We start from the raw sequence: 57,671 nt of genomic DNA, 5'->3' as shown, positions 1-57,671 counted from the left end.
ATGTCCAGGACAACTCAGCATAATATACCTCGAAATCAATATCCATAGCCTTGCAGATCTTACGGTTTACGATACCGAACGTACCCAGTTCGCGGCCCGAAGTTGTTGTAATACTTACGCCTGTTGAATAAATATCATTGCTCAGGTTTCCGAAGACAACCTTCTTCAGATTCACGCCCAGACGGATAAGGATATTTTCCACATAGGCTTTCAGTTCATACACGGTAGCCTTTTCATCTGCATGCGCCCAACTGTTTTCCACACGGTCGCCGCAAACCCATAATCCCAGGCGATAGTCTTCCGAGAATTCGGCCAGTGTAGCGTCTTCACGCTTCTTCTCTACATTATAATCGTAGCAGTTGCCAAATTCAAAGAAACGGATATTGCCGTTTTTACGTTTCACATTATGTTCGATACTTTCCAGACCGCCGAACAACAATGTCTGACGCATACCGTTCAGGTCTGCACTCAGCGGGTTCATCAGCATAACGCAATGAGAAACCGGATAAGTAGTCAGTTCATCGTAATAAGCGGAACGTGTCAGCGAATTGTTCATGATCTCATTGAAACCTGAACCGCAAAGCTGTTCAGAGATTAGGTTCTGCAGATCATAACTACGGTCGGTAGCTGTCTTGTAGCTCAGGTTTGATTTTACGCTGTCGCTGAACTCTATATTATTATATCCGTAGATACGGAGGATATCTTCAATTACATCGACATCACGCTGTACGTCGATACGGTAAACCGGCACATGGATGGTCAGACCTTCGGTTGTTTCCGAAACGATTTCCATCTCCAGGCTAGCCAAAATACTCTTAACCGTCTCTACCGGAATGTCCTTACCGATCAGACTGTTGATCTTGTTGTAAGTCAGTTCCACGGTATAAGGCTGTACCGGATTCGGATAAACATCCTGAATAGATCCGGTAATCTTACCACCGGCTACTTCCTGGATCAACAGAGCGGCACGTTTCAATACATAGATTGTATTGTTCGCATCCAGACCGCGTTCGAAGCGGAAAGAAGCATCGGTATTCAAACCGAAACGACGGGCTGTCTTACGAATCCATGTCGGATGGAAACAAGCCGATTCAAGGAATACATCCGTAGTCTGCTCCGTCACACCTGAATCCAGGCCGCCGAACACACCACCGATACACATGGCTTCTTCCGTATTGCAGATCATCAGGTCACGATCGGTCAACGTACGTTCAACACCATCCAGGGTGACGAACTTGGTACCTTCCGGCATCGTCTTCACGATCACTTTATCGCCAGTAACCTTGCCTGCATCGAATGAATGCAGAGGCTGTCCCATTTCATGCAATACATAGTTGGTTACGTCCACTACGTTATTGATAGGACGCAAACCGATTATATTCAGACGGTTTTTCAACCATTCCGGACTTTCTTTCACTGTTACGCCCTTGATAGTAACACCGGAGTAACGGGGACATGCCTCCGTATTTTCAACGATCACTTCGATAGCCGGAGTTTCATCGTCGATCTTGAAAGCGTCGACAGACGGACGTTTCAGTTCTGTCGGCTTACCGTTCTGTTTCAGGTAAGCAGCCAGGTCGCGGGCAACACCGAAATGGGAAGTTCCGTCCACACGGTTCGGAGTGATATCCACTTCCAGCACATAGTCGCTCTTTACATTATAATATTCCTTGGCAGGAGTTCCTACAACCGCATCAGCCGGAAGCACGATAATGCCGGCATGGTCTGTTCCGATACCGATCTCATCTTCCGCACAGATCATACCGTTCGACTCAACGCCACGGATTTTTGATCTTTTAATGGTAAAGACTTCGTCACCGTCATAGAGTTTCGTACCGTTCACAGCGACAACCACTTTCTGGCCTGCTGCGACATTGGGCGCACCGCAAACGATTTGCAAAGGTTCTTCCCCACCGACATTCACCGTCGTGATATGCAAGTGGTCAGAATTCGGGTGTTCCACACAAGTCAAAACTTCGCCGATAACCAGTCCTTCCAGTCCACCTTTGATCGTTTGAACTTCTTCTACTCCCCCGGTTTCCAAACCGATAGAGGTTAGTGCTGCTGATACTTCTTCGGGCTGCAAGTCGAAATCAAGATACTCTTTCAGCCAGTTGTAAGATATATTCATTGTTCTAAAATTTATTCAATCAAGTTTCTATGCGTCTGCGAGATTCCCCGCTTGCGGCAATTTGACTGGCAAAAGTACAAATAATAGAATAATTATTCAACGAGTGTACGGACTTTATTCTTACCACAAGCCAAAAAATCTTATTAATCAACGGTTATTTCATTTCCAAATCTTTGTCCAATATAAAAATTCAGCCTAATTTAGAGGCGTAATTCTTACTGAATATCAAAAAATACAAACACACTAGGGATAAAATATTTACTTAATCATTCATAATGTAATGTCTAACAGGATTCTATCAGTGCAATATATACTCATACTTGTCCTATTTTTTATTCTAAATAGCTCATGCAACCAGACAACGCCTCATAAACACATATTAATCATCCAGTCTTACGAAGCCGGTCTCCCGGCATATAAGAAAATGAAAAATATCTTTGCCGAACAATTACGGAAAAGAGACATACATGCAGAGGTCCATACCCTTTATCTGGACGGAACCAAGAAAACGGAGAAAAAACAAAAACTGACTATATATGAGGAACTGAACAGGTTATCATCCTGGAATCCGGATATCATCCTAACCTGTGACGATCCGGCCCTGAATGCCTTACTGACCTGCGGCCATCCTTCCGTTAAAACGACTCCGATCGTCTTTACCGGAGCGAACTACCCGAACGTGCCATTCATTCAAAAACAGTCCAACATAACAGGCTTCCGTGACAAACCGGATTACAGAACCAATATAGAACTGATAGAACAACTCATAGGAAAATGTATTGTTGTGCGGGTTACCGACGATATCTATGCAGACAAAATCATCCTGGCAGACATGGATGAACAGATCAAAGATATCTGCAAAACAAACAATATCTTCTCCCCGGACAAAATACGCTTATCCGGAAAACGCGGTACCTCCATCTCCAAAAATAAAAAAATAATACCGGACGCCATGTACATAAGCACGATCAACGGAAAATCGACCCGTTCGTTGATCAAAGGGTTAGGCGAGAACTATTATAACAAGGCCTATCTGGCAATCAAAAGAGATTATCTGACTCTCTCTTTGGGACGTTTCAGTTCTTTCCCCGGTTTTTCGGTCCTCAACGAAATGGTCGGTTATAATTATGGTGTAATCGGAGGATATGTCACCACACAGCAAGAACAAACAACCCTGGCCGCCAACCGTATTGCCGATATACTGAACGGGGCTCCGGTAAGCAACTTTCCACAAATTACGGAGGCAGGCAAAAAGTACATATTCGATTATAAAATACTCGACCAATGGGGAATCAGTCTCAACAAACTCCCGATAGACAGCGAGATCGTAAATATCCCCTTTTATATCCGTTACCAGTTCTATATTATATGTATAGCAGTTTTGCTGGGAATTATACTGATAATTATTATCATTTACCAGCGAATGTTGTATAAGAGAGAGGCTGCCCATAAAAAAGAGGTGCAGGAAAATCTGAAACATGAGAAGGAATTTCTCTCTTTCGCTTTGGAGAGCGGTAACATTTTCACATTCCGGTATAAAAACGGAACCTTCTATTTCGACAAAGAGTTTTATCATTATCTGAATATGCCAGAAGAGCCCATCAGTGCGGAACGTTTCAGCAAGGCTATCCACCAGGACGAACAGGCTGATTTCCAATTAAACAGGTATAAGCTGGATCATGGTTTCCCCTCCCGTCAGATAACCAGAAGAAGATATGATTTTAACGGACAAGGTCATCAGTGGTGGGAATTCCGGTATGCCCAGAACACCAACATAAAGACTGCCGGCAATGATTATTCCGTCGAAGTAAACGGCCTCTGCCTTAATATCCAGCAAATCAAGGAAACAGAGATTAATCTGACCAAGGCCCTGAAAAAGGCGGAAGAATCCGATAAGATGAAATCGGCCTTCCTGGCCAATATGAGCCATGAGATACGTACACCGCTCAACGCCATCGTCGGCTTCTCCCAACTGCTGAGTTCGGATATGGAACTGGAGCAGGATGAAAAAAATGAGTTTATCGGCCTGATAAACATGAATAACGACTTGCTTCTCAAACTGATCAGCGACATTCTGGACCTGTCGCGCATCGAGTCCGGACAAATATCCTTTACCTATGCAGACTGCGATCTGAATCAATTGGTGGAAGATATCTTCAATACACATCGCGTACTGATGCCTCAGGGAGTAGAATTGCTCAAAGAAGTTCCGGAGATTCCGGCCATTATCAACACAGACCGTTTCAGACTGACCCAGGTAGTTACTAATTTCATTAACAATGCGACAAAATTTACTACTCACGGATATATCAAAGTCAAATACGAATACGACACCGAACATATCCTGCTGTCGGTCGAAGATACGGGAAAAGGTATTCCCAAAGATAAGATAAAGCAGGTATTCGAACGTTTCCAGAAACTGGATGAGTTTGCCAAAGGAACCGGTCTCGGACTGGCAATCAGCCTGAGCATTATAAAAACGTTTAAAGGAACCATCCTGTTGGATTCGGAAGAAGGGAAAGGCAGCAAGTTTACTATCTCGCTACCCTATACTCCTCAATAAAACGCTTATTGGCTTTTGCCTCTTTAGTCCATTCCGGTATAACGGTTTTCAGAAATTCATCTTTGGCAGCCAGTTCTGATTTCATATCCAGACCTATATATTTCTGCGCCTTCTTCTTGGTTGAGATATCGGGCATGGGTACTTCTTGATTATAACCGTGTTTGTTCAGTACATCTTTTATGACCAGGCGTGCCTGCATCGTTTTATACAGGCCGTCGCCTAAAATACGTTGTACTTCCTGGGGAGCATGGAAGGCAGCGCCATGGGAAGCGATAGCAAAATCCCAACGCCACTGGGCCTGACGCAGCAGTTTGAGCACAGGCTCCATCTGGTTATCCGCCGCTCCCCTGTCCCAGGCAAACTGCGCTTCGATATGTGCTTTCGCCAATTCCTTTTCCAATTTATTACGTAATTCCATGGCTTTGTTCTGCCGGGTATATACGTCCTGACGAAGCACTTCCGCACTTTCATGATGACAGGTCTGGCATGTTTTTTCGATCATCGCCAACGGGCTTTGGATATGATGATTATTATATGACCGGAGCTCTTCCTCGACATACGGCATATGGCACTCACCGCAGGAAACGCCCCGGCGGGCATGGATCCCCATCTGAGCCAGTTCAAAATCCGGATGCTGGGCTTTCAACATGGGAGTTCTACTCAGTTTATTGACATAATCGGAAAAACCTATTTTATCGTAGTAGTTCTCAATAGCTTCGACAGTATACCCGGAATCCCAGGGAAGAACAACCTCTTTATTCTCCCCTTTTAAATAATACTCCGCATGGCACTGAGCACAAACAAGCGAACGCATCCTCCGGTCAGAAGCATCTTCAATGGGATCGCCTTCCCGTTTCAGAGCGTCGATCAGGAACTGACGCGGAACACGCAAATCCATACTCTCCGGATCATGACAATCGCCGCAACCGACAGGATTGACCACTTCCGATCCCCAGTCGTACCATTTCTTTTTATAGAACCCATCCGAACCCACTTCGTCTATCAGCCGTGGAACATCCAGGCTTTTACAGGCCCAACAGGAAGCGGGCTGAGGACCCTCATTCGCTTTTCGCGGAGCTCCGGTACGCAAACTATGATAAAGATCTTCAATAGCATACATATGTCCTCTCGGAGACAAATAACTTTTTGAAAAACCATAACCCGCCCACAAGATTACCATTTCGGGCCGCATAGCCAGAATGTCTTCGGCCTGATTGCCGTTATACAAACTTTTGAAAGTCGTATCCGCCGTATTTTTCCAGCTCTTATATTCATAGGAATTCGAAAGATTCAGTTCATTGGCTTGAAGGGGGTCTTCGGTTCCCCCGTTTTCCACCTCGTCGATAAATATGATTTCTCCCCTATTTACATAAGAATATCTTGTAGTCACGATTAAAATGGCTATAACAATTGCGAGCAGCAACACTTTTAAATACCCTACACCTAGTGTTTTTTTCATCAGATATAATTTGCTTATATAAAATCCATATGTAAATAACTTTAATAAGCTTTGATTTTTGAGCTGTTTGATTTAGGTTACAAATGTAGTAAAAAGATATTATGGACCAAGAGAATTTTGATAACTATAAAATAAAGCTGTATTTTTGCAGCATAAATAAATGAACCTCTATGCGTATCGACATACTGACCGTACTTCCGGAAATGATCGATGGAATGATTAATTGCTCCATCGTCAAAAGAGCACAGGACAAGGGACTGGCTGAAATCCATCTACATAACCTGCGTGACTACACGACTAACAAATGGCGCCGTGTAGACGATTACCCTTTCGGTGGTGAGGCCGGGATGGTGATGCAGATCGAACCGATCGACCGGGCTATCTCCGCTTTGAAAAGCGAACGGGAGTATGACGAGGTTATTTACACCTCTCCCGACGGGGAAACATTCAACCAACCGATAGCAAACAGCATGTCCCTGCTCAATAACATGATCATTCTGTGCGGTCATTATAAGGGGATCGACTACCGTATCCGTGAACATCTGATCACCCGGGAAATATCCGTAGGCGACTATGTCCTGACAGGTGGTGAACTGGCTGCCGCTATTATTACCGATGCGGTTGTCCGCCTGATACCCGGAGCCATCGGTGACGAACAGAGCGCCCTCTCCGATTCTTTCCAGGATAACCTGCTGGCTCCGCCGGTTTATACACGCCCGGCAGATTATAACGGTTGGAAAGTTCCGGATGTGCTTCTCTCCGGCCACCAGCGCAAGATCGACGAATGGCGGTTGCAGCAGGCACAGGAACGGACGGCACGGCTACGACCGGATTTGCTGAAAGGGGAATAAATCGAAACAACTTTTTTGACAAAATAACACCCTACCAGGTATTTTATAAGCATATTGATATGTTAAAAAATATTACCTGGTAGGGTATTTTCATTTACCCGGTATATTAATCCGATTTAGCCGGTAGAGTAGTTACATTTTGATAGTTGCCTATTTTAGCAAAATACTCAAATCATTATTCTTTTGTCGCGCCATCAATTGCGCTATATATAAGGAACGGGGAAATAGATTGATCTCATTCTGTCCTTCCCAGATGCCATTCGGGCGATCGGTAAAATGGCCGGGATACTTCTCTCCTTTCAATCCTATACAATAATTATGCCCCGAAGTCCACGGGTTCTGTACGGCAGCACGGTTCACCCGGCAATTCCACAATACCTGCGTCACGCCTGCCCAACCATGTCCGCTTCCCATCTGGCCGCGGTCCTGTACGTTTATTTCGCCATCGGTGACGATATTATCATACAACGTGCCGACAGACCAACGGTGGTGCGGACCTATATCGGCAAACGTCTGCGAAGCCGTGCAATTATAAAAGACATTCGGACCGCATACCTGTGCACCGGTTACATAATCATGACGGCCTTCCGTCGCCTGGCAGTTCATAAAGAGATTCTGCTGCCCCCAGTTATTGAAGGAATAACGATAGCCTCCGGTAATAAGTGATTTTGCTTCCAGGCAACGACAATCCACAACAGAAACATTTTTGGCAAAACGTTCGCAACTGACAGCCGAGTAGCCGAAATAACGGGCCGTGATGTTCCGCACCCAACAGTTTTCCGCCTTATCCAGTCCGACGGCAATCCAACCGTGTTCCAGGTCTTCATAATCTTCAAACTCGGATTCAAAGCAGATATCCGATATACCGACCTCACTGATACGTCCGTCGAATGTATATTTATAGACTTCGCCACCTCCAAACTTCTTATCCATCTGCATCACGACAGGGTTGTCGATAAAAAGACGGTTCCCTTCGATCTTCGTGATCTGACGTTCGAAAGCCAGGTTATATTCCTGCGGCGTCCATTGGCGTGTACCTTTCCGTTCCACGATCTGGTCCATTTTAATGGCATGGATCCATTCCCGGGTACCGGGACGATAAACGATCACCCGGTCGCCCACCTTAAAACCTTTTGTCGACGAAACCCGGAATGAATGGGTACCGACCGGCACGAAATCGTCTGTTATCTTCACCCGTGTATTCGGTATTTCCTTCATCGAACCGGCACCTTCCACCCGGATCAAAGTACGACGCTCTTTACCGGTAGCGATCAGACGGGTTTCATTGATATTATCGCCTTCTCCCATCAACACTATACCACCGGTGTTTATCACGACAGAACCTGCAATCCTGTAAACGCCCCGTTTTAAAAGGATCGTCCCCCGATGGCCGTTTTCATCCGGCTGCCTGCGGGATATTTCATCAATAGCCTCTTGTATCAAGGCTCCGCTATCCCCTTCTTTTACCGGAGAAACGACTTTAACGACCGGATATCGAGGAATACTTTTATCGCCATGATGATAGCCTACCCGGCTGAAATCAGGTATGGTATTGCCGTCTTTATCGGGAATATAAGTCAGAATACCTTCCCCACTGATCCTGACCAGCGAAGACTGCCAGGCCGGCGGCAGCTTCGTCTGTGCATGGCTACAAACGAAAGCTGCTCCAGCCACTAGTCCGATTATGATTTGTTTAAATGCGCTCATTCGATACTTAATCTTCAATGATTACACGGAAGCCTACATTATGCACTTTCTGCCAAGGCAGATAAGATTTACGGTAATAGGCTGTCGAAGTTTTCGGATGATCGGTCCAGGAACCGCCGCGTATCACTTTTTCGGTTCCGTTACCTTGTGCCTTCTCGTTATAAGGATAAGGCAGATAGTCGGAACGTGTCCATTCGGCGATATTACCCTGCATATCATACAATCCCCAGGGGTTAGCCTGATAACCACCACCTTTCACCATCAGCATATTGCCGTCGTCGACATTATTGTCTTTCGGCTGGTATGTGTAGTATTTGTACCAGGGATCACCCGGGCTCATCGGTTGCGGGTTCACACCTCTTACCGCCAGCTTGTTCAGTTGTTTGTCACCCATATTTTCATAGGCGGCAAAATCGGTATTCAGCGCCCCGTACCAGAAATCGGATTCACTACCGGCACGACAGGCCCACTCCCACTGCATTTCGGTCGGCAAAGTCACTTTCAAACCGGTTTTCTCACTCAGCTTCTCACAGAAGGCCATCGCCTCTTCCCAACTGACACGGATGGCGGGTTGTTCCGGATTGTTGGCCGGATACCCCTGGTGCACATGATCCTTCCAAAGTTGGTTCACGAAACGGCTGTTATGATCGGGGAAAATCGTACGGAATTGTTCGTTACTCACCTCTATCTCCGCCATCCAGAATGCCTTTTTCACCTCCTGTTTGCTGGCCGGAGAGTAATCGGAATGTCCCTTGTTACTTCCCATCACAAACTTTCCGGCCGGGATGCGTACAAAGTTCATCACGATGCCCGGAGCCAGCTCGATGCTCTTCTTTGTCTCCTGTTCCTTTGCCAGCATGCTCTTAGCGATTGTTGCATCAAACGGCCAGCCTTTCACATTCACTTCTTTATCTTTATATTCCCTGCGTTCCGGTTTTACGGGAGACGGCTTCGGTTGTTTGCCCAGATAATCGGCATAGGCACGGATCTCCGACTGCCAGTCTACACCGGAACCGGCATATTTCTCCGTCAACTCCGTACGACGGCTGATCTGTTCCACTCCCTTAAAGATATTTGCTTTAAATTTACTATGATAAGGAGCATTAAAGTCAATCCAGTTATAAAGCGTTTTCCATTCCTTATCGGTCAGTTCAACACCATGATGTCCGGTTTTCAACATTTTGATCAGCTGGCTGGTCGAGGCATGATATTCGTACGGATTCAAGACTTCGATCTCCGCTTCCGGTCCCTGACGGTGGATATACGGATGAAGATTCAGATAACTTTTGCCAAATCCGGTAAAATCATCGATACGGCCACCGGTAAAATCGGCCAGTTTATTGGAACCGTCATGGCAGGCGATGCAGGCACGGTCCAGCACCGGCTGTACTTCTAGTTCGAACGTGAACGGACGCTGTCCGCCTTCCGGCAATGCGATCGCATGCGGTTTGATAGTCGAAGCGACCACACGTTTCGGGATAGGTATCTGATTCTGGTCTTCGTGGCAACCGATACAGGAGACGGTTTCTCCCGGCATTCCGGTCAGCCAGCTACGCATCCACTGCACGGCACGTCCGCACGAATCCAACGGTTGAAGTGAGATCGGCGTATTGGCGGGGATAGTGAACAATGCAGAACCATCCTCTTCGACCGGCACCGTACCCAACAGGCGTTTGATATCCCATCCGCTCTGAACACCCTGTACCCAATGGTCGGACGGAGTTTTATTATAAGCATATTCGTAAGACAACACACGGAATGCTTTCACCGTACCGCGGGGTACGCCCTTCAAACCTTCACCTTCGTAAATATCCTGGATAAAGACAGTCGCCTCCTTCGTGCCCGGTTTCGTACGGTCGGGAATAATGGGGGGAACCGGAGTTTTCTTTATCGGTATCGGGTGGATCAATCCTTCACCTTCATACTCGGCAATCAGCGTCAGGTTATCATACACGTCTACCAGATAAATGCCCCATAAAGCATTCGGATTCAATTTGGCGGCAACCAGATAATATTTATCGTTCAACGGATAAGGCTTGATAAACTGAGGCCAGACACCATCCACCAGCCGGTCTTTCACGATCGGTTCGATCTTGCGGTCGCGGAATGGCAGTTCCTGCACCATTCCCAGTTCCGACTTGCGGCCTTTGGAGGGATCGAACAGGATCAGACGGCCGGAACGGGCAACGCCATGGTGTCCGGAGATGATTCCGACAAAACCGGATGCCTGGCCGGGTATCGGTTTCGCGTCGAATGTGCTGTTCGGAAAATAAGAGCCGCTGCCGTAAAGTGCTTTCTGCTCGGTTCCGTCGGGATTCATATGCATCACGAAGCGGGAGAAATAATGTGTCAGGTCGGTGTACTCCCAACGGGTGTACATCACCTTGCCATTGTGCATGATAACCGGCGACCAGTTGGCATCCTGGTCGAACGTCAGACGACGCAGGGAACGGTCTTCCGGATTATAAAGCACCATATTACCGACCTCATCATTCCCGTTTACGCAAGGAACACCGTTGTAACCGATATTGGATACGGCAATGATCTTTCCCGAAGGCAACCAGGTCGCATCAAAGAACTCGAGGTCTTTTTCGGGTGATTCAATCAGTTTTTTCAAACCTTTCCCGTCCAGTCCCACTTCGAAAACCTGCCAGCGCTTATCGGTGTCGATCATGGAAAACATCACACGGTCGGCATCCCAATGCAGTTTCAGGTCGGGAACGGACGAACCGTTATCCGGCTTGAAGATGGTACGTGACTGAATGTCGCCGCGAAGATTCGATAGTTCGACGATCTCCGCATCGAATCCGCCACGCGGGGCGGAAGTCTGGTTCGACCAGTTATTATTCTGTGTTCCCAGCGAACGGGGATTGACCTGGCGGGCAGAGGTACCGATATGGTAACGGCCCACGATCAGTTTATCCATATCCAGTTCCGGATTGGCCAGCAGTATTTCCCGTTTTAACTGTAAAGCCTGCCGGGCATCTTTTATTGCATTTTCATCGTTTGAATAGATACCGGCAAAACCTTTACCTACCAGTTCTTTTAAGGCTGACAGTCTGGATTGGTTAGCGGCCTGGTCAAACGACTTACTGCGTTTCATATCATTGAAAGCCTCTTCGATGGCCCGCATATTAAGCCAGCTCAGCGATTCCTGCAATTCGTATACCTTCATGGCATCCTGCGCAATATTCAGGTATGTCACCACTTGTTTATCCAGCTCCTTTTCCTGACCGGCAGCGGCGATACGGGCTGTAAAATATTTTTTATCCGCCAACAGGTCTACGACCGATTCGGCGATATGTTTTTCTATGGTAGCATCATAGGTTGTAACCAGGGCTTTCATGTCGCTTCCGGCAAACGGAAGGAATTGTGCCGATTCAGCCGGATAGCCGGCAATAATATCTTCGGATAACTCTTTGCCCGTTATCCCCTGCAAGCGAAAAATGACGGTCCCTGCGGAGGAACGGTTTTCCAGTCCGATTTCCGCTTCAAAACGGACATATTTTTTATCCAGCGGAACGACGATCTGTGAGTTGGCATTCGCCATAATCGTCCGTTCGTATGTTTTTCCTTTCATAATGACCGGAACACCTTTGGCATTGGCGTTAAAGACCAGGCGGCCTGTACCGGTATCCTTAAAAGTATCTTTCAGATCGTTCAGCCAGACGGAAGAGCCGTCGGTCGCGATCAATCGGGCATTTGCCCATACAGCCTGGTCGTCGGCAGTTCCGTCGACCGTACCCCAGGTATAAAGTACCATTTCATCCAGTCCGGTCACATCGGCGGTAAACTTCTCGGCAGCTTGTTTCGCCTTGATAACCTTTGAAGAAACCGGAAGGCTGTTCTTTTTCATCTGTTCGTAAGCATTCTGTTTGGCAACGGCAATTTTCTCAGACCAGGAAGCAGGCGTGTTGCCCTGCTTTTTCTGCTTTTGAGGAAAAGCGGAAAGCGAAAAGGCCAGGCAGGCTGATAAAACAATTAAACTCTTTTTCATGATATCTGTCTCTTATATTTTACGATGATCTGCACTACCGGTTTATGAAATCCGGTCCCTTTTGTTAGTGGGGGTATCCCACTAACGTTAGCAGAGATGTGCCACTAAAATCGGAAAGAAAGCCCCGCCTTTAACAGCGGAGCTTCTCACCCATACTTAAATTATTATCGAACGATTAATAGTTCGGATTCTGGATCAATACGCCGTTAGAGAAGTCGATCTGATCCTGTGGCAACGGGAAGTATTCATGCGCCTTAGACCAAGCTGTTACGTGTCCCGCCAACAGTGGATCGAGTTCAAGGCCATTCAGTTTATCCATGATTTTCCAACGTTTCATATCATAGTAACGGATCAACTCAAACGGAGTTTCTACGCGGCGTTCATGGCGGATCTTTTCACGCAACTGATCCTGTGTCAGATTGGCGGCCAGATCTTCCAGTCCGGCACGGTTGCGTATCTGGTTCACCATTTCCGTTGCACCGGCTATACCCAGTTCATTGGCAGCTTCAGCTTTCAAGAGTAATAATTCACCCCAACGAAGGAAGACCCAGTCCTGTTCACTACGTGTACTAGCCTGCCACATATCACCATCTTTCATCAACGGAGTCAACCATTTTACCATAGCCTTCTTCAAATCGCTTCTGTTTAAAGATACAATTTCGCCTCCCGGCCACTGATATTTATCATCGAAAGCAACGATCTGTCCCAACCGGTTATCACCTTCCTCATAATCATTGGTCAGGTTTGCAACCGGACGTACTCCGGAGTAATTGCCGTATATATGATCGAAATTATTATAATTGTTCGGAGCCAGAAACTTGATAGAGAAAACAATCTCCGGACTGGCTTCCTGTGCATCATAAGTAAAATTGTCGGCATAACGATCGGCTAATGAGTATCCTTTGATTTCATTCAACAAATTGTATGCTTCCTGCACTTCGTTACGATTAGCGACCTTACCGTCTTCGCCAAAGGCATGGAACATCAGAAGACGTGCCTTTAACCCCTGGGCAGCCCCTTTGGTTGCATGTCCGCCGGCACCCTTGAATGTCTTGTCGTCCATTTTATCGATAGCAGCCTGCAAATCAGTGATCAGATTATTGTAAACTGTTTCCAAAGATTCTTTCGGCATATTCTGAATTGTAAGATCCAGCGGTTCTGTCGGATACGGAACCTCACCATAACACAGATAAAGCAGATAATAGCAGTAAGAACGTAAGAAAAGCGCCTCCCCTTCATACTGGTTACGGACACTATTCATATCTCCGCCCTGATAATTCTTCAACTGATATAAGAAGATATTCAGACGGGTGATAGCTTCGTAGGCTTCCTTATAAAGTTCCGGAACGAAACCCGTCATAGACGGATCTATATTATCCGCCTGGATCAGGTCTGTTTTATACACATAGCTGGAACCGGAACTACCGTACCCATTATCTGTCAGACAGTCATAAACAACCATCCCATACGATAACGTTTTAGCCTGCATACCCTGATAACAACCGGTCAATGCGGAATCAAAATCTGATTTTGATTGCCAGAAAATACTTTCTGACGGAGAAGTTGTCGGTGGCGTATCTAAAATATCAGAACAGGATGATACAGTCATCATGCCGGCAACCAATAGTGAAATATATGATAGTTTATTCATTTTCATAACTATTTTACAATTAAATTAGAATTCAAGATTTACACCGAATGAAATGATACGGTTCTGTGGATAATAAACCAAACGTGTACCCTTTGTGGAATTATAATTACGCTCCGGGTCACCACCCTGCGGGAATTTAGTTATTGTCAACAAATTATCACCAGAGAAGTAAAAACGCAGACGTTCGATCTTCGCTTTGCTTGTCAGTGCTTTCGGCAATGTGTAACCGAATGTCAGATTTTTCAAACGGAAATAAGAAGCATTGTACAACCAGTAGGTACTTTCACGCTGGTTCTTTGCACCACCTAAATCTGCGAAATACAAACGCGGATATTTGGCATCTCTATGATCTTCCGTCCACATATTGTCAATATAGTCTTGTGAGATCGGTGTTCCCTGATAAAACGGACGCAATCCCCAGCCACTGGCATAATGTTTTGCTCCCTGTACACCTTGTCCCATCAAAGAGAGGTCGAAACCTTTCCAGCTAGCACCCAGGTTCACGGAATACTCAAAATCAGGGAAGCGGCCATCAAGTACTTTACGGTCGTTTTCATCGACAATACCGTCAGGTACTCCATTCGGACCACTGATATCGGCATATTTAATATCACCCGGCAATGTCTTATCATTAAATTGTTTGGGAGAATTGGTCACATCTGCTTCATCCCTGAAAATGCCGATTGCTTCATAACCATAGAACGATCCGTAAGGCAGACCTTCTTTATAAATCAATCCCTTAGAAGAATCCACATAATCGGCGCCGTATTTCGTCAATTCATTTCTAGTGCGATCAAAGAATACACCAGCATTATAACTCAATCCTTTGAATATGCCTTCCCGGATATACCCATTATAAGCCAGTGATATTTCAATACCTTTATTTACCATTTCACCAGCATTGACAAACGGAGCTTTCAACCCCAGTAATGAATTGCTCTGTGCCTCACGAAGAATATCGTATGTTCTTTTCTTATACCAGTCAAAAGTAATATTGAAACCGTTGAAAGCTGTGATATCGATACCGAAGTCGCCAATAGCCGTAGATTCCCATTTCAAATCACGGTTGGTAAGAGCTGTCTGTGCAACACCGGCGCCTAAATTTGTGTTGTCGAAACTATAATCCTTACCTGTTGTAACCAATGCATAATAAGAATAAAGATCGACATTCTGGTTACCCAGGATACCCCATGAACCACGCAACTTCAAACTATTCAGCCATTCCCAGTTAAGATCCTTCATCCATTCTTCTTCAGTCATACGCCATCCCAAAGAGAAGGAAGGGAATATACCCCAGCGAGATTCGGATGAAATACGTGAAGAACCGTCGTAACGGGCATTCACTTCCAACAAATAGCGTTGTTTGAAAGCATAGTTGGCACGGAAGAAAGCAGACATAATGCCCCATTCTTCTGATTTACCTTTGTTAGTCTGTACAGAAGAAATACCTGTATTCAGTTCATGCAAGGGGAAGTCATAATTCTGACGGTAACCTTCCAGATTATCCATTTTATAATATTCCAGATTGTAACCTGCCATAAAAGAGAAGTCATGTTCTTTATTCGGAGTAGCCCAGTCATATTTCAAATAAGTATATAAGTTATAATAAGAGCTGTTTTCCATTGTACTGGTCAAACCGGTTCCGTTTGTATTCAATGTACCGTTCTGTGTGCCGTCATGGTAATAATAAACCGGTGTTGGCAATGCTCCCCAATTCTTTATATGTTGTTGTTTGTAACGCATAGCACCTTTGGTATACCAACTCAAACCCTTGATCGGACTCACTTCCAGCCAAGCCTGTGCGTTTACATCAGTATTTACATAATTCTTGAAGTTTTCCGTTTCAGTAATAGCGACCATGTTTTTATTATTACTTTCAAAGGTAAATGCCTTCATCGTGTAACGCTTAATACCTGTACCATCATCCGGCAACCAGGGCATATAAGTCGGAGCCTGCGAAATAGTTGACAAATAAGCATCCGTATCACCCTGGCGTGTTTCCTGACGATTGCTGCGGCTGCCGGTAAAATACATTCCGAAACGTATCCAATCATTTACCTGTGAAGTCAGATCCAACGTTGCATTGTAACGCTTGAATTCCTGCCCTTTCATGGTACCAGGCTGATTGATCATGCTTAAAGAAGCGTTGTAAGAAGTTTTACCGGTAGTACCGGCTACACTCAGGTTGTGCTGCTGAACAAAAGCAGGATCAAACATATAATCCAGCCAGTTGAAGCTAGGATATTTAGTCGGGTCGGACGGATTGGTATAATTCGCAATCATCTCATCCGAATAACGGTCAGTTGCCGGAGCACCGGAGTTATCCTTTGCCATATTGAAATATTTCATATAGGTAGGAGAATCCCAAATCACATCCAACAGATTTGTCGGATTGTGGACTGCAAAGTTTCCATTATAACGAACAGAAATACGGTCTTTTGTTTCCGAACCATTCTTGGTTGTAATCAAAATCACACCGTTTGCAGCACGTGAACCATAAATAGAAGCCGAAGCTGCATCCTTCAACACAGAAACACTTTCAATAATGTTCGGGTCGAGGGAGGCGAGGTCTCCCTCGACACCGTTAATCAGGATTAACGGATCGGAACCGGTACCGGAATAAGTACCCTGACCACGTACACGGATCTGAACTGATTCATTACCCGGTTGTCCCTTGTCGGAAGTGATACGCAAACCCGGCATCTGGCCTTGCAACATAGTAGATGTATTGGCTACCGGACGTTTGGCAATTTCTTCTCCCGTCACGGCAGAAACGGCACCGGTCAGGTTCACCTTTTTCTGCGTACCGTAACCTACTACGACTACTTCATCCAAATTCTGGGTATCTTCATGGAGAGTAATTTTCAGGCGGGCATCACTTGTTACTTTTATTTCCTGGTCTTTGTAACCAAGATACTTTACTAATAAAACATCGCCGGTTTTAGCCGGGACAGTGAAGTTCCCTTCTACATCTGTAATAATACCTGTGGTTGTTCCTTTCACTAGTACAGATACCCCGATCATCGGCTCTCCGAATTCATCCAGAACGATTCCGGAGATAGTCTGTGTTTGCGCGAACAAACTTAGACTTGAGTTAAACGCCACCATTAATAATAATAATCGCCAAAACGATTGAGTGGCCCTTTTGATTTCTTTTTTCATTTAATCATGGATTTAATTAGACTTAAAATTTCAACAAATTCAATAACACAAAGAAACATATTCTCTTTTTTACAAAAGAAAACATGCTTCCAATTTAGTATTAAATTATTCTATATGAATAGATTGATACAAAAGTGACAGAAAAGTGATACGATTTTATCAGCCGCCCTGTTCCTGATTGTTTTTCATCTGCACAAATTCAGTGGGAGTGCATCCATAAAAAGCCTTAAAGGAATTGGAGAAGTAAGAGTGACTGTTAAATCCAAGATGTGACGCAATTTCAGAGACATTCATTTCGGATTCTTTCAACAATTTAGCCGCCATCTCGAGGCGTTTGTTACGGATCAGTTCCATCGGTGAAAGTTCGGTGATGGATTTGAGTTTACGATAGAGATTTGCACGACTGATACCGATTTCCGTGCATAATAATTCGACATCCAGCTTTTCATTGGATATGTTTTTCTCGATCACATCAAACAGTTTCTGGGAGAAACGTTCGTCGGCCGACTTCACCTCGATCCCCATCACATCCGGGGAGAAACGTTTTCCATAGAGTTTTTTCAATTGCTCCCTCGAGGCCAGCAGGCTGCGGATACGTGTCTGCAACACGTCCATATTGAATGGTTTCACAATATAATCGTCCGCTCCCGCCTGGAATCCTTCCTTGATATGGACTACCATCGAACGGGCAGTCATCAGAATAACCGGGATATGTCCGATGCGGATGTCATTCTTGATCATCGTACACAGTTCCAGTCCGTCGCGCTTCGGCATCATGATATCGCTAAGTACCAGGTCTGGAAAATCCTGCACTACTTTTTCGTAAGCCCTCACCCCATCGGCTGCTTCAATGACAATATATTCGGCTTCCAGGCTTTTCTTCAGATAATCACGCACATCCTTATCATCCTCGACCAGCAAAATCTTATATTTAGGTTGATCTTTATTCTCCGTCACCGGCAACGAGACCGATATATCCTCCGTATTCGTTATTTCCGCAATTTTATCTATTTCCCTGCTCTCTATCTGTTCTTCGGAGAATGCCGAACGGGATACCGGAAGGATAACGACAAAGCAAGCACCTTTTGTTTCCGTATGATCCACATAAATTACCCCACGATGGAGTTGTACAATCGTATAAACAAGACTCAGGCCGATACCTGTCCCCGACAAATTAATACCGGACGTTTCAGGAATCTGATAGAAAGGAGTGAATATCTTATCCGCCTCTCCTTCTTCAATCCCTTTACCGGAATCTTTGACTTTCAGGATTACGTACTGACTATTTTCATCTTTATACAATCCGTCGGTCCGTTTCGGGTCCAGTTCTTTCAAGGTTACTTCCGACACCTCCATAAGAACAGATTCACCGGAAGCCGTATATTTGAAGGCATTCGACAAGAGGTTAAAGACAACTTTTTCCAAGAGGGATTTATCAAACCAGCCATTGATCGTTTTAGGAGTACAATTCAGGGTGAATTTGACTTCATTGGTCAAAGCAATCTGATTGAACGCATAATAGATTTCTTTGATATATTCGCAGATATCTCCTTCATTTACCTTCAGGTCCATGCTACCCGCCTGGTTCTTATGCAGGTCCATCAGCTGATTGACAAGAAGCAAAAGTTTTTGAGCGTTCTTATAAATAATGGATAGCTTGTCATGCAACTCTGCCGGAATATCCACCCGTTTGACCAGTTCTTCAAACGGAGTGATAATCAGCATTAAAGGGGTACGCAACTCATGAGAGAAGTTTGTGAACAGGCGTATCTTTGCCTGATGAAATTCTTCCTGTTTTTGTTTCTCCAGTTGTTTCATCTTCAGCCCGGCTTCCAGGTTACGTTTGATATTTACATAATAAAGAATTCCGTAAATAATAGCCGCTAAAGCAATAACATAAAACAGATAAGCATACCAGGTCCTCCACAGAGGCGGCTGCACGATAATAATCAATGAACGTCCTTCCTCATTCCAGACACCGTCATTATTAGAGGCTTTTACATGAAATACATATTTGCCGGGACTCAGGTTGGTATAAAATGCGGAATTACGTTCTCCCACATAGTTCCAATCGGTATCATATCCTTCCAGTTTATAAGCATACTGATTTTGTGTCGCATAAATATAATTCAAGGCCTGGTAAGTGATTGAAAAGTTATTTTCATTATAAGCCAGGCGGATCGTTTCCATGCCGTCCAATACTTTATCCAGGATAGCAGACTCATCGCCGACTTTCACCGGATGGTTGTTAACAGATAATTGCTCCAACACTACAGGCGGAATATTATTATTTTTATCCATCGCCTCCACATGGAATGTCACAAAACCGTTGCTTCCGGCAAAACAAAGACTTCCATCCGGCAAGGCGATGCCGCTATGCAATGTAAATTCACGAATATCTATTCCGTTATGACGATGATAATTCCTGACTTCATCTTTCGCCGGATCAAACATGATCAGGCCGTTTACCGTACTCATCCATAACCGCTGATCGCTGCTTTCCACCAACGTACAGATATTATTGTCCAGCAAACCTTCCCTGACAGTCATTATCCGCCGGATCGCTTTCGATTCATCCAGTTGAAAAATACCACCTCCGTAGGTTGATCCCCATATCTCACCGGATTGAGTCCGGACAATCGCCGATATATAGTTATTGGGAATCCTGTATTTCTCAACAGAAGCCTCATTGGAATATTTTGTCAGCTGTTTTTTATGCGTATCGAAGCGGAGCAATCCTTCGGCCGTACTTCCCAGCAAAAAGACACCGTCTTCTTCTTCCAGAATACAACGTACATTTGAAAAATAGATCGGTTCATCTACATTATTATAAAAGGTAGTAACCAGGGAATCATTCACAAAACAGGTCAGTCCAAATTCGGTCGATGCGCCACCCACCCACAAAACACCATTATGATCGCGAATGATAGAATAGATGGAATATTCAATCGGATACTGATGATACAAGGAAAACTTTTTGGTTTTGATATTAAACTTGTAGATTTCTCCTTTAGTCGTTCCGCACCAGACATAGCCGTCTTCGTAAAAAACGGATTTAATGATATTCGTATTAAATGCGAACCGGACGGAAGGATCGATCAGGTAATAATGTGACTCATTCGTCCGCTTGTTATAATTCAATAACCCGTACCCTTCTGTCGCTATCCATAAATCTTCAGGAGATTCATACGTAATCGCTCCGTAAATACCGGTCCTGATATTCAATTCTTCCTGCGGTTTATGAAGGACAAAGCGGTTTGTGAATTTATTCAGATAATTAACCCCTCCGGCAAATGTCCCGACCCACAGCGTTTTATCCCGGTCTACACAAAAACAATAAACCGAATAATGGCTCAACGACTTGTTTATATCATCGTAACTGGCCACCTTTACAATCCGTTCGGTCGCTTTATCCAAATCAAAAATGCCATCAAACGTACCGATCAGCAACTTCCCCTGCCATTCGATTATACAACGCACCGAGTTATTGCTCAATCCGCTGTTTAAATTAGTATATGAGGTCACCTCGTTATCACGCAGATTGATTTTATTCAATCCGCTATTCTTACAACCAACCCATATCTGCTTCTTATCATCTTCATAAATGGAAGTAATATTATTGTTATTCAATGGCATATTTTTAGATTCACTCGTAAACTGACTGATCAGATTCATCTGATGGTCACATAGGAGCAATCCTTTGTTTCTTGTACCGATCCAAAATCTGCCTGAGCTATCTTCCAGCAAAGTCACTATCATTGCTCTTTCAGTATCATCTTCTATAGGGATATATTCAAAATGGTCTCCCTCCCTGTTATAGCGATTCAACCCCTCCCAGGTTCCAACCCACAGACAACCCGAACGGTCGGTGTATACCGTAGAAATACTATTGGCAACCAATCCGTTAGTCTCCAGGTTATAGCGTTTAATCTCATTTGTGTTCAGATCTATCCGGTTCAGTCCATTGCTGGTTCCCACCCAGAGAAAACCTTCCTGATCTTCGGTAATGGAGGTGACGGAGTTATTCGACAGGCTCTGCTCATTTCCGTCTTCCCGATGATAGATTTTATATTCTTTTCCATTAAAACGGTTCAGTCCGTTCTTGGTGGCAAACCACAAATATCCTCTCGAATCCTGATAAATAGTCATCACAGAGAGTTGGGAAATCCCTTCATTCAGATCTGAATTAAAAGAATACAGATAGTTTGTCTTTTCTGCATACAGTGTTAGTACGGAAAGGATTAGAAATAGTATAGATAAAGATTTCCTGATCATACTTGTTGTATCTGATTTATGTAGAACAAAAATAGTAAAAGTTTTGGTTAATGATCAAGAGAAAAGTAACATTCAAATCAGATTTACTGTATTTCCATAAATACAGTCGGTATCCCCTCTGACTTAACGGCTACTATGCTCTTTCCTTTATTCAGATTTACTTTGATGCGGGCCCTGCCGTTATAGGCCTGAACCTTACGGCTGCCGGTAGATGTTCCCTGATTCTGAATCAATGTTCCATCACCTACCAGTTCAAATTCAATATACTTTTTTGAATCGAGGCAGCGAACGCCTTCCTTATCGTAAAGCTGAGCTTCCAACAACGCCATATCGCCTTCACGTGATACGATATGTACTGTAACAGAGGCTTCTTCTCCCCATTTTGCCGTCTGATATTCCTGGCTGATCTCATCCGTAATCTTTGTCTTTCCTTTTACGGCCACAGCACGGATCTCGTTCTTTCCTTCTTCATATACACAATTCCAACGCAGTCCGGCCGCGGGATAATCCTGACTGTTGCGTTTCTTCACACCCTGGCTGACACCGTTCATGAACAACTCCACCTCGTCGCAGTTTGAATAGACCAATATTTCTTTGCGGTCTCCCTGGTTACCCCAGCGCACCGGCCAGCTATGCCCGTAAATATGTACCATAGGCTCAGTCGTCCAGTATGACTGAAAGACATAATAACTTTCTTTCGGAGTGAAATCACGCTCTATTACCCCTTTCTGATTCACATACGGGACCGGATTTTCGGGACGTACAGGAGTTGAGAAATCCTTGAACGGCCAGTAAGCAGCCCCAGTCAGCCACGGCATTGTTTCCTGCTCTTTCAGATGCCAGTCGATCAGGCGGACAATATAACTTTCCGACCAGTCGCCATCCTTCGATGCACGGGCGGCACCACCGTATAAAGAAGCATCCCCGGCACGTTCGTCGGCACCATTACCAGACTCAATACCTTTCAGATTGGCAAATACATTCTCTGAATGACGGCGGGCATGGCTGTCTCCTCCCCACTCCACATGCAGGAAACGTTTTACCTTCTGCATCTCCTGTTCCGAAACGGATTTATAATCGGTAAATACCCCACGATACCATCCGGCCCAGATAGAAGGAGAATAAACATCCACTATATCACAACAAAACTCACAACGACGGATAGCCGTCATGCGTGTATCATCCAAACTATGAGCCAAGTCATGCAATTCCTTCATAAAAGTACGGATAGCCCCTTTATCGAACTCACTGAAATCGTTGGGCCAATCGTTTTCGTTGCCCAGTCCCCAGATAATAACGGCCGGGTGATTATGATGCTGATCGATCATATTAGTCAGCATACGGCGGGCCTGTTCCTTATATACCGGACCTCCCAGGCCTCCGCGGCACCAGGGGATTTCTTCCCAGACAAGGATACCCAGAGAATCACAAAGTTGGAGGATTATATCCGATTGCTGGTAATGTCCGAGACGGATAAAGTTCACACCCATATCCTTCATCAGCTGCATTTCCGTACGCATCATATCTTCAGTCATTGCCTGAGCTACTCCGGCATGATCTTCATGGCGGTGCGTTCCCTGAAGCAAAATACGCCGGCCATTCAGGAAGAACGGGCCTTTTTCCTGAAATTCGAATTGGCGGAAACCGAAGCTTTCTTCCGCTGTCAATGTCTGTCCGTCAGCATTTATAGTCAATTCGCAAGTATAAAGGTTGGGAGAATCCACGTCCCACAAGACGGGGTTCTTCACTTTTACTTCCGTCAGGAATTGATTGCCAAGAGGCAGAACATTTTCTATCGTTTGAGTAAATATCTGTTTGCGATTTGCATCATACACAGAAACAGTTACATCCGCCTTCCGTATATCCATCGGATTATAGAAAGAGGCTTTGACTTTTACAGAACCTTCTTTCCGGTTTGCCGAAAGTTCCGGTTCCAGGCGAATCTGTTCAAAAGAGGCTTTCGGTAGATAAACCAGGTTCAGGTAACGATACAGACCTCCGTAGAGATTAAAATCAGACAAATCGGACGGGATCATTTCCAGATCGCGCGAGTTATCGCAACGGATAGACAGAGGTATTTTTCCTTTGAAACGCTTCACCAGCTTATCATCCGCCATAAATGACTTCACGGCTTCCGTAATATCGACACTCCAACCGTCGTAACCACCTGTATGTTCTCCGACTAATGTGGTGTAAACATATACTTTTGTCTTCTGTCCGGCTCCTTCAAAATCCAATACGACACGGCCATCCGCATACGGATTATCAATTGTCAGCAGTGTTTTATACCAACCCGGTCCCTGATAATAATTCACATCGGGATCTACGGCATCTTCGGCATTAAAACAGTGGGGAAGAGTGACCTTTTGCCAGATAGGAACTGTCTCCGGACTTCCCGGTGAAGCAGGACGCACAACTTCCCAGATTCCGCCCAGATCACCTTTCAGGTATTCCCAGTTATCCGTTAATCGTATTTTTTGTTTAGATGGTACTTTCCCTGCCATCGAAAAGCAACAAAACAGGAAAAGACAGGAAAAAAGAATGTTTCTCATTATTTATTCGTTTTATATTAGTTAATTTACAATATTGCCGTTCCTTCTTTTTCCAGTTTCTGTTTCCGGAGGAGGGCTTCCAGATAATAATAATCAGCATATACAATCGGGACATCCACCTCCACATTGTGCATTTTAGAACCTGTGCTATGCAACAGCAGGAAGCCTCTGTCTTTGCCGGCTGCCGCACGGTAATTTGCTGACAGGTTCTCTAAGATTGTATTTGCTTTTGTAATATAATCCTGACGTTTAGCCGGGTCATACATGCTTAACTCATATAAAGCAGAAGCTGTAACAGTTGCAGCAGAAGCATCGCGAGGCTCATTGGGTATTCCCGGAGCATTGAAATCCCAATAAGGAACAAGGTCTTCGGGCAATGTCGGACTGGAAAAGATATAATTCTCTATATGCTTCGCCTGTTCCAGAAACTCAGGCAAACCCGTTTCACGGTAACACACGGTATATCCGTAAAGTCCCCAGGCCTGTCCGCGCGACCAGGCCGATTCATGTGCATATCCCTGATGCGTATGTTTATGCAGCACTGCTCCGGTAATCGTATCATAGTCAACCACATGGTAAGAACTGTAATCATCGCGGAAATGATTCTTCATTGTCGTACGGGCATGATTTACGGCTACATTATAAAACAGAGAATCACCGCTTGTCCTGAACGCCCAGAAAAGAAGTTCCAGGTTCATCATATTATCGATAATAACCGGACAATCCCATTTATCCCGGCTATGGTCCCATGAGCGGATTATCCCCGCACCCTCTTTATAACGGGTAGTCAAGGTATAAGCAGCCTGCAACAGAACATCCTTATAAGCCACATCCCCCGTCAACCGGTAACCGTTTCCGAAACTACAATAGACCTTAAAGCCCATATCGTGCGTTCCGCCGTTCATCTTTTCACGTTCGATCAAGGCCGTTTGCTGCTGCGCCTTTTCTTTCCAGAAATCATCCCTGGTATATTCATACATGTACCAAAGTTCACCTGGGAAAAATCCACTCGTCCAATCGCGGGAAATAACCATATGCAACGTACCGTCCGGTTCGACATTACGCGGACTGGCCAACGGGCCCAGGTTTTGTTTATCACGTAATTCCTGCTTTTGTCTCGGTTCCGCACAACGGGCAGCATCCATCTCGACAAAAGCCTGTTTGAATTGTGTTCCGGCAAAAGCAAAGTTATCCTGAACCAGATCGGGTTTCTCGATTCCACAGGAAGCCATAGCAGCCAGTAACAGAAAAATAGGAGTTTTGAATTTCATATTTCTTCAACTAAATAAGATAAATCAATAATAACTAAAACAAAATAATCACAACCACAACAGCGGATGACGAAGAGGAAAATTCCGTATCACCTCATCATTCTCCGGAAAATGTTCCAGCTCCGACCAAAGGGAGAAATAATCTTCATCAGGCGTATCGCAGACGCTGAACAGCAAAGCAGTATGCGCCACCGGCCATTCATCCCAATACATCACATCTTTTTCAAACGGCCACGCAGACTTATCCTTTATATAGGGGCACAGCCAGGCCACCCCTTTCTGCATATTCCGTCCGTCTTTCGTTGTATATTGCCAGAGATTATTTGTATCATCGGAAAGGATATGGCACACTGTTGCCATAGCATCCAGATTGAAGAGAGAATATCCGTACGGTTTGGTTCTCGCCAATTCCAACGGAAAACTGCCATCCGTATCCATCTGTCCCGGTAACAGAACTGTTTGATAACGTTCGCGGCAGAAGTCCAGCACCTCTCTATTCCCGGTATACTTTGCAAACTGGGCCGCCTGCATCACCCAGCAGGTACCATGGTTGTTTTTGGCATTCATCTCATCCTTTCCGTAAGGATGGTTCGCCAGCCAGTATAAATAGTTGGAAAACCAATCTTTGGTAGCAACGGCATCTTCACAGGAAAGCAAACCGGCCTGTTCCATTACGATCAGTGACTGCACGACTTCCAACAGATGAATAGTATCGATTATTCCTATTCCACGGCCCGTAACAATTCCTTTTATTGCCTGGGCGTATTGAAGATCGGGATTCATCCGTGTCTCCGGATCAATGAACCAGGCACGGATATGTTTTAATGCCTGTACAATATATTTCTCATCTTTCGTCACGATCCAGGCAGAAGTCAAGTCTCCTACAATCGAACTGAAACGGATCATTGCATGGCGATGAGCAACAAAATTATCCGGATTCGTTTCCCCGTCACGCCGGATATAGGCACTGTCAGGATTAACCGGATCAGGCCACCAATAATCACCTTCCGAATAAAAATCGTGTACCCCTCCGGCACTTCTTTCAGCGACAAAAGAAGTAATGGTGACAGGTTCTTGCGTTAAAGCCAGGTCTCCCCGGGTTATAATTTCCGTATGCAACAAATCTGATACCCGCTTTTGCAATCGCGTTCCGTCAGAACAACGACAGCATACAAGTATTGTTGCAGAAATTAATAATAACAATTTTAGATTCATGGCATAGACAGATTATTTTCTGTCCAAAATTACGCCAAGCATCTCTTTCCGGTTTTTAATATTATCGCAAAAGCTTGCAGATTTGTTACAAAAATGACATTTGATGAGATAATTATACAATACCGACAGATAATACTATCCGATCTTATTTAGTTTGTTTCATAATTATAAACAAAAGAATATTCATACGTATTCTGTCCGGCATCCAGACCTTCTACTGATTTTATATCTTCTGTAATAACCATGCCAGTGATATAGTCACCGACTGTCTGATAACGAAAAGTATATTCAGCACCATTTTTACTCTCGCCCAACGAATAACGGCTGGCCGATTCCGGTAAATTGCGGTTAGAGGTCCCGTATAACGAATTCAAAGGATTTACTAAATCCGGTGTTATCGGTCTCAATGTATTTAGCACACGGAACGGGAAATTGGCTGGGCACAACTGGCTACCATAGGTATAACTCACCTCATCACGCGGAAGATACTGATAAACAGTTACATTCCCGTTAGTCCACGTATATTTATCCAAAGATACCGGATCATTTTTCTTATATCCTCCTTCTTCCAACGGACGTTGAAAAATCCAATCAGCTTCAGTCAGATTGCTACGATCATATTTATATCGATATTCATTCTTCACATATTCCGCATTCGGGACATATTCATTGATAGCCCATTCCTGCTTATTTACGACCACATTTCCACTCATCTGAAAATCTTCCGTATGCACATTTGAAGCATCGATCACAGAGATCTTATTTCCAGTATAAATCAAGTTAAAAGTACCTTTGGAAGTCGTTATCTTACTAACATTACCATCCTGATTGTAAATTATATCCAAAGAATATTCAGGGAAATCGGCCCCATTCTTTTTACAGGTAATCTTTGTTAACTTATTCAACTTCGGAAGAGAAGGTTTATCATCATCTCCGCAAGAGATCAAACCAATCACTAAAATCAACATCAAGCATACACACTTTTTCATAAGTTCTACTTTTATAATTCAACATCACAAAAGTAAAACATTTGGCAAAATAAAGGCGGAAGTAACCAATTTTAAGTAATCTCTACATTTTAATAACATGGATTCACTCCCCTTTTATCAGCTGCTGTATTTTATTTTTATCGCCCACTACCCAGACCAGGTCGTCCGGTTCGAACACCGTATCGTTATCCGGCGTCATCAGCGAATCCCCGTTACGTTCGATCGCAACGATCAGGCAGTTGTACCGCCGTCCTACGTTCGACTGCATGATACTCTGTCCGAGGAACGGGAAACTGTCATCGACTACAAACGAATTGACCGTAATCTCTTTCGGCTGCCCGGCCGAACAATCGGAACCGTTCTCCTGATCTTCCAGCTTAGCCTGGAAGGCTTTCAACTGTTCGTCGGTCCCTACTACGACCACCTTATCCTGCGGATAAATATGATCGGAACCACCGGGGATATAGATTTTATGATCGCCACGGATGATCTCTACGATACTTACTCCAAAATCTTTTCTGAGCGGTATGTCCGACAGCGCTTTCCCTGCATAAGGAGAACAAGGGGAAACCGGTACTACGGCCAGGTGTATATCTTTATCACTTAACTGATTATTAAAACTGGTCTTCAACGGATTACGTTTCCGGTCGACCTCTTCCCTACGGTTCAGGTTAGTAAGAAAATGGGCTTCCAGCCTGGAATACTGGTTCAGGTCACGGCGGAACAGAATGATAAGGATCAAGACTCCTACTGCTATAATCGCCCCCACGCCATATTGCACATGATAATATTTAATCAGTACGATCGAAACAAACAAAATGGCGACAAACACCCTGAACAACACTAACGCCACCAGTTTCCCATGATTATATTTATTATCCTTCCACAGGCTCATAAACAACTCCGGCGAATTATTCTTGTTCGCCACCAGTCCGGACAGGAAAGGAACCATCAGTATCAGCGTCAGCACACTCATAACGATACTCCCCCACATATCCATCGCCGGAAACTTTTCTACCAGCAACGGATGAATAACCTGGGTAGACAGCAACAGAATAGCCGTCAGTAACACCGAATGAATCAATACTTTTCCTACATAAATCTTTAATAGCTTACGCCAGTCGCTTTCATGGTTAATCGTTTTTGTACCCGAAGAATAGCGGTCCAGAAAATCGCGCGTCTTATCCGGCAACACCTTGTACAGCCACTCCGCAAACGGTCCCGACAAACGGATAAAATAAGGAGTCGTAAAAGTCGTTATCACCGACACAGCAACGATAATCGGATAAACATACTCGTCGAGTACCTTCAACGACACCCCTAAAGCCGCAATGATAAAGGCAAATTCACCGATCTGAGCCAGACTGAAACCCGACTGAATAGATGTTTTCAGCGGTTGTCCGGACAGAAGTACTCCGAAAGACGAAAAGAAAGCCTTCCCCACGATCGTCACCAAAGTGATCAGAATGACAGGCCATGCATATTGCACCAGGACAGCCGGATCGACCAGCATACCTACCGACACAAAAAAGATGGCGCCAAACAAATCCTTGACAGGCTTGATAATATGTTCGATGCGCTCTGCCTCTATCGTTTCGGCGAGGATAGACCCCATGATAAAGGCCCCCAAAGCAGCCGAGAAACCCGTTTTCGTCGCTACCACCACCATTCCCAGACACAAGCCCAGTGCAATAACCAGCAACGTTTCATCATTCATCAGCTTCTTCACCTTTTTCAGGAAAGCCGGAATAATAAATATACCTACCAGAAACCAGAGAATCAGGAAAAAGGCGACCTTCAGGATACTGCCGATCATTTCCTCCCCGGCAAACTCCTGGCTCACCGCCATCGTTGAAAGCAAGACCATCATAATAATGGCAACCAGGTCCTCGACGACCAACGTCCCGAACACAATCCCCGTAAACCGCTGGCTCCGCAACCCCAGATCATCAAAAGCCTTTATAATGATCGTTGTCGACGACATCGACAGCATCCCGCCCAGAAATATGGAATTCATCGTAGACCATCCCAGCAGATGCCCGACCAGATAACCGACGATCAGCATCGTTATCACCTCGGTCATCGCCGTAATAAAAGCGGTAGAACCGACATTCATCAACTTTTTGAAACTAAACTCAAGTCCCAGGGCAAACAGCAGGAAGACGACTCCCATTTCCGCCCACAAATTAATATTTTCAACGTCTACTACCGTAGGAAAAATCTGTACATAAGGCCCGGCCAGTAAACCGGCGACGATATACCCCAGCACCAGGGGTTGTTTCAGCCATTTAAATAATAAAGTTATTATCCCTGCGGATATAAGAATCAATGCAAGATCGGAAATCAAATCTGGTAAATGCGACATACAATATATTATTGATTAATCTGTTAGCTAACAAAAATAACATTTTTCCGTATTTTATCAAGTACAGCCGATGCTTTTTTATAACTTTGCTAGAAATAAATAAAAACATCTATCTATTTACTTAAATCTGTTAGTATATGAAAAACAAGATTATTCTCTTTCTTGTTCTGTGTTTCTGTTTTAATTTAGCAGGATTCGCACAAAGTACCGTTCATGAATCGGTCAAGTTCCAAAGTAAAAAGTTAGGAAAAGAAGTCTCCTACTCGATCTATCTCCCGGACGGATACAACAGCTCCGAACGTTATTATCCGGTGCTTTACCTGCTGCACGGTTATACCGATAATGAAACCATGTGGATACAAACCGGGCAGATGCAGGAAATTACCGACCGTGCCATCTGTAGCGACCAGGCCGTGCCTATGATCGTTGTCATGCCGGATGCCTGGGATACCTGGTATATCAACCAATACGACGGAAAGGTACCCTACGAAGACATGTTTTTTGAAGAGTTGATCCCCCATATCGAAAAGACCTACCGCGCCCGCAGTAACAAAGAGTTCCGTGCCATCGCCGGACTGTCGATGGGAGGTTACGGTTCGTTCCTTTACACCCTGCATCATCCGGATATGTTTTCCGCCTGTGCCCCGCTTAGTGCCGCTATTTTCGACGACAGCGTGATGGAACGTCGCCAGGCTGAATCACACAAAGACCTCTTCGGCCGCCTGTTCGGTCCCGGACTGGATTACTGGCACAAAAACAGCGTCTTAAAAATGCTTTCCGAACTGGATAAAGAGAATCTGCCCCGCATCCGTTATTACATCGACTGCGGAGACCAGGACGGTCTGCTGGATGGTAATTTCCAGGCCCATAAGATCATGCGGGAGAAAGGGATGAAACATGAATTTCGTGTCAGAGGCGGCGGACATACCTGGTTATACTGGCGCACGGCATTGCCCAACGTCCTGGAATTTGTCAGCGGAGCATTCCGGAGAAATCAATAGTAATCAGTACCAAGATCCTCCGAAACATACCGGTGCGCCCCACTATGCACAACAATTACACCATTTGAACAGTTGACAAGTGTCACTTGTCAACTGTCAACTCATTAATCCTTATACCAAACCGGACCTGGCTGATTTCCCATTTCAAACTCAAGCGTTGCGCCGCTCATGATCTGGTCGTGGGTGATATAGCTCTTGTCGTAAGGCTGGCCATTCAGTTTGACTGACTGGATATAGATATTCTCCGCATTTACTCCCGGAGCTAAAATCTTGAATACTTTACCATCCGCCAAATGCATTTTTACTTCCGGGAACAAAGGAGTTCCAATCTCATACTGTCCGCCTACCGGATCGACAGGATAAAATCCCATCGCACTGAAAACGAACCAGGCCGACATCTGTCCGCAATCCTCATTGCCACAGATACCATCCGGAGCATTCAGATACAAATCATGCAAAACCTGAGCCACATACTTCTGCGTCTTCCAGGGTTGTCCCACCTTATTATACAGATAAATAACATGATGGCTCGGTTCGTTGCCATGCGCATATTGTCCGATCATACCTGTACTGAAAATTGGCAGGTCTTCTTTCGCATCCGGAGCATACGTAAACATGCTATCCAGCTTTTCCGTGAAACGCTCCTTGCTGCCCAGCAAACCGATCAGGCCGTCCAGATCCTGCGGAACATACCAGAAATACTGCCATGCATTACTTTCGCAGATATCTTCCGTATAATCTTTCGCATTGAACGGAGTTACGAAATTCCCCTTTTCATCACGCGGCTGCATAAAGGTCGTTTCAGGATTATAGACATTGCGATAGTTCTGTGAACGTTTATAGAATTCATCCGCAATCGCTTTCTTTCCCATCTTTTCCGCCATACGGGCAATGCAATAGTCATCGTAAGCATATTCCATTGTTTTGGATAACGACCAGTTCTCCCATTTTTCCGGATCACTGTTAGCCGGTACATATCCCAACTTCTTATACTCCCCGATACCCCGGTAATCATCCCGGTTCGCCGTAGCAACACATGCCTGTAAAGCCAGTTCCGGATTAAAAGTACTGATTCCTTTCAGGTAAGCATCCACAATCACAGGAACAGCGTGATAACCGATCATCATATTCGTTTCATGCCCATACAGATTCCACAAAGGAAGGGCGCCATTCTGTTCGTAGAATTTCAGGAACCCCTGAATCATATCGTTCACACGTTTCGGGTCCGTATACGTATACAACGGATGGGCTGCCCGGTAAGTATCCCACAAAGAGAAGGTCGAATAATTATTCCAACCGTCAGCCTTATGTATCTGATTGTCCGGACCATAGTACGAGCCGTCCACGTCACTGAAAATAGTCGGAGCGATCATCGTATGATACATGGCGGTATAGAACTTAACCAGGTCATCCGTATTATTGCCGTTCACTTCAATCTTCGACAATTCTTTGTTCCAGCGGGCGACAGCCTCCGTATGATAACGGTCGAAATCGTTGACCGGCACTTCTGCCTGAAGGTTCTTTGCCGCACCTTCCATGCTCACACCCGAAATAGCCGTATTCACCAGAATCTCTTCGTCCTTTTCCGTATTGAAATCGAAACGAGCTACATAGGCAGTACCGATACGGCCTTTATCCTTCGTCACAATTGCTGTCGTATCCATATGGTAAGCTACAAACGGTTTGGAGAAACGGGTCTGGAAATAGACATGTTGGTCGGGCGACCATCCCTGTGAAAAACGGTAACCGCGGATAGTAACGGAATCGACCACCTCGATATAAGAATCAAGCGTAAAATCCCAGTTCATCGCCTTCTTCAGATTCAGGAAAACGGAAGCTTCTGCCTTCGGGAACGTATAACGCTGGATACCGCAACGTTCGGTAGCCGTCAACTCGACATTAATATTATAGTCTTTCAGCAACACCCGGTAATAACCGGCCGAAGCAGCCTCGTCATTATGTGAAAAAGTGGAATAAATACCCAGCGGTGCTTCAGCCTCTTTATACGGGCGGGTCACCGGCATAAAGGAGATATCATATAAATCCCCTGCCCCGGTACCGGAAAGATGCGTATGGCTGAAACCAGCAATCGTCGTATCCGGATAAAAATAACCTGAGATACGGTCCCATCCGGGCAACCCGTTATCAGGACTTAACTGCACCATACCGAAAGGAGCCTGTGCTCCCGGGTAAGTATTCCCGGTAAAATCAGTACCGATCATAGGATTAACATACTGCGCATAATCCGCCTCCTGTTGTTTCTCCGGCGTGCAGGCCATCAAAGCCAGCAAGGAGACCGCCAATAAAGTGATGTGCCTCATTTGTTTATAAATTGTTTAAGTCTTGACAAATATACAAAAAGAGACGTAACATTTAAACAATGTACGTCTCTTTCTATAACTAAATTCCAATGTCTATGGTTTATTAACCTTCATTTTCTTCTTCGTCCTCTTCATCCGGTTCTTCTACCGGCGGTTTTCTTACAAAGAATGCACTTAATTCGTACAAACCGTAAAGCGGGAAGAACACGACACTCAGTGTAAACGGATCGCTACTTGGTGTTATAAATGCTGCGGCAACAAGCAATCCCACAATGGCATGGCGCCTGTACTTATGGAAAAATCCTCTGTGCAGCAATCCCAGCTTCGACAACAACCACGATACCAACGGCATTTCGAAAACAATCCCCATCACAAAGATCAGCATCAGGAAGTTATCCATATACGAATCTAAAGAGACCTGTTCGGTAATATTAGCACTCAACTGATACGTTGCCAGGAAACGGAGTGTCATCGGGAATACCATAAAATAACCTACGGCACATCCCAGGAAAAACATTATTGTTCCAAAAAAGAATACCCATCTGATATTTTTCTTTTCGTTCTCATACAAAGCCGGACTGATGAACCTCCATAACTCATACATTAAATAAGGGAAAGTCAATACAAGGGCCAGCCAGAATGAGGTAGTCATATGAGTAAAGAACTGAGATGCCAGCTTAATATTTACTATATCCACATGAAAAGTATCATTGCAGAAATCAGGTAAAACATCAAACCACGGACTAATATCAATAAGCCACTTGTTCAGTTCACACAACCAACGATAAAGAATAAAATCAGCATAACAGGGAGCCATAATAACGTGATCGAAAAGATCACGCATAAAAGCAAAACTACCGATAGCAAAAACAAAGAGCGCCAGAATAGAACGGAATAAAGTCCAACGAAGTTCTTCCAGGTGGTCCCAGAAGGACATTTCATCTTGTTCCAATTCTTCCATTTCGTCTACTTCTTATCGTTGTCGTCCAGCTTAATGTCGTCTTCTAATCCTTTTACACCGTCTTTAAAGTTCTTCACACCTTTACCGATACCTTTCATCAGTTCAGGGATTTTCTTTCCACCGAAAAGTAACAACACAACAATGGCGATGATAACGATTTCGCCTGTACCTAAATTTCCTAAAAATAGTAATTCGTTCATGATATTATAAATATTAGTCGTTAATATTCTCCTTTTAATAGGGGCAAAGATACTATTTGTAACGAATAGTCACTCCATTATTCTAAATTTATTACCTTTGCACCGTCTTAAAAAACTGAAATTAGAAAAAGATTAGAAAGATGAAAGCTTATGTATTTCCCGGTCAGGGTGCACAGTTTGTCGGAATGGGAAAAGACCTTTACGATAACAATCCCCTTGCAAAAGAGATGTTTGAGAAAGCAAACGAAATTCTCGGTTTCCGCATTACAGATCTGATGTTCGCAGGAACAGACGAAGATCTGAGACAAACCAAGGTTACACAGCCTGCCATATTCTTACACTCGGTTATCCTCGCTAAAACTTTAGGCGACCAGTTCCAACCGGATATGACAGCCGGCCACTCCCTAGGTGAGTTCTCTGCACTTGTTGCAGCCGGAGCACTGTCTTTTGAAGATGGTCTGGTATTGGTTTCCAAACGTGCCATGGCTATGCAGAAAGCTTGCGAAGCCACTCCTTCCACGATGGCTGCCGTACTGGCTTTGCCGGATGCAACAGTTGAAGAAATCTGCGCAAGTATTACAGACGAAGTAGTTGTTTGTGCAAACTACAACTGTCCGGGTCAGCTGGTTATCTCCGGTTCAATCCCCGGTATCGACGCTGCCTGCGAAAAGATGCTGGCTGCCGGTGCAAAACGTGCATTGAAGTTGAAAGTTGGGGGTGCATTCCACTCTCCGCTGATGGAGCCGGCCCGTGCCGAACTAGCTGCCGCTATCGAAGCAACTCCGATCCACAAACCTTCTTGCCCTGTTTACCAGAACGTAAGCACAAAAGGCGAAACCGACCCTGAAACAATCAAGGCCAACCTGATCGCCCAGCTGACAGCTCCGGTTCGTTGGACTCAGAGCGTTCAGAACATGATCGCCGACGGTGCCGACCACTTCATCGAATTAGGCCCGGGTGCAGTACTGCAAGGATTAGTCAAGAAAATCAATAAAGAAATGACTACGGAAGGTATGCAATAATGAGCAATATATTATAAAAAAGGAGGTAAACAGTAATAGTTTACCTCCTTTTTTATTTACAAACATGCCAATTATAACTGAGATAAATATTCACCTGGAGTTAAAACTGATATTTTTCCTCCAAATATTTATGATAAGCTTTTCTGCCATTTAAATCATCATCGTCATCAATCTTTCCAGCCCCTAATAAACTCAATACAATATCAGGTATAGGTTCTTCGCTAACTTTTGGTTGCTGCACAAGACGATCCAAATAATTTTCTATGATAGAAGACAAATCCAGTCCTCTTTGCCGTGCATAAGCAACAGCTTTATCAACAACATTTTTATTTAATTTTATCTGTGTTGTTTCCATACATCATCTTTTTTGTCAAAGATAATCATTATTCCGTTTCCTATCCATTCAAATGCCATCTTTTTCTTCTATTACACCACCTAACTCCCAAAAACAACACACCTCCCCCACCCAGCACCCACCAAACCGGCAAGCGCCCCAGCGACCAGCCGCTTTCTTTCTGCTCCGTAGCCACTGTTTCCCGCAACCAGCGGCCTTCCTGCCGCGAAAGTGAGAGCAGGGTATCCTGACTGACAGATACCTGCCGGCAGTCCGCCACAGCACGTCTTATTTGCCCTACATACTGCCTGCCATTGCTGTCAGGAGCCGAAAACGAGACTTCCTCCCACCGGAGTGTCGTTTGTATATCAGACTTCCATACACGTTCCGCCCACAAGCTGTCGTACCGTTCCACAATCAACGAATCCCTCTCCCCGAACGTCCGCTCCGCCACAGTTTTCCTCCCCGCAACACAGCCACTGCCGGCCACCAGCATACACAAACAGCTCCCGATCAATCCTTTACTCTCCATTCTCATCTCTTCTGATCTTATATTTATAACTATAATCCACCCCGAACAACGCCCCTGAAAACGTCGACACCTCACCGAATCCCACCAACACCGAGTTATGTATCTCCCCTGCCGGACTACACCAAAACCCCATAAACAACAATACAACACCTGCCAGCGACAACAAAACCGCCACCCATAACTGGCAACCGAGCGGCCACCCCCTTCTTTTACAATATCCCATACTCCTCCTCCGCATCAAAACAAGGACACTCTTTCAACCATTCATCCCGCGTGATCTTCCCGTCGCCATTCCGGTCGGGCGACAAATCACGGTGCCCGCAGATCCGGCATCCCGGATACTGCACCAGCAGTAACAACAACAATCCCCTGATAGACAATTTCTGCCTCTCCGTACGCGTATCTTTCGGATGCCCGCCGGCATCCAGCCCGCCTTCGTAACAAATCCCCAGACTGAACGCGTTATACCCTTTCACATGTGCCGGAATCAGCTCCGGCGGACGCATCGGTACGACCTCACCCGAACGGCGGATATAATAATTATAACCGGCCGAAAAGAAACCACGCGCCTTATGGTCACGTTCCAGCTGCTCCGGCGTATACTCCATCGTCTCTCGGGTAGCCGAACAATGCAAAACAATCAGATTAATTTTTCTCATGATTCAATTCTGTTTATCGTTAATGTGAAAGCAAATGTACAGGAAGGGAAAAGTATGGAATCGGTTTAAATGGGAATAGCAGGGAATAAGAGGGAATAAAACAGATTTTACCGGGAACCGGAGTATTCAGGCAAAGAGACAAGGATTGAACCCGAACACGTTCACCGTCCCGCTTCGTTTATTTATTATCAAATATTCCAGGTCTCAGGATCGCCCAGATGATCCACCAGGATCTCCACCTGGCGCGGCGTAAACATACGCTGCCCCTTGCGGTAACCTGCTTTCTTCAGATCCTCCAGCAACTCTTCATCCCGTCTGATCCACAACGACAACTGTGCAGAAGCCGATTTCAGTAAAATACCCGGGAAATACAACCGGGCCAGTTCCGTATGTCCCCATACCTTGCTCTTATCCATGATTGTTTTGTTTTTGTTGTTTTTCTTTCAGTTGCAAATATTCCTCGTAAGTGATACCGCCGGACGACACATTCTCCGGTTTCTCCTCCTTCTTTCGTGCCGCCTTATAACGGTTTGTCTCCGTCAGGCGTTCGCCCATAAACTGTATCAGCGCACTGGTGACAGTCAACGCATCCACCATCCCGTAAAAACGGCCGTAACGTCCGCATTTCAGCCGATGGAAAAACAACAGCAATTCCGTCACCTTCAGATAAGGATATTCCGCCAACACCAGACGCGACAACTCGCGCTGGCGGTTGACCGGCATTTTCTCTTTCACCCCGACGAACAAGTTAATATCTTCCAGCAGAGCGCATATAAACACCATGACCACCAACTCGCCATACCCCAGGCAAACCGTTTCCAGCATGGGAGCCGTACCGAAATAAGCACGCTCGGTATAACGGGCGGCCATTACCTGCATATCCGGTTTAAACGTATTCAGGAATTTCTCCGCATTCCCGTAACGTGCCGTCATATCAGCAACTTCTTGTTGCTTCTTCAGCCATGCGGAGGAGTTCTTCCCGTCGGGCAGCTTCTCCGTTATCGTCTGAAAATCGAGTTTCATTTGATTTTCCATATTGTGTAGATTGATTTACATTTACATTTTGATTTCCATTTCCATTTTCCGGGGTTTTCGTTACAGAAACCGGAGCTTCTGTTGCAATAACCGGGGTTTCTGCAACAATAACCCCTTCATTCGCCCAATTATCCGGTATTTCGAGATCCGGATCGATCTTTATTCCGAGTCTTTTACTGATCTCCCGGAAGCGTCTCTGTATCGCCAGCGAAGAAAGTACCTGCCGGTATTCCAACAGTTCCCTGTCGAACAACTGAAGATCTATACAATAAAGGACCGCCTCACTGACCGTAGCCTCGTCCAACCCCAGGATAACAGAGATATCGAAACAGAAATCACTGTCATAAGAAATATAATACCCCTTCTCCCGGTAAATTTCACAAAGGATCGCTAAATAAATACAGATGCCCTTACACCCGTACTTTCGGAGCAGGCGTTGTATTTTCCTGTCCGAATACAGGTCCGTATCCAGCGGAAAATAGCCCAGTCCTTTTTTTAATGGTCTAGCCATAATTTTAATTTTTTAAATGTTGATTACCTGAAGCACCAACGGTTAACAAATCCGGTGCGAAAGAAAGGGCGTGATTTACAATAAAAGTCTTTGGCGTGTACAAAAACAGTAAAAGTTGAACTCCAAACTCCCGTTTAAAATTCAACCCTTAGACTCTTTATGCGGTAAACATAGACAAATATATTTTTAAAACCTATTTTTCCGGTAAAAATCAGGATAATATGCTTTTAGATGAAAAAAAAGCATATCTTTGTATCGTAACAATTTAAATATGAACAACTATGAAAAATGATTCTGCTTTGGTCCGTTTCGATTGGGCCGTAAAGCGCCTTTTACGTAATAAATCAAACTTTGTTGTGTTGGAAGGCTTTTTGTCCACTTTACTTGGGCAAGAAATACGTATTGTCAAAATGCTGGAAAGCGAAAGCAACAAGGATAGTGTCGATGATAAGTTCAACCGGGTAGATATGCTGGCAGAAGACAGTAAAGGGGAACTCATCATCATTGAGGTACAGAACAACCGTGAACTGGATTATTTCCATCGTATGTTATACGGAGCATCCAAAGCCATTACCGATTATATCAATGAAGGCCAGGAATATGGTGTTATTCGTAAAGTATATTCAATCAACATCGTTTATTTTGAATTAGGGCAAGGCAAAGACTATGTCTATCATGGTCGTACCAGCTTTAAAGGAATCCATTACAATGACATTCTTCAGTTGTCCGTACGCCAACGTGAACAGTTTGTACGACACGAAGCCGGAGATATTTTCCCTGAATATTACGTATTACGAGTAGACGGTTTTAACCAACAGGCGAAAACGCCTTTGGACGAATGGATTGCTTTCCTGAAAACCGGCGAGATCGATAAAAACAGTACGGTTCACGGTTTACAAGAAGCACGCGAACGATTGCGGATAGACCAGTTAGACGAGAAAGACAGACGACAATATTATGCAGATATGGAAGCTATACGTTATCAACGCAGTGTGATCAAAACCGGATGGATTGAAGGCCGGGCCGAAGGAGTAGCGGAAGGGAAAGCGGAAGGAATAGTTGAAGGGAGAGCTGAAGGGAAAGCTGAAGGGAAAGCAGAGCAACAACGACTTATAGCTATAAACCTGAAGCAGAACGGAGTCGACCCTCTCATTATTGCACGATCTACCGGCTTGTCGATAGAAGAAATAGAACAGCTCTAAAGACCTGACACGGCATAAAACATATTCCCGGGGAGGCTCTTCTCGCCGGGATTTTTATAGCAATACATACAAAATCCCAAATTGCCATTTTGATAGTGAATAGCGATTTTGAAAATCGCTTTGATACGTTAAAAAATATTACCCGGTAGGGTATTTTATTTTACTCGGTATATTAATCCGATTTACCCGGTAGAGTAGTGTCATTTTGATAGTTGGAGAAAGTCATCTGATAACCGACTTTCCTTATTGACTTAAATTCAATGCAGGAGAACGGTTCTACATCTTCCCTCAAACGCTTGATAGCGGCAGATACACAATCCCTGTCTGAATCTCCTATCTCATCTTTAACAAACCGTTCCAAAACATCTGTACAAATATATTTATATGTCAACATATGATCTTCCGCTTCAACAAAGTGCCGGAACAGACTTAAAGAATTGTTTTTTAACTGAATAGCTATCCCATTCGCATTACGTAAAACTCCATACTTCTTCGAAAAATAGAAACCACAAGGCAATTCGATCCAGATTATTTTTTCATTTGACGATAAAGGGACTATCCACTTTAATAACTTCTCTAATTCAAATTGTTTTTGTCCGATCAATTCCGCTTGTTGTTTATTAATCGCATCTGTTTCCTGTTTTTGATCATTCAATTCGACCAATTCTGCTTGCAACTGTTCAATCGATTCGGACTGCTGTTTATTAACTTTCTCTGTATTTCTCTGCTTGGTTTCCAACTTGATCAATTCTGCTTGTTTTTGTTCAATTGATTCAACTTGTTGCTTATTAATCTTTTCTATTTCTTGTTTTCGAACCTTCAATTCAACCAATTCTGCCTGTAACCGTTCAATTGATTTAGATTGTTGCCGTTTGATCAAATTCTGCCTATTAAAATACCAACCGCCGCCAACCAAACCGACCAGAATCAAAAAAGAAATACACCAAAACCATCCCATCCGTCCTAATATCATACCAACAGGAAAATCAGCATAAGCCTGAAGTGTTATGTTTTTATCTTTCTCCTCGTTCAGCCTGTAAACAATAGATTTTAAAAATATAGCATCTTTATATAAGGCACTATCAGCAGAAGTATCAATTACTTTTCCTTTCCATATACAACGGATCGCGACTTTCGCTGGTATACCCTGTTCTCTCAATAAACTATGAAAAAGACTATCCAGTACATGACGATTCGAATCACGAGTCGTTATATAATCCTGATCACACCAGGCCATTTTCTCATCTCCTGGAATATCGTTCGGAGAATATTGAGGATCGTAGAACTCAGTCTGTCTTCCAGAGATTCGTTTTATATCTTTCTGTATTGCCTCTGTAAATAGAATAGAAGCATCAGCATGCAATTTTCTATTTTGCTTCTCATAAGTATACATAAACCAGAATACAAATAAAGAAATGACTCCTGCTCCAACAAATATAAACACTAGTATATTAATTACTTTTCTTTTCATTTTTTCTTACAAATTACCGACATTATTGACATTTTACCGACATCTTTACTATATATCAAGAAGTTAGCAACCATATCATGACCAAACTCCTAACAGCCTATTTTTCAATCAATATATTATAATTACTTTTGTTGTCAAATGAAAGATATAGATAAAACCTTCGTTAGCAGCAAATATAATAAAAACAGTCTAAAATAAAAAAAACATGAAAAACATTATTAAAACAGGACTCGTCCTTTCGTCACTATTTGGTGCCTGGTATTTTAGCCACACCACTTCACAGAAAAATTTAATAAATGATCTGGCATTTGAGAATATAAATGCATTAGCATGGGATGCAGAAAATCCTCCTACAGAAAATTTCAAATGTTACGGATGGGGGGAAGTTGATTGTTATGGTATTAAAGTTGAAGTAAAATACAGCGGTTTCAGCCTAACTCCTGAATCCGAATGAAATCTCTCCCCTCCATATTATTAATAGGTATTAGTACCCTTGCCGCCTGTTTCGGAAATCAGCAAACCACTTTCCCCCGGTACGCTGACTTTCCTGAAACAAAGGCGATCAAGGCACAGGTCGCAGACCTGGATACTGTCCTGCTCCGTTACCCATTCCGGGTAGCGGTCAGGGATAGTATTGCAGTGGTGATGGACCTGCATAATATGGATCATTTCCTGCATGCTTTTACCTATCCCGGATGGAAGCATCTCGCCTCCTTCGGCAAACGCGGGGAAGGACCGGAAGAAATGCTTTCTGCTGAAAATATCCAATTCAACTCCTTAGACTCTTTATGGGCGATCGACGCCAATAAGATGGAGATTACACGTTGGAAAATATCTCCTTCTACCCGCTCAGCGGAGCGCGTCGAAGAGATCAAGCTGGATAAGAAATTAGTACGTTCACTGGACTTTCATACGATGGAATCAGGGTTTTTCATTCCGGATTACATGGGAGAGTTCAGGTATTGGGAAGTCGACAGCAACGGTAAGCCGGTCAAAAGCATCGGAGAAATCCCAGGCGAAACGATCGACGAAAACACCGTCCGCCCGGCACTTGCTCAGGCATGGAGAAGTTTTATGGATTACAATCCCGACAACGGCACTCTGGCAATAGCTACCCAACTGGGAGAAGTCCTCGAAATCTTTAATCTGAAAGATAACACTCATAAAGTCCTTTATGGTCCCGCAGGTGAACCGCAATACAAAACGGCAAAAGACGGCACAGGCGTTCCCACCGGAATTATGGGGTTTAGCGATATAAAGGTGACAAGCAAATACATCTACGCTGTTTTTCAGGGTATTAAGTTCGACGATAAAATTGCCGCTATCAAACAAGGGAAAGAACCTGAAAACGGAGCAAAGTATATCTATGTATTCGACCTGAAAGGAAATCCGGTACGCAGATATGAACTTGATCACCGCATTAACAGTATGGACATTAACGAAGAAACAAATACGATCGTCGCCACCGAGGCGAAAAGTGACGATCCGATTATAGAATTTAAGATTTAGCAAACGATATGAAAGCCTTTTATCTTTACATATTATTAATAGCAACCACCTTCTTCTCCTGCCACAACAAGCAGAAAGAGAAGGAAAATAAGATTGCGCATCTGGTCAGCGAATGGCAAGGGAAACAAATACAGTTCCCTGAAAACCTGACCTTCACACGCTATCTGACAGATACTACGGATTTTCAGATTCCGCAATCCGAATATAAGGTATTAATATATGTAGACTCTATCGGCTGCACCAGTTGCAAACTGCAACTTCATAAATGGAAGGAACTGATCGAATATACAGATTCAGTAACACAAGGAAAAGTTCCTTTCCTCTTCTTCATGCATCCGAAAGATGCGAAGGAAATACGTTACCTCCTAAGACGAGACGCATTCGATCGCCCTATCTGTATTGATATAGACGATCGACTAAACAAACTGAACAAATTCCCGGCAGACATAACTTTCCAGACATTCTTGTTGGATAAGGACAATAAAGTCACTGTATTAGGAAATCCGGTACATAACACGGCTGTGAAAGACCTGTATCTGAAACAGATCACAGGCAAAGACAGTCCGAACAAGAATATTCCTAAAACAGCCGCCGAAACAACAAAGGCAGAAATCGACTTCGGTACTTTCGACAAATCGGAAGTAAAAGAGACAACCATAGAAATAAAAAACACCGGGGACAATCCCCTTGTGATAGTGGACGTAAGTACCACCTGTGGCTGCACAGCAGCCACCTATGACAAACGACCTGCGAAACCCGGAGAATCTCTTCGGGTAGGAATTAAGATGACACCGAAAGACACAGGTTTCTTCGATGAAGTCGTTACGATCAAGTACAATAGTATTAACAATCAACCTGTCAAAGTAAAGATAAAGGGGAATGTTCGGTGATCGAACGAATGGGAGTTTGCTGCACGACAGCAAATAGTACAAGCAAACTCCCGGAGACCCCGAAAAGGAGGTGTATCAAGGTAATATAACCGACAAAATAGAATGATACAGGTGTCATTCGACTATCTAATCCGAATAATAGTAGGCAAAGATAGAAAATAGCCTGATTAAATAATGATTTTAATAAATAATTAAACATATACGGATATGAAAAAGTTATTCGGTATCATAGCTCTAGTTGCGATAGCAGCTACAGCTAGTTGGAATTTCTGTCAGAACCAAGACAAAGTGGAACTGTCCGACTTATCATTGGTAAATGTAGAAGCCTTAGCACAAAGTGAATTACTACCAGATGCTTGTCATTATACGATAGTTGTACGACCAGGAACTGATCTTAAACCAACTAGAGATTGCATAGATGGTGGTAGCAGTTTTTGTTTCTAAATTCTAGATAAAAATCTTTATTTTTGAATAAAATAGAATATTTACTCAAAAATAAAGAAATTTTCAATATATCTTGGATGAATTTGATAAATAATCATCCAAGATATATCATATTAATATACTTATATTCATTTTTCTCATGATAAAACTCTTAATAGTACTATTAATAATAATGACATTCAATTCGTGTTCAAATAATGAACAAACAATTAATGTAGAAACAATCATTTTTGATGAAAAAATCAAAAACGACATAAAGGATGAAATTATATGCAAATTCATTCCACTTCAAACTACAGATGAATGTCTTTTTGAAGATATACGAGCAATCGATATTGTTGAAGATAATATATATATCATCGATAGAAAAGGTGATCATCTATTTGTTTTTGATTTATCCGGAAAATTTATTACACAAATAGGAAAAAGAGGAGATGGACCAGGAGAGTATTTGTTATTAACTAATTTCCATGTTGATAAGGAAAAACAGATCATCACATTAGCTGATCCACATCAAGATAAATTATTTAATTACAATTTAAATGATTACAAGTATATAAACGATCAAAAAACATTTTACTTTTCCGACTGTTGCTGGTTACCTGATGGAAATATTGCCTGGGCATTTCATAAAGGATACAACAGTGGCAAAAGAGATAAACATTATGTAAAAATAACAGATTCAAAATTAAATGACATTAAATTATTATACCCAATGAATTTTTCTCCTGAATATCTAATGGTTCCAGGAAGTTTTTTTTACACGCTAAATAAAAAATGTTTTCTTAACATACCTTTTATACCAACAATATATGAGGTAACATCTGAAAAATTAATACCAACATATCAATTAGAACTGGGTAAACATAAATTCGCTTCACTGGAATGGCTAAAGGCTAATGCTGAAAAAAATTTTTACAGAACAATATCCAATACAGATTATATTTCTGGTCAATATGTAATAGAGACAGACGATTATATTTGTGTTGAATACTATACAAAAGGAATGAATCCACATATTGGATTTTATAATAAGAAAAACGGAGAATCATTTAAATATAAAGTTTCTGATTTTATAGAAGTCACCGGATTGAATGGACTGTTCCAAGTCAAAGGAACACATGAAAACAATTTTATTTTCACAATATTACCAAGCGAACTAAAACAAAAAAATACAACTATACCAGAGCTAAAATCCATCATTGGTGATATAAAAGAGGATGATAACCCAATTCTTTGTCTATTAAAATTCAAACAATAATAAAAATGAAACATATATTATTATCTTTATTTTTTTTATTCACAACATATTCGTGTCATAATGGTACTACAATCAAAGAATATACCATTTCAACTCAATCAGACATACTATCTGACAGCAAAATTATTTTCTCAAAAGAAGATAATTGTTATTTATATGACTTAAAAATAACAGATAACTTTTACTTATTCCTTGATGAGAAAAGCGATACGGTACTTAGAGTTTATAAAAAAAACAATCTATTACAAACACATAGCCTATGTAGAAGTTCCGAAAAGGGTAAATTATGGATGCCTTTATTCACTAAAGAGACACACGAGGAATCTGAAAAAACAGACAAGACCTTTTTGGTGGACAACAATATTTATTACAAAGACTTAGAATTACATACAAACAATAACAACATAGATATAAACATATTAAAGTTATTAAAACAACAAAATATGTTCAGTCGTGACTTCAACATCACCACTAAAGAAACATACGCTATACCAATAAGTAGAGATAATAAAAATCCATTCTATTTTTTCAATCCGGATTCTGGATATTATTGGGTGGACCCATCCCCGTCAATAGAAAAAATGATGCCAAAAGATGTTTTGTCATATACAAATACAATTTGTCTAAACGAAAATCAAAACATGATTGTTTCCGCCTATAGATTTACAAATTATATCTCTTTTTACACATTGGACGGAGCATTAAAAACAACTGTTAAATTTGGAAAAGAGTCTATCAGCCCTGTATTATCTCATGAACAAGATAAAATAGATATTAGAAATACTCCTAAATGTTTTACTTACATTTGCGGAACACCACAATATGTATATTGTTTATACGATGGTTCTAGTGATTTTACAAATCCTTCTAAAATTGTCGTTTTCCAATGGAATGGAAAACACGTAAAAACCTGGAAATTAAACCGAAATATACGAGCAATAGCTGTTGATAAAAAAGACAAATACATTCTTGCCATAGCATCCAATAATAATGGACAAGACATTATAAAATATAATCTAGAATAATAAACATAGATACAACACAAACATACGATCAAATACCCGCTAGTGCATTATTAAGGTTCACTATTCCGGAAAGGATCGTTAACCAACGGATATTTTTTATTGAAAACGACAGTATAAAAAGCTATTAATTCGATGAAAGAGAATAGAAAAATACATACCCTGATCAACAAAGCCATCAATATAGTCTTCTGGCTATGTATGACAGTTACTCTATGGTTTGTTTTACAGGTATTTATCTTTGCTTCTTTCAAAATCCCCAGCGATTCGATGGAACCGGGATTAATTACAGGAGACAATATACTTGTCTGGAAACCAACCATTGGACCTCGCATATTCAACCTGTTTGCCTCCATGAGAAACGAACAAACAGAGATTTATCGCATTCCCGGTTTCAAAAAGATAAAACGCAATGATATTCTGGTTTTCAATTTTCCGCATCCAAACAGTTGGGATAAAATTGAAATGCATATACTCAAATATTATATCAAACGGTGTGTCGGAATACCGGGAGATACCTTATCCATCCGAAACGGATTCTTTCATGTGGAAGGCGTACAAACGCCTCTCGGCAACATGGAGTCACAAAAAGGAATAGCTGCGACTGAGAAATTTCAAGATGGTATATTTCAAAGTTTCCCATTCGACAGCATCATCGGTTGGAACATCAAAGATTTCGGACCGCTCTATATACCGGCAAAAGGCGATTCCATTACTTTAGATCGTACAAACTTCCGGTTATATAAAAAACTGATCGAATGGGAACAACAGGAAAGTCTTCAATACAAGGATTCTACGACTTTTCTTAATGGAAAGCCGATCTACGGATATCGTTTCCAAGAAAACTATTATTTCATGGCAGGCGACAAAGGCATAAACTCACAGGATTCACGTTATTGGGGATTACTACCTGAAGAATATATCGTCGGGAAAGCATGGATTATCTGGAAATCGGTAGACCCATACACGGATAAATTCAGATGGGACAGATTTTTGAAAATTATTCACTAATAGAATTGATTATAAAGTAATCCCTTCATATATGTATCAAAATTACAGTAATATGAAATTAAATCTGTTTGCCACAATTGTACTTGGGCTGTATCTGTTTCTTTTATCGGGATGCAGCAACACCAACAATAGACAATTGGAATTAGCCTTACAAACCGCAGGAAATAACCGGCAGCAACTTGAAAAAGTTATACAACATTATCAAAGAGATAAACAGAAAGAAGATGCTGCAAGGTTTCTGATACGGAATATGTTGGGAAAATACTATCAGGAAGGAGATCGAATTGATAAATTCCACCAGTTTATCGACTCTGCATACCAGATAAAACAAGAAGAATACGACCAGCAGACTATAAATAACACTTATAAAACAAACAACAAACACCAACAAGACGACGCTAAGCAACAAGCTGACTTGCAACAACTAAATGCAAATTTCCTGATTACACAGATAGATGCAGCTTTTCTAGTATGGCAAAAACCCTGGAACAAACATCTTTCTTTTGATGAGTTTTGCGAATGGATACTCCCCTACCGGATTGGAAACGAATTGCCGGAGATATGGAGGGAAGAATACTATAATGCCTTTTCCGGATTATTAACAGATAGCATATTGACCACCCGCGATGCCTGTATTGCTATCAACAATGAACTGATTAAATTACCGATCCATGTCTTTAACGATTTCCCAAAACCGGCGGACATAAAACCCAGTAGCCTTATCCATATAAAATTCGGTTTATGCGGGGACTATACCAACCTGGCAATATATGCCATGCGATCTGTAGGGATACCTGTTACAACAGGAAGTATTCCGCATTGGGGACATAGCAATAATAGCCACGCGTTCAATCTTCTATATGGCGAAGACGGAAACTATTATGATTTTGCTGGAGGTGAGCACCATCCGGGGGATCATCTCAAACGTTTTGATGGCATACCGAAAGTCTATCAGAAAACATTTTCCATACAACAGACTTCTTTAGTGATGACAAATACATCTAAAGAAGAAATTCCTGCATTCTTCAAAAATCCTTTCATGAAAGATATTACGGACCATTTTCCTGCTATTCATCCGCAGACCGTATCCATTCCATTGAATAGAACCTGCCACAATAAATATGCCTATCTATGCGTATTTGATCCGCAAGGGTGGTTCCCGGTTGATTGGGGAAAGATATCCGATAAAAAAGTGACATTCAACCATATCGGTCCGAATATTATCTATCAGGTCAACAGTTATGAGAATAACTCTTTACAACCGTTAAGTTCTCCCTTTGTCGTCGATTCTACCGGAAAGGTTACTCTTTTCGAATGCAGGAGAGAAAAAGAAGACCTGTACCTCGAACGCAAATACCGCGAACCCAAACATCTCGAAGCCATACCTCCGGCATTCGTTGGTGGCAGATTCCAGGGATCGGATTATGCGGATTTCCGGATAGCGGAAGATTTATATACGTTCACAGAAGCTCCAAGTTTCAAGTATACCACTATCGAGGTGAATCCTAAAAAGAGTTACAAATATTACAGATACCAGTCTTCTCCCAATCTACGGGGAAATATGGCTGAACTGGAATTTTACGATACAAATAGTCAGCAAATACTAAAAGGGGAAATTATCGGAACAGACAACACCAGCATCTACAACCCGCATGCGACCAAATATAATGTATTCGACGGAGACCCTCTCACCTTCTTCCACACACGCGACAGCATGAGTTGGGCAGGTCTGGCATTACCCAAGCCGGCACATATTAACAAAATACGCTATATCATCCGGAATGATGACAACGGAATACGAAAAGGTAATCTCTATGAACTTTTCTATATAGATGAATCGGGTGCATGGGCCTCTGCCGGAAAACAAACGGCAGAGCAGGATGAATTATTAATATATAAACAGATCCCCCAAGGTACTTTATACTGGCTACGCAATTATACCAGAGGAAAAGAAGAACGGATATTTACGTATGAGAAGGGGAAACAGGTTTGGTGGTAAAAATAAGTCATAATTATTCAACACAATATTTTCAAAGCTTACAAAGAATGAATATCTTTACGGACAGACTGAAAAAACACTGGCAAATGAAATACTTTATACTCTCATTATCAATATTCTTATTATACTCATGTTCTAAACAGGAACAAGTAACTGATACTAAAAAAATTATTTTTAATGAAGAAGCTAATCCGGACTTTTTCAATACTCTCACATGCAAGTTCATTCCATTGGAAACAAATGACAGTTGTTTGTTTAATGATATCAAAGAAATCCAAATTGTTGATAACAAAATATATATTATTGACAATAAAAGAAGTAAGTTACTTGTTTTTGATATTTCCGGTAAATTCATTACCCAAATCGGTAATTTAGGTAATGGACCTGGAGAATATCTAGCACCTTCAAACTTTAATATTGATAAAGAAAAACAAACTATCACAATTGCAGATGTAGGCCAAAGTAAACTCTTATATTACGACTTAAATAATTATCAATACATAAATAGTCAAAAGGCATTCTATTTTTGTAATTGCAGCTGGTTGCCAGATGGAAATATAGCTTGGGCAATAGAAAATGGTTATGATTCAGGTAAAAGGGATCCACATTATGTGAAAATAACAGATTCTAATTTAAACACTGTCAATTTATTATATCCTACGGATTTTAAACCTGAGTACTTAATGGTTGCCGGATCATTCTTTTATACATTTAACCAAAACTGCTATCTTAATTTACCTTTCATTCCAACAATATATAAAGTCACTTCTCAAAAAATAACACCAGTTTATGAATTAGATTTTGGCAAACAAAAATTCGCATCAATGGAATGGTTAAAAAGGGAGGCTGAAAAAAATTATTATGGAACAATATCCAAAACAGAATATATATCTACACAAACAGTAAAAGAAACAGATGACTATATTTGTGTCGTATATTATGCACAAGGTCTAAATGCATATATCGGTTTTTACAATAAGAAAAATGGGGAATCTATTAAACTAAAAGGATCTGATTTCGCAAAACACACTAATTTATATGGACTTAGCCAAGTCAAAGACACATATAATAATTATTTCTTATTCTCCATGTTAGCTTGTACACTAAAAACATATAAAAGTTCTCTACCGGAATTACAACCTATTATCAAAGATATAAAAGAAGATGATAATCCAGTCATTTGTCTATTAAAGTTCAATTAGAATTATACAATTAAATAAAAATTGCATATGAAATATATATTATTATTTCCACTTCTATTTATGGCTTTTTCATGTCATAAAGGAACAAAGATCAAAAATTATAACATATCTACAAAAGTAGACAAACAACTGGCTGGTGAAATTCTACTCTCAAAAGATGATCACTGCTATTTTTATGATTTAAAAATAACAGACAATTTCTATTTATTTCTTGATCAAAAATCTGATACAATACTTAGAGTATATAAACAAGATAATCTATTTACCCTTCATAATAGCTCATGCAGAAGTTCGGGAAAAGATAAACTCTGGAAGCCTTTGTTTACAAAAGAAATACAGACTAATTCTAATGATAAAGATATTACCTTTTTGGTCGATGAAAATCAGTATTATAAAGACATAACCCTAAACAATCAAAATAGTGATATAAAAATAAACACATCTAAACTATTAAATCTTAGAAATGTATCAGGTCGTGATTTTAACATCACAACCAAAGAGGTATACGCTATTCCTGTAAATAGAGACAGTAAAAGTCCATTCTTTTTTTTCAATCCTGACTCCGGATTTTATTGGGTAGATCCATCTCCCTCTGTTGAGAAAGTGATGCCTAAGGATGTTTTATCATATATTAATACGATTTGCTTGAACGAAAGTCAAAATGCTGTCGTTTCTGCTTGCAGATTTACAAACTTTGTATCTTTCTACGAATTGAATGGAACATTAAAGACAACTGTCAAATTTGGAAACACACCTATCGTACCTGTTATTTCTCCCAATCAAATTGGCATAGATATTAGAAATACAACCAAATGTTTCACTTATATATGCGGAACACCACAATATGTATACTGTTTATATGATGGTTCGTCTGATTTCACCACTCCCTCAAAAATAGTAGTTTTCCAATGGAATGGAAAACATATAGCTACATGGCAAACTGATCGCATCCTGCAAACAATAGCTGTAGACAAAGAAGACAAATTCGTTCTGGCTATTGCATCCAATGATAATGGCCAGGATATTATTAAATATGACTTGAAATAAAATACAAATAGTACTATGCGAAACGAATTCTTTCATGTGGAAAGCGTACAAACGCCTCTCGGCGACATGGATTCGCAAAAAGAGATAGCTGCAACTGAAAAATTTCCGATTATCTGGAAATCAATTGATCCGTATACAGATAAATTCCGGTGGGATCGTTTTTTAAAAGTCATTCATTAAATCTAAAACAATGAAAAAAGTATTTATAACAGGAATAAACATACTATTAGCCGTTTTTCTCATCGCTTGCGCTTCATCGGATAGCAAACGTCTGGAGCAAGCACTTTTGTTTGCCGGAGATAACCGGGGCGAACTGGAAAAGGTATTAAGCCATTATGAGAATAATCCGGAAAAACTGGAAGCCGCCCGTTTCCTGATCCGTAATATGCCCCGATGGTACGGATATGAAGGATGGCAACTGGATTCTATCAAACCGGTATTGATACAAAAAGATAAAGGAGAAGCCGTTCCTAAAGAGGTGATAGCAAAATGGCAACGGGTTTCTTTCTATTCACTGCCGAAAGTATATGACGCCAAAGTGATCACGGCTGATTACCTGATCGAGAATATCGACCTTGCCTTCGATGTGTGGAAAAGGTATCCGTGGAACCGGAATCTGGGATTCGATGATTTTTGCGAACTGATCCTTCCTTACCGGATCGGAGACGAACCGTTGTCATCCTGGCGGAAGCTGTACCATGATTATTATACGGCCATACTCGACTCGGCTTATCAGGGGAATGATGTGATTGAGGCTTGCAAAGCCGTCGATAAAGATCTGAAAAGAGTTTATTACCGTTGGAACACGGATTTTAGCATACCTCATCAAAGTGCGGACTTCCTGTTCTATCATCGCGTCGGTTTCTGTAGGGAGGCTTGCGATGTCACACTTTATGCCATGCGTGCCTGCGGCATTCCTGTCGCCAGTGAATATTTCGTTTATTCTCCTGAATACCAACATCCTCACTTCTGGACTGTGCTACGCGACACTACCAGAAAGTTCATCCAGTTCGGTTTCAATGAGTTTGAAGCATCCCGCATAAATCCGGGTACCGACGGCAGAAAAAAAGGGAAAGTCTACCGCTACTGCTTCGGAGCACAGGATGAACTGTTTTCCGGAATTACAAAAGACAATAAAGTGCCGGCTTTATTCAGGGATCGCTTTATCAAAGATGTAACAGCCAATTATTTCGGTGAGAATGAAGTATCCGCCTCCGTGCAGTCTGCATACGAAGATTATATCTATCTGGGCGTTTTCAGTCCGGGCGGATGGATTCCGGTCGATATCGCACACAACAACAAGGGGAATGTGACTTTCCGGAATCTGGAACCTGATGTTATTTACCAGCCTTTGATCTCGGACGGGCAAAACCACCGGGCAGCAGGTTTTCCGTTTATTTATAAGGATGAAACAGTTCATTTGCTAAAGCCGGATACGACCTCCATGAAAAAAGTTATACTGAAAAGAAAAATGTCGCTTATGCCAACTATTGCCGAATTTCTTTATCGGGCCATTATCGGATCAAAAATAGAAGTGAGTGCAGATCTTTCTTTTACCCGACCGGATCTGGTATATCAGTTCAATGATACATTGGATTACAATTATTACGAACTGACTCCACCGGATATTAACAAGAAATACAGATACATAAAATATATCGCTCCATCAGGAAAACAAATGGAACTCAGTGAGCTTTCTGTTTTCAAGGATTCCTTATGCAAAGAACAGATTCCATTAAAACGAATGAACGATATAGAACCTGTACGGGCATTGGATCATATAACAGACGGAGACATACTCAGCTATTTTCAGGCAAGAGATACTTCTTGTTTTATCACATATGATCTGGGAAAAATGACAACGATTGGAAAAGTCGTTTTCTCACCACGAAACGATGACAATTATGTCTGGCCAGGAGATGAATACGAGCTCTTCTATCAGGACGGAGTAAACGGGTGGAAATCGCTCGGGGTTCAAACGGCTACCGGCTGGGAACTGGAATACCGTGTTCCGGACAATGCGTTGTTATGGCTGCGCGACCGGACCAAAGGACGGGAGGAGCAGGTGTTTATTTACAAAGAGGGGAAACAGTATTTTACAGTTGATTTATGAAATACAGACAATATATAAGTTACTCACTGCTCGCTATCAGCGGAATCTTTCTGCTGTGCACCGTTTTTGCTACAGACACAGGACTGGCTAACGGGCTGGTCACAGGAAAAGTTCTTTGGTTTCATCTGGCGATGTTGCTACTGGCTGCATGCAGTCTGGTGGCGGCTGTTCTGACGAAATCGGTAAAACCATTTGTCTTTTCGGTCGCAGACGGATTGGTGCTGATTTTGGCGGCTATTGTTGCACTTACTTATAACCGGCAGCTGGATCCCGAACCGGAGAAAATGTTGTTTGGCGGGCAATTAGTCGTATTGTGGTTTCTGCTGCGGTTCATATTGACCGGATGGCCGCAGTTACAGCTATTTTTCCTGGCGGTGGTTGTTGCGACCGGAGGGATTGAAGCCGTGTCGGGGATGCGACAGTTACATGGATTCGAGGGATCTAACCATTCCTTGTTCAAGCTGACCGGGGATTTTTATAATCCAGGGCCTTATTCGGGGTACCTTGCAATTGTTTTGCCGGTTTGTCTGTGGATGATTTTGGAATGGGGGAAAGAGAAGAGAGTGCACAGCCACGCGTCTCTACGGTATTTGGGATGGATCTGTTTGCTGGCGATCATCGTCGTGCTTCCTGCCGGGATGAGCCGGACGGCATGGATAGCGGCTGCCGTTTCATGCGGATGGGTGTATTGGGTGCAACGGATCGGATGGGAAAAGACTAAAAGATACATGAATGGAAACCGGACCTTGACTATCGTATCTTCTATTTTGATCCTGATCTCTATAGCCGGTGCATTGGCAGGTATTTATCTGCTAAAGAAAGATTCTGCCAATGGCCGGCTACTTTTATGGAAAGTGACGGGGCAAGCTATCAGGGAACAACCCTGGACAGGAACCGGGACGGGTGGTTTTCCGGCTGCTTATGCAGAAGCACAGGCGGAGTATTTTACTTCGGGAAAGGCTTCGGAGACAGAGATGATGGTTGCCGGATGCCCGGAATATGGATTTAATGAATTCTTACAAATTGGTTTGGAACAGGGGCTGGTGGGTTTAATGGTTTTTGTATTGTTGTTAAGCTATTCCTTGTTCCGGGGGGTAAAAAACAGACAGGCGGGAGCGGCCGGAGGGATATTGGCGCTGATGGTGTTCAGCCTGGCATCGTATCCGTTGCAGTTGCCGGAGTTCTGGGTGGTGTTGGTGGTGTTGATGGGGGTGGCTAATAGCAATACTCCGGTTGACGCTGATATTTCGGTTGCCGCTGACACACCCCCTACCCCCTCTCGAGAGGGGAGGAAGATACTTTCTGTCGCTATGATAGGGGTGCTGGCTATATGTTGCGGGTGGATTTTCCGGCAGCAGAAAGGGTATTATGAAGGATATAAAAAATGGAATACGTTGAAGATGTTGTATAATAGTAAGGCTTATGAGGCGGCGGGTGAAGGATATGAGGAACTGGTGTCGTTGATGGGACATAAACCGGAGTTGCTGTTCGAGGCAGCACAGTGCCTGAGCAAATCGGAACGGTTTGAAAAGGCGAACCGGTTGTTGGAACGGGCAATGAAGTTGAGCGGTGATCCGATGATACATTATATGGCGGCAAAAAATGAGCAGTCGATGGGAAACTATCAAAAAGCGGAAAATTTATTGCTGCATGCGATCGATATGTTACCGGAACGGATCTATCCGTATTACCTGCTTACCAAACTTTACTCGGAACCTACTTTCTTCCAGGAAGATAAGTTTATCAAAGCGGCTGACGCCGTACTAAAAAAAGAACCGAAAGTAGAGAGCACGGCTATCCGGGAAATGCGGGAAGAGGTCAAGATATTAATTCAAAACAGAAAATAAATTTTATTCAGAGTATTTTTCAATGGATAAGAAGATTTTCATATCTTTACACACAAACAGATAAATTCTCTTACCATATGATACGAATACCAAAAACATCATATCACATTTTCTGTAATTGGACAAAACTACTGCTTGGTACACTTTTTCTCTGTTCATGCGAAAATCATCAGAAAATATCTTTAAATCAGAATCTGATGATTGACACAATCAACATTTCAATAGGCGACAGTTGTCTTCAAACATACACCTCGCTAAGAAATAGAGTTTGCGAAGACAAATTATATTGCTTCAATAAAATACAACACAGTATTGATATATTTAATCTATCTACTCAAAAACTATCTAACCAGATAAAAATAGAACACGAAGGAGCAAATGGCATAACCAATATAGATGCTTTTTGTGTTTATGGAGATTCTATTTTCATTCAAAATGAAACCAGCTATACAATAATAAATCATCAAGGTAAGATTATCAAAAAAATATCCAGGGAAAAACTAAACAACCTCATTGACAACAACGAATATTCTATTTTCCCAACAAACATCACATTATCTAATTTTGAAAATCTCATCTTTGACAATAAACACGATGAATTAATAATACCAATTAATACAGTACCACCGTCAAATTTAAAAGGTAAAAATTGTATTGCAACAATAGATATAAAAAAAGAAATTGTAAACTTACTCCCTATATACTTCCCTCCCACCGTCACAGATAAGTATTATGGAAAATTATCTACAGCACAAATACTTAGCAAAGGAGACAGCATTATATACAATTTTGGAAATTCATCAAAAATATACATTTATAATCGTAGGAATAAAGAAACCTATGAATATGATATAAAAAGTAATTTCACGGATAATTTATCTGAAGACTTAGACAAAAATGTAAATACAAAAAAAATATTTGATCACTATTTACATTCTTTATTCTTTCACAATATACAATATGACCCATATAGAGATTGCTATTATCGTATACATACTAATAAAAACAACAATCCGTCGGCATTTAATGACAAAGAGACATTTCTAACAATCATAAATTCAAATTTCGAAAAAACAGACGAAATAAAATTACCTGAAAATACTTATCCAATATATAATATATCAGCTAATGGATTAATCTTTTTCACCATGATAGGTTTACAGGAAGATTCTTTTAGCTATATCAATTTAACAACAGACAATATCAACAAAATAACTAAGAATTACACTCAATTAGATACTACACAAAAATCAGAACAAATCATAAAGGAAGAAAAAATAAAGAAAACAATACTTCCTTCATCAAAGCATTCCAAAAAAGATTCAATAATGACTACTGACAAAATAAATTCTTTTGTCAGAGAGAACATGATTTATCCCCAAGAAGAATTAAAACAAAATATAGAGGGATATGTACTTATCATCCTTGAAAGCGATAGTACAGGAAACGTTATAAGTCATAGAATATCAGAAACTGGAACAACAACTGATAATGAAAACTTTCGTAAAGAAGCTCTCCGGATAGCTCATTTAGTAAAATATATCTATCCTAATATTACATTCTTTTTTCATGTACCCTTTCTTGTTGATAGATATTTTGAAACTCACAAAAAGGAATCATAAAAATATTGACTATATTTACGAACAAACCGAAAAACATGGACAAATGAAACATCTCTCTTACATATTAACAAGTATTAGTACCCCTATTGCGTGTTTCAAGAATCAGAAAATCACTTCCTCTAGGTATGCTGATTTCAGGAGACAAAGACGGGCATTGCTACCAAAACAAAAAGTGAAGGCTTCTGTAATAGTTACTACAATATGGAATTTCAGTCAAAGTCCAGACAAGAAAGTAATAAACATCGTAATGTCTATTGCTATCCTTGG

43 protein-coding genes (2 of these 43 only partly in view) are annotated in these 57,671 nt (G+C 42.4%); 20 read left to right on the top strand and 23 right to left on the bottom strand.

Annotated features, from left to right (window positions below):
- A protein-coding gene (gene pheT, locus HMPREF1535_RS14715) for a phenylalanine--tRNA ligase subunit beta (protein WP_046146714.1) crosses the window boundary here: on the bottom strand, positions 1-2,131 show its 5' portion. It extends 332 nt beyond the left edge of the window; the window shows 2,131 of its 2,463 coding nt (coding positions 1-2,131); the start codon lies at positions 2,129-2,131; the stop codon falls past the left edge of the window.
- A gap of 280 nt (positions 2,132-2,411) precedes the next feature.
- Here pheT and HMPREF1535_RS14710 point away from each other — a divergent pair, with 280 nt between their 5' ends.
- Positions 2,412-4,694, top strand: coding sequence for a sensor histidine kinase (locus tag HMPREF1535_RS14710; protein ID WP_046146713.1), 2,283 nt, complete (start codon positions 2,412-2,414; stop codon positions 4,692-4,694).
- On the opposite strand, the gene nrfA is transcribed toward HMPREF1535_RS14710, so the two are convergent.
- On the bottom strand, positions 4,666-6,153 hold the full coding sequence (gene nrfA / locus HMPREF1535_RS14705; RefSeq protein ID WP_046146712.1) for an ammonia-forming cytochrome c nitrite reductase: 1,488 nt from the start codon (positions 6,151-6,153) through the stop codon (positions 4,666-4,668). The two genes, HMPREF1535_RS14710 and nrfA, sit on opposite strands and share 29 nt — an antisense overlap.
- Positions 6,154-6,323: 170 nt before the next feature.
- Between nrfA and trmD the strand changes: the two genes are divergently transcribed.
- Positions 6,324-7,004 carry a tRNA (guanosine(37)-N1)-methyltransferase TrmD gene (gene trmD, locus HMPREF1535_RS14700; RefSeq protein WP_007652796.1) on the top strand — a complete coding sequence of 227 codons (681 nt, stop codon included), beginning with the start codon at positions 6,324-6,326 and terminating at the stop codon, positions 7,002-7,004.
- Positions 7,005-7,154: 150 nt separating this feature from the next.
- On the opposite strand, the gene HMPREF1535_RS14695 is transcribed toward trmD, so the two are convergent.
- From HMPREF1535_RS14695 to HMPREF1535_RS14650, 10 genes are all read right to left on the bottom strand, one after another.
- Positions 7,155-8,711, bottom strand: coding sequence for a hypothetical protein (locus HMPREF1535_RS14695; RefSeq protein ID WP_046146711.1), 1,557 nt, complete (start codon positions 8,709-8,711; stop codon positions 7,155-7,157).
- Positions 8,712-8,718: 7 nt separating this feature from the next.
- The gene (locus HMPREF1535_RS14690) at positions 8,719-12,708 is read right to left on the bottom strand and encodes an SUMF1/EgtB/PvdO family nonheme iron enzyme (RefSeq protein WP_046146710.1); all 3,990 of its coding nucleotides are present in this window, start codon (positions 12,706-12,708) and stop codon (positions 8,719-8,721) included.
- Between the two features lie 175 nt (positions 12,709-12,883).
- On the bottom strand, positions 12,884-14,359 hold the full coding sequence (locus tag HMPREF1535_RS14685) for a RagB/SusD family nutrient uptake outer membrane protein (protein ID WP_007652790.1): 1,476 nt from the start codon (positions 14,357-14,359) through the stop codon (positions 12,884-12,886).
- Between the two features lie 24 nt (positions 14,360-14,383).
- Entirely contained in the window at positions 14,384-17,521 is a 3,138-nt protein-coding gene (locus tag HMPREF1535_RS14680; RefSeq protein WP_046146709.1) for a SusC/RagA family TonB-linked outer membrane protein, read from the bottom strand.
- A 159-nt stretch (positions 17,522-17,680) separates the two neighbouring features.
- Positions 17,681-21,796 (bottom strand): hybrid sensor histidine kinase/response regulator transcription factor, encoded by a 4,116-nt coding sequence (locus HMPREF1535_RS14675; RefSeq protein ID WP_046146708.1) that lies wholly within the window; start codon positions 21,794-21,796, stop codon positions 17,681-17,683.
- A gap of 83 nt (positions 21,797-21,879) precedes the next feature.
- On the bottom strand, positions 21,880-24,348 hold the full coding sequence (locus HMPREF1535_RS14670) for a glycoside hydrolase family 2 TIM barrel-domain containing protein (RefSeq protein WP_046146707.1): 2,469 nt from the start codon (positions 24,346-24,348) through the stop codon (positions 21,880-21,882).
- 26 nt (positions 24,349-24,374) lie between these two features.
- Positions 24,375-25,619: a glycoside hydrolase family protein gene (locus HMPREF1535_RS14665; protein ID WP_046146706.1), complete on the bottom strand. Its 1,245-nt coding sequence runs from the start codon at positions 25,617-25,619 to the stop codon at positions 24,375-24,377.
- A 48-nt stretch (positions 25,620-25,667) separates the two neighbouring features.
- A complete protein-coding gene (locus tag HMPREF1535_RS14660) occupies positions 25,668-26,834 on the bottom strand; it encodes an alginate lyase family protein (protein WP_046146705.1) in 1,167 nt (388 codons plus the stop codon).
- A gap of 149 nt (positions 26,835-26,983) precedes the next feature.
- Positions 26,984-27,823: a DUF5032 domain-containing protein gene (locus tag HMPREF1535_RS14655; RefSeq protein WP_046146704.1), complete on the bottom strand. Its 840-nt coding sequence runs from the start codon at positions 27,821-27,823 to the stop codon at positions 26,984-26,986.
- 103 nt (positions 27,824-27,926) lie between these two features.
- Positions 27,927-30,188, bottom strand: coding sequence for a monovalent cation:proton antiporter family protein (locus tag HMPREF1535_RS14650; RefSeq protein ID WP_046146703.1), 2,262 nt, complete (start codon positions 30,186-30,188; stop codon positions 27,927-27,929).
- 137 nt (positions 30,189-30,325) lie between these two features.
- Here HMPREF1535_RS14650 and HMPREF1535_RS14645 point away from each other — a divergent pair, with 137 nt between their 5' ends.
- Positions 30,326-31,189 carry an alpha/beta hydrolase gene (locus HMPREF1535_RS14645; protein ID WP_007652777.1) on the top strand — a complete coding sequence of 288 codons (864 nt, stop codon included), beginning with the start codon at positions 30,326-30,328 and terminating at the stop codon, positions 31,187-31,189.
- Positions 31,190-31,293: 104 nt separating this feature from the next.
- Here HMPREF1535_RS14645 and HMPREF1535_RS14640 read toward each other — a convergent pair whose 3' ends face one another.
- The 3 genes from HMPREF1535_RS14640 to HMPREF1535_RS14630 form a co-directional block, all read right to left on the bottom strand.
- A complete protein-coding gene (locus HMPREF1535_RS14640) occupies positions 31,294-33,510 on the bottom strand; it encodes a GH92 family glycosyl hydrolase (protein WP_046146702.1) in 2,217 nt (738 codons plus the stop codon).
- A gap of 103 nt (positions 33,511-33,613) precedes the next feature.
- Positions 33,614-34,471, bottom strand: coding sequence for a twin-arginine translocase subunit TatC (gene tatC, locus HMPREF1535_RS14635; protein WP_046146701.1), 858 nt, complete (start codon positions 34,469-34,471; stop codon positions 33,614-33,616).
- A 5-nt stretch (positions 34,472-34,476) separates the two neighbouring features.
- The gene (locus tag HMPREF1535_RS14630) at positions 34,477-34,671 is read right to left on the bottom strand and encodes a Sec-independent protein translocase subunit TatA/TatB (protein ID WP_007652767.1); all 195 of its coding nucleotides are present in this window, start codon (positions 34,669-34,671) and stop codon (positions 34,477-34,479) included.
- Between the two features lie 140 nt (positions 34,672-34,811).
- Here HMPREF1535_RS14630 and fabD point away from each other — a divergent pair, with 140 nt between their 5' ends.
- Positions 34,812-35,693, top strand: a complete 882-nt coding sequence (fabD, locus tag HMPREF1535_RS14625) for an ACP S-malonyltransferase (protein WP_007652765.1) — start codon at positions 34,812-34,814, stop codon at positions 35,691-35,693.
- A gap of 100 nt (positions 35,694-35,793) precedes the next feature.
- Here the strand turns inward: fabD and HMPREF1535_RS14620 are convergent, their stop codons facing one another.
- The 7 genes from HMPREF1535_RS14620 to HMPREF1535_RS14590 form a co-directional block, all read right to left on the bottom strand.
- A complete protein-coding gene (locus HMPREF1535_RS14620) occupies positions 35,794-36,048 on the bottom strand; it encodes a DUF6364 family protein (protein WP_046146700.1) in 255 nt (84 codons plus the stop codon).
- 40 nt (positions 36,049-36,088) lie between these two features.
- Entirely contained in the window at positions 36,089-36,565 is a 477-nt protein-coding gene (locus HMPREF1535_RS14615; RefSeq protein ID WP_046146699.1) for a hypothetical protein, read from the bottom strand.
- Positions 36,549-36,782: a hypothetical protein gene (locus tag HMPREF1535_RS14610; RefSeq protein ID WP_085978819.1), complete on the bottom strand. Its 234-nt coding sequence runs from the start codon at positions 36,780-36,782 to the stop codon at positions 36,549-36,551. The genes HMPREF1535_RS14615 and HMPREF1535_RS14610 overlap by 17 nt, the downstream gene beginning before the upstream one ends.
- Positions 36,769-37,218, bottom strand: coding sequence for an N-acetylmuramoyl-L-alanine amidase (locus HMPREF1535_RS14605; protein ID WP_046146698.1), 450 nt, complete (start codon positions 37,216-37,218; stop codon positions 36,769-36,771). Before HMPREF1535_RS14605 ends, HMPREF1535_RS14610 begins: the two co-directional genes overlap by 14 nt.
- A gap of 188 nt (positions 37,219-37,406) precedes the next feature.
- Positions 37,407-37,634, bottom strand: a complete 228-nt coding sequence (locus HMPREF1535_RS14600; protein WP_046146697.1) for a DUF4248 domain-containing protein — start codon at positions 37,632-37,634, stop codon at positions 37,407-37,409.
- A complete protein-coding gene (locus tag HMPREF1535_RS14595; RefSeq protein ID WP_244275632.1) occupies positions 37,627-38,241 on the bottom strand; it encodes a DUF6633 family protein in 615 nt (204 codons plus the stop codon). The genes HMPREF1535_RS14600 and HMPREF1535_RS14595 overlap by 8 nt, the downstream gene beginning before the upstream one ends.
- Positions 38,153-38,764 (bottom strand): DUF4373 domain-containing protein, encoded by a 612-nt coding sequence (locus HMPREF1535_RS14590; RefSeq protein ID WP_046146695.1) that lies wholly within the window; start codon positions 38,762-38,764, stop codon positions 38,153-38,155. The genes HMPREF1535_RS14595 and HMPREF1535_RS14590 overlap by 89 nt, the downstream gene beginning before the upstream one ends.
- Positions 38,765-39,045: 281 nt before the next feature.
- On the opposite strand from HMPREF1535_RS14590, the gene HMPREF1535_RS14585 reads away from it, so the two are divergent.
- On the top strand, positions 39,046-39,966 hold the full coding sequence (locus tag HMPREF1535_RS14585; protein WP_046146694.1) for an Rpn family recombination-promoting nuclease/putative transposase: 921 nt from the start codon (positions 39,046-39,048) through the stop codon (positions 39,964-39,966).
- A 172-nt stretch (positions 39,967-40,138) separates the two neighbouring features.
- Here the strand turns inward: HMPREF1535_RS14585 and HMPREF1535_RS14580 are convergent, their stop codons facing one another.
- Positions 40,139-41,437: a hypothetical protein gene (locus HMPREF1535_RS14580; protein ID WP_046146693.1), complete on the bottom strand. Its 1,299-nt coding sequence runs from the start codon at positions 41,435-41,437 to the stop codon at positions 40,139-40,141.
- Positions 41,438-41,642: 205 nt separating this feature from the next.
- On the opposite strand from HMPREF1535_RS14580, the gene HMPREF1535_RS14575 reads away from it, so the two are divergent.
- The 15 genes from HMPREF1535_RS14575 to HMPREF1535_RS14510 form a co-directional block, all read left to right on the top strand.
- Entirely contained in the window at positions 41,643-41,891 is a 249-nt protein-coding gene (locus HMPREF1535_RS14575) for an NVEALA domain-containing protein (protein ID WP_052716718.1), read from the top strand.
- Complete coding sequence (locus HMPREF1535_RS14570) at positions 41,888-42,946, top strand: BF3164 family lipoprotein (protein ID WP_046146692.1); 1,059 nt, start codon at positions 41,888-41,890, stop codon at positions 42,944-42,946. The genes HMPREF1535_RS14575 and HMPREF1535_RS14570 overlap by 4 nt, the downstream gene beginning before the upstream one ends.
- Before the next feature lie 8 nt (positions 42,947-42,954).
- Entirely contained in the window at positions 42,955-43,836 is an 882-nt protein-coding gene (locus HMPREF1535_RS14565; RefSeq protein WP_046146691.1) for a DUF1573 domain-containing protein, read from the top strand.
- Positions 43,837-44,043: 207 nt separating this feature from the next.
- Positions 44,044-44,280 carry an NVEALA domain-containing protein gene (locus HMPREF1535_RS14560; RefSeq protein ID WP_046146690.1) on the top strand — a complete coding sequence of 79 codons (237 nt, stop codon included), beginning with the start codon at positions 44,044-44,046 and terminating at the stop codon, positions 44,278-44,280.
- Positions 44,281-44,452: 172 nt separating this feature from the next.
- Positions 44,453-45,541, top strand: a complete 1,089-nt coding sequence (locus tag HMPREF1535_RS14555; protein ID WP_046146689.1) for a 6-bladed beta-propeller — start codon at positions 44,453-44,455, stop codon at positions 45,539-45,541.
- Positions 45,542-45,546: 5 nt separating this feature from the next.
- Entirely contained in the window at positions 45,547-46,566 is a 1,020-nt protein-coding gene (locus tag HMPREF1535_RS14550) for a hypothetical protein (protein ID WP_046146688.1), read from the top strand.
- A gap of 132 nt (positions 46,567-46,698) precedes the next feature.
- The gene (gene lepB, locus HMPREF1535_RS14545) at positions 46,699-47,574 is read left to right on the top strand and encodes a signal peptidase I (protein ID WP_046146687.1); all 876 of its coding nucleotides are present in this window, start codon (positions 46,699-46,701) and stop codon (positions 47,572-47,574) included.
- 52 nt (positions 47,575-47,626) lie between these two features.
- Positions 47,627-49,573 (top strand): transglutaminase-like domain-containing protein, encoded by a 1,947-nt coding sequence (locus HMPREF1535_RS14540; protein ID WP_244275630.1) that lies wholly within the window; start codon positions 47,627-47,629, stop codon positions 49,571-49,573.
- 86 nt (positions 49,574-49,659) lie between these two features.
- The gene (locus HMPREF1535_RS14535; protein WP_046146685.1) at positions 49,660-50,775 is read left to right on the top strand and encodes a 6-bladed beta-propeller; all 1,116 of its coding nucleotides are present in this window, start codon (positions 49,660-49,662) and stop codon (positions 50,773-50,775) included.
- Positions 50,776-50,802: 27 nt separating this feature from the next.
- Positions 50,803-51,822 carry a hypothetical protein gene (locus HMPREF1535_RS14530; RefSeq protein WP_046146684.1) on the top strand — a complete coding sequence of 340 codons (1,020 nt, stop codon included), beginning with the start codon at positions 50,803-50,805 and terminating at the stop codon, positions 51,820-51,822.
- Between the two features lie 15 nt (positions 51,823-51,837).
- Positions 51,838-52,002 carry a hypothetical protein gene (locus tag HMPREF1535_RS25835; RefSeq protein ID WP_154670876.1) on the top strand — a complete coding sequence of 55 codons (165 nt, stop codon included), beginning with the start codon at positions 51,838-51,840 and terminating at the stop codon, positions 52,000-52,002.
- A 10-nt stretch (positions 52,003-52,012) separates the two neighbouring features.
- Positions 52,013-53,935: a discoidin domain-containing protein gene (locus HMPREF1535_RS14525; RefSeq protein WP_046146683.1), complete on the top strand. Its 1,923-nt coding sequence runs from the start codon at positions 52,013-52,015 to the stop codon at positions 53,933-53,935.
- A complete protein-coding gene (locus tag HMPREF1535_RS14520; protein WP_046146682.1) occupies positions 53,932-55,782 on the top strand; it encodes an O-antigen ligase family protein in 1,851 nt (616 codons plus the stop codon). The genes HMPREF1535_RS14525 and HMPREF1535_RS14520 overlap by 4 nt, the downstream gene beginning before the upstream one ends.
- 197 nt (positions 55,783-55,979) lie before the next feature.
- Positions 55,980-57,404: a DUF4221 family protein gene (locus HMPREF1535_RS14515; protein ID WP_222861287.1), complete on the top strand. Its 1,425-nt coding sequence runs from the start codon at positions 55,980-55,982 to the stop codon at positions 57,402-57,404.
- Between the two features lie 43 nt (positions 57,405-57,447).
- Positions 57,448-57,671 carry the start of a BF3164 family lipoprotein gene (locus HMPREF1535_RS14510; RefSeq protein ID WP_244275629.1) on the top strand. Its footprint extends 1,063 nt past the window's final position, so only the first 224 of its 1,287 coding nucleotides appear in the window; it begins with the start codon at positions 57,448-57,450; its stop codon lies off the right edge, out of view.

Origin of the sequence: Parabacteroides goldsteinii DSM 19448 = WAL 12034 (genome assembly GCF_000969835.1) — a bacterium.
Classification (GTDB): Bacteria; Bacteroidota; Bacteroidia; order Bacteroidales; family Tannerellaceae; genus Parabacteroides; species Parabacteroides goldsteinii.
Note: the sequence above shows the minus strand (reverse complement) of the source record. Positions and strands in the feature narration are given on the sequence as shown.

Excerpts from the sequence above, each read along its gene's own strand:
- HMPREF1535_RS14530 (WP_046146684.1), top strand. The coding sequence starts at position 50,803 with ATGAAATATATATTATTATTTCCACTTCTATTTATGGCTTTTTCATGT.
- HMPREF1535_RS14630 (WP_007652767.1), bottom strand. The coding sequence starts at position 34,671 with ATGAACGAATTACTATTTTTAGGAAATTTAGGTACAGGCGAAATCGTT.
- HMPREF1535_RS14685 (WP_007652790.1), bottom strand. The coding sequence starts at position 14,359 with ATGAATAAACTATCATATATTTCACTATTGGTTGCCGGCATGATGACT.
- tatC (WP_046146701.1), bottom strand. The coding sequence starts at position 34,471 with ATGGAAGAATTGGAACAAGATGAAATGTCCTTCTGGGACCACCTGGAA.
- HMPREF1535_RS14620 (WP_046146700.1), bottom strand. The coding sequence starts at position 36,048 with ATGGAAACAACACAGATAAAATTAAATAAAAATGTTGTTGATAAAGCT.
- HMPREF1535_RS14540 (WP_244275630.1), top strand. The coding sequence starts at position 47,627 with ATGAAATTAAATCTGTTTGCCACAATTGTACTTGGGCTGTATCTGTTT.
- HMPREF1535_RS14590 (WP_046146695.1), bottom strand. The coding sequence starts at position 38,764 with ATGGCTAGACCATTAAAAAAAGGACTGGGCTATTTTCCGCTGGATACG.
- HMPREF1535_RS14535 (WP_046146685.1), top strand. The coding sequence starts at position 49,660 with ATGAAATACTTTATACTCTCATTATCAATATTCTTATTATACTCATGT.
- HMPREF1535_RS14565 (WP_046146691.1), top strand. The coding sequence starts at position 42,955 with ATGAAAGCCTTTTATCTTTACATATTATTAATAGCAACCACCTTCTTC.
- HMPREF1535_RS14605 (WP_046146698.1), bottom strand. The coding sequence starts at position 37,218 with ATGAGAAAAATTAATCTGATTGTTTTGCATTGTTCGGCTACCCGAGAG.
- HMPREF1535_RS14615 (WP_046146699.1), bottom strand. The coding sequence starts at position 36,565 with ATGAGAATGGAGAGTAAAGGATTGATCGGGAGCTGTTTGTGTATGCTG.
- HMPREF1535_RS14600 (WP_046146697.1), bottom strand. The coding sequence starts at position 37,634 with ATGGATAAGAGCAAGGTATGGGGACATACGGAACTGGCCCGGTTGTAT.
- HMPREF1535_RS14555 (WP_046146689.1), top strand. The coding sequence starts at position 44,453 with ATGACATTCAATTCGTGTTCAAATAATGAACAAACAATTAATGTAGAA.
- HMPREF1535_RS14690 (WP_046146710.1), bottom strand. The coding sequence starts at position 12,708 with ATGAAAAAGAGTTTAATTGTTTTATCAGCCTGCCTGGCCTTTTCGCTT.
- HMPREF1535_RS14710 (WP_046146713.1), top strand. The coding sequence starts at position 2,412 with ATGTCTAACAGGATTCTATCAGTGCAATATATACTCATACTTGTCCTA.
- HMPREF1535_RS14695 (WP_046146711.1), bottom strand. The coding sequence starts at position 8,711 with ATGAGCGCATTTAAACAAATCATAATCGGACTAGTGGCTGGAGCAGCT.
- HMPREF1535_RS14645 (WP_007652777.1), top strand. The coding sequence starts at position 30,326 with ATGAAAAACAAGATTATTCTCTTTCTTGTTCTGTGTTTCTGTTTTAAT.
- HMPREF1535_RS14655 (WP_046146704.1), bottom strand. The coding sequence starts at position 27,823 with ATGAAAAAGTGTGTATGCTTGATGTTGATTTTAGTGATTGGTTTGATC.
- HMPREF1535_RS25835 (WP_154670876.1), top strand. The coding sequence starts at position 51,838 with ATGCGAAACGAATTCTTTCATGTGGAAAGCGTACAAACGCCTCTCGGC.
- lepB (WP_046146687.1), top strand. The coding sequence starts at position 46,699 with ATGAAAGAGAATAGAAAAATACATACCCTGATCAACAAAGCCATCAAT.
- HMPREF1535_RS14515 (WP_222861287.1), top strand. The coding sequence starts at position 55,980 with ATGATTGACACAATCAACATTTCAATAGGCGACAGTTGTCTTCAAACA.
- HMPREF1535_RS14560 (WP_046146690.1), top strand. The coding sequence starts at position 44,044 with ATGAAAAAGTTATTCGGTATCATAGCTCTAGTTGCGATAGCAGCTACA.
- HMPREF1535_RS14650 (WP_046146703.1), bottom strand. The coding sequence starts at position 30,188 with ATGTCGCATTTACCAGATTTGATTTCCGATCTTGCATTGATTCTTATA.
- HMPREF1535_RS14675 (WP_046146708.1), bottom strand. The coding sequence starts at position 21,796 with ATGATCAGGAAATCTTTATCTATACTATTTCTAATCCTTTCCGTACTA.
- HMPREF1535_RS14575 (WP_052716718.1), top strand. The coding sequence starts at position 41,643 with ATGAAAAACATTATTAAAACAGGACTCGTCCTTTCGTCACTATTTGGT.
- HMPREF1535_RS14670 (WP_046146707.1), bottom strand. The coding sequence starts at position 24,348 with ATGAGAAACATTCTTTTTTCCTGTCTTTTCCTGTTTTGTTGCTTTTCG.
- HMPREF1535_RS14550 (WP_046146688.1), top strand. The coding sequence starts at position 45,547 with ATGAAACATATATTATTATCTTTATTTTTTTTATTCACAACATATTCG.
- HMPREF1535_RS14680 (WP_046146709.1), bottom strand. The coding sequence starts at position 17,521 with ATGAAAAAAGAAATCAAAAGGGCCACTCAATCGTTTTGGCGATTATTA.
- HMPREF1535_RS14665 (WP_046146706.1), bottom strand. The coding sequence starts at position 25,619 with ATGAAATTCAAAACTCCTATTTTTCTGTTACTGGCTGCTATGGCTTCC.
- HMPREF1535_RS14660 (WP_046146705.1), bottom strand. The coding sequence starts at position 26,834 with ATGAATCTAAAATTGTTATTATTAATTTCTGCAACAATACTTGTATGC.
- HMPREF1535_RS14525 (WP_046146683.1), top strand. The coding sequence starts at position 52,013 with ATGAAAAAAGTATTTATAACAGGAATAAACATACTATTAGCCGTTTTT.
- fabD (WP_007652765.1), top strand. The coding sequence starts at position 34,812 with ATGAAAGCTTATGTATTTCCCGGTCAGGGTGCACAGTTTGTCGGAATG.
- HMPREF1535_RS14520 (WP_046146682.1), top strand. The coding sequence starts at position 53,932 with ATGAAATACAGACAATATATAAGTTACTCACTGCTCGCTATCAGCGGA.
- HMPREF1535_RS14640 (WP_046146702.1), bottom strand. The coding sequence starts at position 33,510 with ATGAGGCACATCACTTTATTGGCGGTCTCCTTGCTGGCTTTGATGGCC.
- HMPREF1535_RS14595 (WP_244275632.1), bottom strand. The coding sequence starts at position 38,241 with ATGAAACTCGATTTTCAGACGATAACGGAGAAGCTGCCCGACGGGAAG.
- HMPREF1535_RS14610 (WP_085978819.1), bottom strand. The coding sequence starts at position 36,782 with ATGGGATATTGTAAAAGAAGGGGGTGGCCGCTCGGTTGCCAGTTATGG.
- HMPREF1535_RS14580 (WP_046146693.1), bottom strand. The coding sequence starts at position 41,437 with ATGAAAAGAAAAGTAATTAATATACTAGTGTTTATATTTGTTGGAGCA.
- nrfA (WP_046146712.1), bottom strand. The coding sequence starts at position 6,153 with ATGAAAAAAACACTAGGTGTAGGGTATTTAAAAGTGTTGCTGCTCGCA.
- HMPREF1535_RS14570 (WP_046146692.1), top strand. The coding sequence starts at position 41,888 with ATGAAATCTCTCCCCTCCATATTATTAATAGGTATTAGTACCCTTGCC.
- HMPREF1535_RS14585 (WP_046146694.1), top strand. The coding sequence starts at position 39,046 with ATGAAAAATGATTCTGCTTTGGTCCGTTTCGATTGGGCCGTAAAGCGC.
- trmD (WP_007652796.1), top strand. The coding sequence starts at position 6,324 with ATGCGTATCGACATACTGACCGTACTTCCGGAAATGATCGATGGAATG.